The organism is Methylobacterium sp. J-048, from assembly GCF_022829515.1.
Classification (GTDB): domain Bacteria; phylum Pseudomonadota; class Alphaproteobacteria; order Rhizobiales; family Beijerinckiaceae; genus Methylobacterium.
In genome coordinates, this window is sequence record NZ_JAKSYL010000187.1 from 1 (window position 1) to 57409 (window position 57409).

A 57409-nucleotide genomic window follows, 5' to 3' on the forward strand; every position below is an offset into this window, starting at 1 on the left:
CCAGTCGCGACAGCGGCCTGCTCAGATTGGTAGAGATCAAGCATCGCTACCGGTACGGCATGACCGTCGCTTGGGCACGCGCCGATCTGCTTGGGAATATGGACGCGATGTTGGGGAGGAAGCCATGCGCCTGATCAGCCCGTTCATCATCGCGGTGGCATGGTAGCACACGATGCGGGACCGCCGTGCCACCCACGAAATGCACAACGCGCATGAACAACCTGACCACGGCGTGCAGACAGCGGCCCACCGATGCCGCGACCCTCGGCTGGAATCTGTCGGTGGTGCAGAACGAGGCGGGTCCGCCGGCGCACCCACGACAGGGGCAGGGCGAAATACTACGCCACCCGGAGTCTGCGGACGCGGATCGCGGTGGGTCGTGGCCCGATCCCGCGCACGCTCGGAGGCGGGCCGGCGATCCCGCCGATGCCGGTGCTGTGCCGGTAGGTGTCGCCAAGTTGGCGACACCAGCGGATGCAGCCGCAATTCTGCGGTTGCGTCGAACGCAGGCGCCAAGTTGGCGCTCGCGTCGGTTCAAGTCGCAAACTTGGCGACTCGGTCGGCCGAGGGTTCGCCAAGCTGGCGAAGGCTAAGTTGAGCTTAGAGGTACCCGCTCGGTGGGTGACCATCAGGGGGTCGCGAAACGCTACCCCCTTGGCATCCACGCCCGCCCCAACCTTGGTTGAGACGGTTCGGAGCGAGCGTGGACGGCCGGAGACCAAGCCGACCTAGAAGTGAATGCAAAATGCATGCGACTCCTCACGAACGCAGCTCACGCATCCCGTGGGGGCTCACCCCTTCGCGGCACACACCGTGATCGCGGAGGCACCAGCGAAAGGTCGGCCAGCATCGGCGATCGCCTTGGCTGCCGCTTGGCAGGCTTCCTTGGTGTTGAACTCGACGGATCCGACCGACGCGCCCGATCCGGCCAGCATAATGATGAGCACGTAGACCAACGCATCCTCCTCGGTTCGAGGGTGTCTCTTACCCCATCGAACGCCGCTCGCGCATTCCGCGCAGGGGAGGGGAGTCGTTCGCCACAGTTCGCAAGCGTTCGGGCCGTTCCGCGCTACGGATGTGGATGCAAACGTGGGTATAAAACCAACCTATGGAGCTAAATGCATGTCAGAAAACAATAATTTAGACAACATTGGCGGACGCTCCCTCCGCCATCTGACTCGCAAAACCCTCTACTTATCAGCAGGTTGACGGCGTTCATCGCGGCCCTGCGCCTGATGATCCCGACAAGCCGCCCGTACGGGATGCGCGGGCGGCGTTCGATGGCCTCGGCGGCATCCTCGCACCGGGGCGGATGCATTGGTCTACGTGCTCATCATCATGCTGGCCGGATCCGGCTCCGCGATCGGGTCCGTCGAGTTCAACACCAAGGACGCCTGCGAGGCAGCGGCCAAGGCGATCACGCAGGCCGACCGCCCCTATGCCGGAGCCTCCGCGATCACCGTGTGCGTCGCCAAGGGATAGGCGTGCACGGCCTGAGCCGGGGCGTTCGGACGCGCTCCGCCTGCTGTCTGCTTCCGGGCTCGGGCCGGTCGGTCTCCGACTGCCGCGTCGGCAGACCAGACCCGATCGTGTCGAGATGGGCCGGCGGTGCTTTCGAGCACCGGAGGCGTGATCGATCACTTGAAGATCGGCAGATTAATAAATATTCGACACAGACATCGCCGTGACTATTGAACATTTCTCGATCCGGATGCAGCATTCGCATGCGGACAATGATTCGTTCGGGCCGAATGTACCTTCGGAGGGCGCCCTGTCGGCTGCCGACGAACGGGCCGCACACGGGAGGTTCTCATGCAGCGGAAACACGCTCCAGTCGCGTCGATCATCACGCAGGCGCCGGTCCTGCTCTGCGCAACGCTCCTGTGCGCCACGGCCGCGCTGGCCGAGGACATGCCCCGGCAGGGCGAGTTCCGCGTCACCTACACGTCGACCACGCCGGTGGCGCCGAAGCCGGTCATGATCGGCAACAACCGCACGGCCTCGGCGACGATCAACATGATGACCGCCGTCAACGAATCGAACGGCAAGCTCCTGCACAACATGGCCGGGCGCTGCACCTCGGCGCCGACCGTCGACAACGACGCCAAGACCTTCGAGAATCACGGCTATTGCGACTACGTCGATGCCGACGGCGATCACGTCTTCGAGAAGTGGGACTATCCCGTCCAGCCGCTGGCTGCGGCCACCGAGGGGACCGGCGAATGGATCGGCGGCACCGGCAAGTTCGCGGGGCTGACCGGCACCATGAAGATCCGCTCCCGGCGGCTGACCACCCTCACCGAGGGGGCCGTGCAGGTCACCGGCGAGAAGCTCGGCAGCTACAGCTTTCAGAACACCGTCGCGGACGCGAAGTAGGCGGCCAGCGCATCGTCCTGGGCATCGGAATCAGGACGATGCGCTGGCTTTTTGATTTGCATCGTCGTCTTCCGAAAGCCGGAGGCCACCTTTCGGGACGATGCCCTGGCCTCACGCCGCCGCGACCCGCGTCGTGGCGGCCTCCCAGTCGGCGCCCCATTGTTGCACCACGTGGCCCGGGGAGACCTCCCGGTAGAGCCGCTCCGGCGCGACGTAGTCCGGCGCCCGGATCGGACTGCGGATCTCGTCGTCCGGCAGGGCGTGGCGGTCCCGGCGGCGGGCCGGGTCGGGGACCGGGACGGCGGCGAGCAGCTTCTTCGTGTAGGGGTGCTGCGGGTCGCCGAACACGGCCGCCCGCGGGCCGATCTCCACGATCTCGCCGAGATACATCACGGCGACCCGGTGGCTCACCCGCTCGACCACGGCCATGTCGTGGGAGATGAACAGGTAGGCGAGGCCCATCTCGGCCTGCAGGTCGAGCATCAGGTTGACCACCTGCGCCTTCACCGAGACATCGAGCGCCGAGACCGCCTCGTCGGCGACGATCAGGCGGGGGCGCAGCGCCAGCGCCCGGGCGATGCAGATCCGCTGGCGCTGGCCGCCGGAGAATTCGTGCGGGAAGCGCCCGGCAGCCTCGGCCGGCAGGCCGACCCGGGTCAGCAGCGCCTCGGCCCGCTCCCGCGCCTCCCGGCGGTTGGCGAGGCGGTTGATCAGCAGGGGCTCGGCCACCGCGGCACCGACGCTCATCCGCGGATCGAGGCTGGCGAACGGGTCCTGGAAGATCATCTGCATCCGCTGGCGGCGGGTGCGCAGGGCCTTGGCATCGAGGCTCGCGATGTCCTCGCCGTCGAGCAGGACCGAGCCGGAGAGCGGCTCGACCAGGCGCAGGATCGAGCGGCCGGTGGTGGACTTGCCGCAGCCGGATTCGCCGACCAGCGCCAGGGTCTCCCCGGCCGCGAGGCTGAACGAGACCCGCTCCACCGCGTGGACGCGGCCGGTCACCCGCCCGAACAGGCCGGAGCGGATCTCGAACCGGGTGGTCAGGTCGCGGACCTCCAGGACCGGGCGCTCGGCGGCCTTGACGGTGTCGGGGGTCTCGGGCGTCGGCTCGGCGACGCCGGTGGCCCGGTCGATCACGGGAAAGCGCATCGGCCGGGCCCGGCCCGCCATGGCGCCGAGCCGCGGCACGGCGGCGAGCAGCGCCCGGGTGTAGGGATCCTCGGGCGCGGAGAAAATCCGGGCGGTGGGGCCGGCCTCCACGGCGCGGCCGCGATACATCACCACCGTGCGGTCGGCGATCTCGGCGACCACGCCCATGTCGTGGGTGATGAACAGGACCGACATGCCCTCCTCATCCTGGAGGCTCTTGATCAGGTCGAGGATCTGGGCCTGGATGGTCACGTCGAGCGCCGTGGTCGGCTCGTCGGCGATCAGCAGCCTGGGCCGGCAGGCCAGCGCCATGGCGATCATCACCCGCTGGCGCATGCCGCCGGAGAACAGGTGCGGGTATTGATGGATCCGCGACCGGGCGCCCGGGATCCGGACCTTGTCGAGCAGCCGGACCACCTCGGCCTCGGCGGCGGACCGCGACAGGCCCCGGTGCCGGATCAGCGCCTCGGCGATCTGGAAGCCGATGGTCAGGACCGGGTTCAGGGAGGTCATCGGCTCCTGGAAGATCATGGCGATGGAATCGCCCCGGACCCGGCGCATCTCGGCCTCGGAGGCGGTGAGCAATTCCCGGCCTTCGAAGCGCACGCTGCCGCCGATGCGGCTCGCGTCCCGGGCGAGCAGGCGCATGATCGACAGCGCGCTGACGCTCTTGCCGGAGCCGGATTCGCCGACCAGCGCCACGGTCTCCCGGGGGCCGATGTCGAAGGCAACGCCATGCACCACCTCGCGCCATCGCCCGTCCGAGCGGAAGGCGGCGGTGAGGTCGCGCACCGACAGGATCGGGTCCGTCACGGCCTTGGCTCCTGACTCAGCTTGGTTTCATGCGGCTCCGCGCCTCCTGCCCGCCACCTCATCCTGAGGTGCCGAAGCGCAGCGGAGGCCTCGAAGGAGCCCTCCAGGGATCGCGCGGCCGGCTGGAGGGCTCCTTCGAGGCCCGGCGATCTGTGATCGCCGGGCACCTCAGGATGAGGGGGGCGGGTGGAAGATCCCACGGCAGGCTGCCCCACTTCAAAACACCCGGCGCGGGTCGAGGGCGTCGCGCAGGCCGTCGCCGATGAAGTTGATCGACAGGACCGTCAAAAAAATCGCGCCGCCGGGAAACAGCGCCCAGTGCGGGGCGACGTCGAGATGGTCTTTGGCGTCGAACAGCAGCCGGCCCCAGGTCGGGATGTCCGGGGGGAAGCCGAGGCCGAGGAACGAGAGGGTCGATTCCGCGATGATCGCCGCCGAGACCTCGATGGAGGCGGCTACGATCACCGGCCCGAGCGCGTTCGGCAGGATGTGGCGGCGCACGAGGTGCCCGGTGGTGGCCCCCTGCGAGCGGGCCGCCTCGACGAACTCCTTCTCGCGGAGCGTCAGGAACTGCGCCCGCACCAGCCGGGCGACCGGCATCCAGCGCAGGCCCCCGATCACCGCGACGATCATGAGGAAGACGCCGCCCTGGACCCCGAACACGGCCTTCAGGCTGTCGCGGAACAGGTAGATCACCAGCAGCAGCAACGGCAGCTGCGGCAGGGACAGGAACAGGTCGGTCAGCCACATCAGGGCCGGGTCGAGCAGCCGGCGCGACATGCCGGCGAGCGCCCCGACCACGATTCCGATCAGGCTCGCCACCGCCATGGCGGCGAAGCCCACCGCCAGCGAGATCCGGCCGCCATAGATCATCCGGGCGAGGAGGTCCTGGCCGAGATCGTCGGTGCCGAACGGATGCGCCCAGGACGGACCCTGGAGCTGGGCCGAGAAGTCGATGTCGTCGATGGCGAGCGGCCAGACCAGGGCGCCGAACAGCACGCCGCCGACCAGCACCGCCAGCACGGCGACGCTCGCCAGCGCCAGCCGGTGCCGGCGGAACCGCCGCCAGGTCTCCCGCCCGGGCGAGGCCGGAGCGCGGGGAAGGGGGGGCGCCTCAACGGAGGGCGATGCGAGGGTCGAGCCAGCCATAGAGCAGGTCCGCGACGAGGTTGAACAGGACGACGAGGCCGGCGAACACGAAGGTCACGGCCATCACCACCGGGGTGTCGTTGGCCAGCATCGCGTCGATCAGCAGGGAGCCGATGCCGGGGATCCGGAAGATCTGCTCGGTGACGATGGCGCCGCCGAACACCGCCGGGATCTGCAGGGCGACCAGGGTCACCACCGGGATCAGGGCGTTGCGGGCGATGTGCCGGCGGGTCACCGTGCCCTCGGTGAGCCCCTTGGCCCGGGCGGTGGTGACGTAGTCGAGGCGGGCGACGTCCAGCGCCGAGGCGCGCACGTAGCGGGTGTAGGAGGCGGCCTGGAAGAAGCCCAGCACCGCCACCGGCATGATCGCCTGGCGCACGCTCTCCCAGGCCCAGGCCAGGCCGGTGCCGGGGAGGTTCGCCTGGTAGACGAAGGGCAGCCAGCCGAGCTTGATCGAGAACAGCAGGATGAACAGCAGGCCGGTGAAGAAGGTCGGCAGCGAGAAGCCCACGAAGGCCAGGGTGTTGGCGACCTGGTCGGCCAGCGAGTAGGGCCGGCGGGCGGCGTAGAGGCCCACCGGCACGGCCACCAGCAGGGCCAGGATCTGCGAGGAGCCGACCACGAACAGGGTGGTGGGCAGCCGCTGCAGGATCAGCGTGTCGACGTTCACCCGGCTGGCGAACGAAAAACCCCAATCCCCGTGCAGCATGGCCCAGAGCCAGCGCAGGTAGCGGGTGAAGATCGGGTCATCGAGGCCGAACTTCAGCCGCAGGGCGGCACGCACCTCGGGGGGTACGTTGGGGTTGGCGGCGAGCTCGCCGAACGGGTCGCCCGGCGCGAGCGCCAGGACGACGAACAGGATCAGGCTGATCCCGAGCAGGCTCGGGATCGCGATCAAGAGCCTGCGCAGGATGTAGGCGCCCATTGTTGTGCCTCGATTCTTGGCGCGCGGCTCCCGCTCAGGCCTCCCGGCTCCATTCGGGCAGGAACGACAGGTCGTTGTCCCAGCCGCTGCGCGGCGCCACGAGCGTGGCGGACACCCCCGAGACCTCGGCCCGGTGGACCAGCGGCAGGATGTTCTCCGAGACCGCGAGGTCGTTGGCCTTGATCAGCAGGGCGGCGCGCTTGACCGGGTCGAGCTCGGCCTGGGCGGCTTTATAGGCCGCGTCGTAATCCGCATTGCGCCAGCGGGCGATGTTGCGGCCCTGCCACTTGTTCTCCTTGGTGGCGGCCTCCCACGAGACGTACTGGAGCAGCCAGGTCGACGGATCGGCCTGGGTCATGCTGATCGCGTACATCTCCATGTCCGCGTAGAAATGCGGGAACGTGTCCGGGTTGGCGGTGTCGGAGGAGAAGAACACCGAGCCGGTGACCGATTTCAGCTCGATCTCGATGCCGGCCTTGGCCGCCGCCTGCTTGATGATCGCCTGGGTCTTCTGGCGCGGGGCGTTGATCGAGGTCTGGAACAGCAGCTTCAGGCGCTTGCCGTCCTTGGCCCGGATGCCGTCGGAGCCCTTCGCCCAGCCGGCCTCGTCGAGGAGCGCGTTGGCCTTGGCCGGATCGAACGCGTAGCGGGTGGTCTTCGAGACGAAGCGCTCCGGGCCGTTGACCGAATTGGCCGTGGCCCGGCCGGTGCGGCCGTAGATGTAGTCCTGGATCGACTTGCGATCGACCAGCAGGTTCATCGCGTGGCAGACCTTCGGGTCGGAGAAGGCCGGGTGCTTGGTCTTGAGCGAGGACCGCTCGCCATCGACTTCGACGTTCGGGTCGGTGGTGTTGAGCAGCAGGAACTCGAGCTTGCCGCCGTAGACGACGTCGACCCGGCCCTTGCCGCCGGTCTCCAGGCGCTTGAGCACCTCGTCCTCGACAAGCAGGTTCCAGGCGTAGTCGTACTCGCCGGTCTGGAGCACGGCCCGGGCCGCCGAGACCGCGTCGCCGCCGCCCTTCATCTCGACGCTGTCGAAATACGGGCGGTTGGGCAGGTGATAGGTCGGGTTGCGCTCGCCGCGGACGATGTCGCCGGGCCGGAATTCGAGGAACCGGTACGGCCCGGTGCCCACCGGCGCGAGGTTCTGCGGCGCGTCCCGGGACTTGGCGCCGGTATAGGCGGAAAACAGGTGTTTCGGGATCACCATGCCGACGGTGCCCACGAAGGCATCGCTCCAGTACGGCGTCGGCTTGTCGAACAGGATCCGGATGCTGAGGTCGTCGACCTTCTCGACTTTGCAATCCTTGTAGGAGCCGATCGTGACCGCCGCGGTGGCAGGGTCGCGGGCATACTCCCAGGTGAAGACGAGGTCGTCGGCGGTGAGCGGCTTGCCGTCGTGCCACGTCACGCCCGGCTTGATCTTCCAGACCACCGAGCGGCCGTCCGCGGCGAGCCCGCCATTCTCCTTGGACGGGATCTCGGCGGCGAGCACCGGCACGAGGTTGCCGTCCGGGTCCCAGGCGGCGAGCGGCTCGTAGAAGATCCGCGAGGCCTCCTGGTCCTTGGTGCCGATGGCGAAATGCGGGTTGATCAGCGTCGGCGCCTGCCACCAGAGCAGGCGGAGCGCCCCGCCGCCGCCGGCCTTGGCCGGCTTGTAGGCGGCCCGGAGATCGGCGGCCATCGCCACCCCGTTGTCGGCCAGCATCAGCCCGGCCAGGGGCGCGGAGAGGCCGACCGCCAGCATCCGCTGCACGAAGCCGCGTCGCGACAGCTCGCCCGACTTCACCCGCCCGATGAGGCCGCGCAGATCCCGCTCGTCCATGCACCTATCCCTGATTGTCGCCGCCGCCCGCACACCATCCTTCTGGGTGCGGCTTTGGCAAGGCTCTTGGCAAGGCCCTTGGCAAGGCGCGCGCCAGTTACGCTTGGGGCGAAACGTCGGCGCCGGGGCTCGGCAGCCTGGCCCCGGGCCTGCATGACGGTGCCCGATACGGATTCCGGTCGATGACCTTGAACGGCCTTCCCGTCATTGCGAGCGCAGCGAAGCAACCCAGGGCAGCGCGCGATCTTGGACCGTAGCGGATCCCTGGGTCGCTTCGCTGCACTCGCGATGACGGTGGAAGGATCGGCCGAGCGACGAGACCGGGAAACGCCTGACATGCAGGGTGCCGCACCCGCTATGGTTGCGCGACACGCCCAGCGACACGCTCGGAGACGACCCGATGGACAACCGCAACACCGTGTGGCGCCACGTGGACGCGCAGAAGGAGCGGCTGATCGCCCTCTCGGAGCGCGTCTGGGGCATGCCGGAGGTCTGCTACACGGAAACGCGCTCCTGCGCCGAGCACGCGGCGGAGTTGCGCCACCAGGGCTTTCGCGTCACCGAGCCCGTCGCCGGCATCCCCACCGCGGTGATGGGCGAGGCCGGGGAGGGCGGTCCGGTCATCGCCTTCCTGGGCGAGTACGACGCGCTGCCGGGCCTGTCGCAGGAGGCGGGCGTGGCCGAGCACCGGCCCGTGGAACAGGGCGGCCACGGCCATGGCTGCGGCCACAACCTCCTCGGGGCGGCGGCTTTGCTGGCCGCCACCGCCGTGAAGGATTGGCTGGCCGAGACCGGCACCCCGGGCCGCGTGCGCTATTACGGCTGCCCGGCCGAGGAGGGCGGGGCCGCCAAGGCGTTCATGGTCCGGGCGGGCGCCTTCGCGGATGCCGACATCGCGATCTCCTGGCACCCGGGGAGCTTCTGGGAGGTGGCGCCCCCGGTGGCGCTCGCCAACACCCGAGCGGACTTCGTCTTCACGGGCCGGACCGCCCACGCGGCTGCCGCGCCGCATCTCGGCCGCTCGGCGCTCGACGCGGTGGAGCTGATGAGCGTCGGGGTGAACTACATGCGCGAGCACATGCCCTCGGACGCACGGGTGCACTACGCCTATCTCGACGCCGGCGGCATCGCCCCCAACGTCGTCCAGGCGAGCGCCAGGGTGCGCTACTCGATCCGGGCGCGGGACCTGCCGGGCATGCTGGCCCTGGTCGAACGGGTGAAGAAGGTCGCGCAAGGCGCCGCGCTGATGACCGAGACCACCGTCGAGGTGCGGATCGTCAGCGCCGTGTCGAACCTCCTGGGCAACGACCCGCTGGAGCGGGCGCTCCACGGGGTCATGGAGGAGCTCGGGCCCCCACATTTCGACGCGACCGACCGGGCCTTCGCCACTGAGATCCGGTCCACGCTCAGCGACGGCGACATCGATGCCGTGTTCCGCGCCATCGGGCTGCCGCGCACCGAGGCGCCGCTCGCCGACTTTTTGGTGCCGCTCGACGCCCCGCGCAACCCGGCGGTGGGCTCCACCGATGTCGGCGACGTGAGCTGGGTGGTGCCGACCGTGCAGGCCCACGCGCCGACCGTGGCGGTGGGCACGCCGTTCCACACCTGGCAGGTGGTGGCCCAGGGGCGCAGCCCGGCCGCCCACAAGGCGATGGTCCAGGTCGCCAAGGCGATGGCCGCCACCGGCGCCCTGGCGCTCACCGACCCGGCCCTGCGCGCGGCCGCCAAGGCGGACCTCGCCCGCCGGGTCGGCGCCGCCGGCTACGTCTCGCCCCTGCCCCCGGAGGTGGCGCCGCCGCTGCGGATGTCGGTGGGGTAGAGGGCCGGTCGTCGGCCACACGCGCACGTTTCCCTCCCCCTTTGCGGGGGAGGGTGGGCGCCTGCCATGAAGGCGATGCGCCCTCACCGCCCCCGCATACCGGAACCCGCCGCGAGCGGGTATGACTGGATCCGGGCGGCACGCGCCTCGCACGGCATCACCGATGGACGTCACCCCTACCGAAACGACCTGCGTGGCCATCGTCGGCCTGGGCTATGTCGGGCTGCCGCTCGCCCTGGCGTTCGGGCAGGGCCTGCGCACGATCGGCTACGAGCGTGCCCCCGCCAAGGTCGCGGCCTACCGGGACGGAATCGACCCGGCCGGGGAGATCGAGCCGGCTGCGTTCCGCGCCGCAACCCGCCTGGCGATCACCGACGACCCGACGGCCCTGTCGGAGGCCGACGTGATCATCGTCACGGTGCCGACCCCGGTGGACGACGCCCAGAGCCCGGATTTCAGCCTGCTCACCGAGGCCTCGGCGCTGGTCGGGCGGCACATGCGGCACGGGGCGATCGTGGTGTTCGAATCCACGGTCTATCCCGGCGCCACCGAGGAGGTCTGCGTGCCCGTGCTGGAGCGGCATTCCGGCCTGCGCTGGAAGGCGGGTTTTCACGTCGGCTACTCGCCCGAGCGGATCAATCCCGGCGACCGGGAGCACAGCCTCGCCAAGGTCGTGAAGATCGTGGCCGGCGACACCCCGGAGACGCTGGCGCGGCTCACCGCGCTCTACGGGACGATCATCGAGGCCGGAATCCACGCCACCTCGTCGATCCGTGTCGCCGAGGCCGCCAAGGTCATCGAGAACACCCAGCGCGACCTGAACATCGCGCTGATGAACGAGCTGTCGCAGATCTTCGACAAGCTCGACCTCGACACCCAAGAGGTGCTCCGGGCCGCCGGCACCAAGTGGAATTTTCTGCCGTTCCGCCCGGGGCTGGTCGGCGGCCACTGCATCGGGGTCGATCCCTATTACCTGACCCACAAGGCCGCGATGGTCGGCCACCACCCGCAGGTGATCCTGGCCGGGCGGCGGATCAACGACAGCATGGCGGCCCATGTCGCCCGCAAGACCGTCAAGCTGATCGTCCGGCAGGGTGGCAGTGCCGGGGGTGCGAAGGTCATCGTGCTCGGCCTGACCTTCAAGGAGAACTGTTCGGACCTGCGCAATTCCAAGGTCGCCGACCTGGTCCGGGAGCTGGCGGAATTCGGCTGCGCCGTCTCGGTCCACGATCCCCGCGCCCGCAAGGAGGAGGCGAGGGCCGAGTACGGCATCGACCTCGTCGACTGGGCCGACCTGCCCGACGGGGCCGACGCCGTGGTGGTGGCGGTGCCGCACCGGGACTATGCCGAGCGTCCGCCTGCGGAGATCGCCGCCCGGCTCAGGCCCGGGGGCCTGATCGTCGACGTGAAGGCGCTCTACGAGGCGGACGCGTTCCGGGCGCTGGGGCACGCGGTCTGGCGGCTCTGACAATCCCCTTCCGCGCGAACCATGGCCCTGCGATGATGGGGCTCCCGTTGACAGACTCGCTGTGCTCTCACCGTCATTGCGAGCGCAGCGAAGCAACCTAGGGCGGCGCGCGATCCCAGACCGTAGCGTGTCCCTGGGTCGCTTCGCTGCGCTCGCGATGACGGCGCGGGTCGATAGGCCGAGCGCGTTGGCAGGAAACCGTATGGTACGGCGGGAGCGGCGGGCATGCACCAGACCAATGAAAGTCAAGGGACGCCACCCTTGGACGCGCCGGATCCGGATTTCGCCACCTGGCACGCGCGCTATCCCGAGGCGCAAATCCGAAAGATCCTGACCGACACGCGCACGATCGCCCTGGTCGGCGCCTCTGCGAACCCGGCCCGCCCGAGCTGGATCGTGCTGAAATACCTGCTCGACCGGGGCTACGCGGTCACCCCGGTCAATCCGGGCCTCGCCGGGCAGGACCTGCTCGGGCTGCGGGTGGTGGCCACCCTCGCCGAGATCCCGGAGCCGATCGACATGGTCGAGATCTTCCGCAATTCCGCCGCCGCCGGCCCCCTGGTGGACGAGGCGCTCGCCCTCGACCCGCTGCCCAAGGTGATCTGGATGCAGCTCGGCGTGCGCGACGACGCGGCCGCCGCCCGGGCCGAGGCGCGCGGGCTCACGGTGATCATGAACCGCTGCCCGAAGATCGAGTACGGCCGGCTCTCGGGGGAGATCGGCTGGACCGGGGTGAACTCGCGCATCCTGACCGCGCGGAAGCCGGTTCTGGCCGGCCGGGGCGTCCAGCGGCTCACCATCGCCGAGCGGGGCAAGCGCCCGGAATGACCAGCGCGGTATCATGATACCACTAACGCGAAGTCTTTGCACGAAAAGACGTTTTCGGGATTTCGATTTAATCAGTTGACGTACCGGGTGTCCCCGGCTATCCACCGGCCGTCGCCGCCGCGTGTCCCCACGCGGCGGCTCGTTTTTCGGCACCCCGAAGCTTCAGCGCACCGATCCGTCGGTGTCCGGCGCGTCGGAACCCTGGGATTTCACCATGAAGACCACCTCGCTAAAACCCGCCGAGGTCGACAAGAAGTGGATCGTGATCGACGCGGAGGGCCTCGTCGTCGGCCGTCTCGCGTCGATCGTCGCCATGCGCCTGCGCGGCAAGCACAAGGCCGCCTACACGCCCCACGTCGATTGCGGTGATCACGTGATCGTCGTCAACGCGGACAAGGTGAAGTTCACCGGCCGCAAGTACGTGCAGAAGCGTTACTACTACCACACCGGCTATCCGGGCGGCATCAAGGATCGCACGGCCAAGTTCATCCTCGAAGGGCGCTTCCCCGAGCGCGTGGTCGAGAAGGCCGTCGAGCGCATGCTGCCCCGCGGCCCGCTCTTCCGGCAGATCCTCGGCAACCTCCGCGTCTACAAGGGCGCCGAGCACCCGCACGTGGCCCAGCAGCCGCAGGCGCTCGACGTCGGCGCCCTCAACCGCAAGAATGTGAGCGCTTGATCATGGCGACCCTCCAGTCCCTCGCCGACCTCAACCAGGCGAATACCGGCGCCGTCGATCCCGCCAACGAGGCTCCGATCCACGTCCAGAAGCTGGACGCGCAGGGCCGGGCCTACGCCACCGGCAAGCGCAAGGACGCGGTCGCTCGCGTCTGGATCAAGCCGGGCACCGGCGCGGTCACGATCAACAAGCGTCCGGTCGAGGTCTACTTCGCCCGTCCGGTGCTGCGCATGATCCTGCGTCAGCCGCTGGAGATCGCCAACCGCGTCGACCAGTACGACATCAACGTCACGGTCGCCGGCGGCGGTCTCTCGGGTCAGGCCGGCGCCGTGCGCCACGGCCTCTCGAAGGCGCTGACCTATTACGAGCCGGAGCTGCGCGCGCCGCTGAAGCGCGAAGGCTTCCTCACCCGCGACGCCCGCGTGGTCGAGCGCAAGAAGTACGGCCGCAAGAAGGCCCGCCGCAGCTTCCAGTTCTCGAAGCGCTAAGCCGCGGTTTCATCGACAGTTTGGGGGAGGGCGGTTCCTGCGGGAGCCGCCCTTTTTCGTGTTCGGGCCGGTCTGCGCCGGGGTTGACGGCGGCACCCGAGCGCGGCCGTTCACGGGCTGCGAAGCGCGCGGGCGAATCGCGCGCGGCTCGCGGCATCCGGAAGACGGGACCGACACGATGGCCGACCTCAAGCGACGTGACCTCCTCGCAGCCGGGGCCGGCGGGGCGGCCCTGCTCGCCCTGGCGGGACCGGCCCCGGCAGGGGCCGCCCCGGGTGGCGTCGTCCGGGTGAAGGGTCTCGCGATCGGCGAGGGCCGGCCCAAGATCATCGTCTCGCTCGCCGGCAAGACGCCGGAGGCCGTGCTGGAGCAGGCCCGTGCGCTCGCGGGGCGGCCCGAAATCGACATCGTCGAGCTGCGGGTCGATCACCTCGCCGAGGCCCTCGACCCCGCCGCCTCGGCCGCCCTGGTGGCGCCGGTCGCGGCTTCCATCGGCGGCAAGCCGCTGCTCGCGACCTTCCGGACGAAACGCGAGGGCGGCGAGACCGCGATCGAGGCGCCCCGCTATGCGGCTATCTACCAGGCCCTGCTCGACACCAAGGCCGTGGACCTGATCGACATCGAATTCGCCCTGCTGGAGGCGCCCGCGGTCGCCGCCGTTCAAAGGCGCGCGCAGGGTGCGGGCGTGGCGGTCCTGCTCTCGCACCACGATTTCGCCGGCACGCCGCCGACCGAGAGCCTGCTGGCCCTCCTCGAAGAGCAGGCCGCCCGGGGCGCCGACATCTGCAAGCTCGCCGTGATGCCCAAGGATGCGGGCGACGTGATCCGGCTGCTCGATGCGACCCGGCAGATGCGGTCCCGCCACCCCGACCAGCTGCTCCTGACCATGGCGATGGGCGGGCTCGGCGCGGTGACGCGGGTCTCCGGCGCGGTGTTCGGCTCGGCAGCGACCTTCGGCAAGGTCGGGGCGGCCTCAGCTCCAGGCCAGATGGACGTGGCAGATCTGCGATCCGTCATCGACGCGCTCGGCCGCGCCCTGGAGCCTTGATACGGATGAACAGACGTAGCTTCCTCGCCACCGGGATCGGCCTCGGTCTCGGCCTTGCGGTCGGTCGAGCCTCGGCGGCGCCCCTGCTGCCCGGCCCCAGCTTCATCAACACCGTGCTGCTCGGCGGCTCGCCGGAGCAGAAGCTCCGCGCCGCCCGGGCCGCCGGCTTCGCCCAGGTCGAGCTCTGGACCACCGACGTGGCCCGCGCCGAAGGTGGAGCGGCGGGCGTGCGCGCCCTCGTCAACGAGATCGGCCTTGGCTTCACCGACTATCAGGTACTGCTCGATTTCGACGGGGCGCCGGGCGACAAGCGCGCCGCCAAGCGGGCCGAGGCCCTGACCATGCTCGACACCGCGGCGGCGGCGGGCGCCTCCACGCTGCTCGCCCCCGCTTCCACCGACCCCGATTGCGATCCGGCCCGCATCACCGAGGATCTGGTCTGGCTGGTGGACGAGGCGCGCCGCCGCAGCCTGCGGATCGCCTACGAGGGCCTGGCCTGGAGCACGCTCAATCCGTCGCTGGCCGGCGCCTGGGCGACGATCCGCAACCTCGATCCGCGCCATGCCGGGATCGTGGTCGACAGCTACCACCTGTTCGTCCGCGGCGAGACGCCGACGATCCTCGGCGACATTCCGCCCGAGCGGATCTTCCTCGTCCAGTTCTCCGATATCCCCGGCCCGGTGCAGCCGTCGGATTACCGGGAGGTGGCCCGGCACGCGCGCCTGCTCCCGGGCGACGGGCGCCTGCCGCTTGCGAGCCTCGTCGGAAAGCTCAGCGCGATCGGTTACCGCGGGCCGGTCGGGCTGGAGGTGTTCAACGATCGGCTCAAGGCTGAGTCGCCCGAGGGTGTCGCGAAGCAGGCTTACGGGGCGCTGCAGAAGCTGCTGTCCGAGGGCGCTCTGTAGGGTTTTTCGCGATTTGTTGAACGGAGCCTACCGCGGACGTTCGTGCGAGCGCGGCGGAGCAAGCCCGGGATCCGCCGCATTCGCGGAGCGCGCGCCGCCGAAGTGGACACCGGTTCGGCGCAAGCGAGCGCACCAATCAAAAACCGGGAGTCGTTTCGCATCGTTGCGACACGGTACACGACACTGCCTTGGAGCAGCGGTCGGCCGAGCGGACACAACCGTCGGTCCGATCCTGATCGGCGCTCCTCCAACCCCCCCTCATCCCGAGGTGTGAGCGAAGCGAGCCTCGAAGGAGCCCTCCGGCAAGCCACGCGATCCCTGGAGGGCTCCTTCGAGGGCGCCGCTGCGCGTCGCCACCTCAGGATGAGGGGGTTGGGTTGGACGAGCGCCGATAAAGCCGAAGGCTGCCCCTGTCGTGTACCGTGGCGTCGCGATGACGGTCCGCCCAGCCGCTCATCCAAAGAGTCTGGACGGGTGACTGTATGCACCGCGCACCACGCCACCCGATTACTGACCTAAGTAAAATATACCAGCCAAACGATTGCGCACAAGGGAACATCCGGTTTCGTGACCTGTTACCCGCCGCCGATCCAGTCCGGATCGCATCGGGCGAGGCAGCTGAACCACCGTGACCGCGGGCGTCGACAGACACGAGCTGAGGCAGATCATCGCCGGCCTGACCGAGGGCGTGATCCTGGTCGAGCCGGACCAGACGATCACCTGGGCCAACGACGCGGCGCTCGCCATGCACGGCGCCGGCAGCCTGCAGGAGCTCGGCGAGACCGTCGACGCCTACCGGGACCGGTTCTCCGTCCGCTACCGCAACAACCGGCCGCCCGAGCATTACCCGATCGAGCGGGTGGTGCGCGGCGAGACGTTCCACGACGTCATCGTCGAGGTGGTGCGGTCCGACCAGCCGGACGTCGCCTTCGTGCATTCCCTGCGCAGCCTGGTCGCCACCGACCGGGCCGGGCAGCCGAGCTGCCTCGCGCTGATCCTCCAGAACGTCACGCCGCAATTCGAGGCCGAGGAGCGGTTCGAGAAGACCTTCAACGCCAACCCGGCGCCGGCCGTGATCACCCGCCTGTCCGACCTGCGCCACGTCAAGGTCAATGCCGGCTTCCTGGAGATGACCGGCCACACCCGTGACCAGGTGATCGGGCGCAGCGTCTACGAGGTCGACGTGCTGGCCGACGCCAAGCAGCGCGACCTGGCGGTGACGCGGCTCAATGCCGGCGCGACCATTCCCCAGATGGAGGCCCGGCTGCAGCTCCCGGATGGCGGCACCCGCTTCGTCATCGTGGCCGGCCAGCCGATCGAGATGGGCGAGGAGCCGTGCATGCTCTTCACCTTCGCGGATCTGGAGCTGCGCAAGAAGGCCGAGACCTCGCTCCGCCAGAGCGAGGCGCGCTTCGCCACGGCGTTCCGGATGACGCCGGTGCCGACGCTGCTCGCCCGAGCCGACGGCTTCGCCGTCACCGCGATCAACGAGGCTTTCCCGCGGATCTTCGGCTACGGCCAGGACAAGACTATCGGCCGCTCCGCCGAGGAGATGGGCCTGTGGGTCTCGGATTCCGCCCGGGCGAAGTTCGAGGCCTCGGTCCGGCGCACCGGCTACGTGCTCGGCCTGGAGACGTGCATGCGGCACGAGGACGGGACCGAGATCGACTGCTTGGTCTCGGCCGAGCGGGTGGTGATCGGCGACGACGATTACATCCTGGCGGTGCTCCAGGACATCACCGAGCGCAAACGCTCCGAGCGCGAATTGTTCACTGCGATCGAGACCGTGATGGCCGACACCTCGTGGTTCAGCCGCGGCCTGATCGAGAAGCTCGCCGGCCTGCGCCATCCCGGCCGCGACAGCGCCGACGAGGGCGTCCAGAGCCTCACGGTCCGGGAGCGCCAGATCCTCGGGCTGGTCTGCGCCGGCCTGTCGGACGAGGCCATCGCCAAGCGGCTGAACCTGTCGCGCAACACCGTGCGCAATCACGCCGCCTCGCTCTATCGCAAGCTCGGCGTCCACAAACGCACCGAGGTGATCGTCTGGGGCCGGGACAATGGCTTCACCACGCGGGAAGCCAGTCCATGAGCTGAACGATACCGGTATGAATTAACTATTGATCCGAGAAAATCTGACCCCACCTGCGGTATCGTTCGAGATCAACCCGCGAGAAGCCCGAATTTCGAAATCGAGACCGTCATGCGGGCAACCCCCGGTCCAGTCTCGGGTTCACGCATCAGAGCTCATGGCCCGGCGACGCGGCATCGCCGCGACGAGCCCGGCCCAGCGCGCTTCGCAGAAGTCCGACGCGAGACCCCGGATGCCGCGCCACGCGCAGTCCAGGTCGAGCGGCGCACACCCACCACCCCAAACTGCAACACCCGAACAGGAGAAACACTATGGTTGATACCGATCGCGTGACGGGAGCCGCCAAGGAATTCGTCGGCAAGGCCCAGGGCGCCGTGGGCGACCTCACCGGCTCGAAGGGCGACTCCGTCGAGGGGCGCTTCCGCGAGGCGCAGGGCTCGGCCGAGAACCTCTACGGCCAGGCCAAGGACACGGCCCGCAATGTCGCCGACGAGGCCGGCCGCTACGCCGAGGACGCCTACGAGAACGCCGGCGACTACGCCCGCCGGGGCTCCCGCGCCGTGGCCCAGCAGGTCGAGGAGAGCCCGCTCGTCGCGCTGCTGATCGCCGGCGCCGTCGGCTACGGCCTCGCTCTGCTCATGCACGCCCGCCGCTGAGCGCGGCCACCCTTTTCGATACGACGACCAGGAGTACACAGTGACCGCATCCCCCAGCCTCTCGACCGCGCCGCTCGCCCATACGAGCGACGCGCGCACCGTCCTTCTCCACCAGGTTTCGTGGGGCGCGATCTTCGCGGGTGCCACCACGGCGCTGGTCGCCCAGGTCATCCTCAACATGCTCGGCGTCGGCATCGGCCTATCCAGCGTCGGCATGAACGCCGCCGACAACCCGGCCGCCTCGACCCTGTCGATGAGCGCCGGCATCTGGTTCGTGGCCTCGGGCATCGTCGCCTCGCTGATCGGCGGATTCCTGGCCGGGCGGCTCTCGGGCAAGCCGGTGGGCGGCGCGGCCGGCCTGCACGGGCTGGTGTCCTGGTCGGTGACCACCCTGGTCGTCCTCTACCTGCTGACCTCGGCGGTGGGCGGGATCGTCGGCGGCGCCTTCAATGGCGTAGCGACCACGCTGGGCGGCGCCGGCAACCTCGTCGGCGGCACCGTGCAGACCGCGGCGCAGGCTGCGGCGCCCTCGCTGTCGAAGATCACGAACCCGCTCGACGGGATCGAGAGCACCGTGCGCCAGCAGGCGTCCGGCCAGGATCCGCAGGCGGCGCGTGATGCGGCCGTGGCGGCGGTGCGAGCTGTCCTGACCGGTGATCCGGCCCAGAAGCAGCAGGCCGAGACCCGGGCTGCGGACGCTCTGGCCAAGGTGCAGGGCATCCCGGCCGACCAGGCCAAGCAGCAGATCCAGGACTACGAGAAGCAGTACGACCAGGCGGTCGCCACCGCCAAGCAGAAGGCCGAGGCTGCCGCCGTCGCCACCAAGTCGGCGGCCACGCAGGGCGCCTTCTACGCCGCCCTCGCGCTGATCCTCGGCGCGCTGGCCGCCTTCCTGGGCGGTCGCCTCGGTGCCCCGAAGGCCGAGACCCTGGTCGAGTCCTACGGCGCCCGCCGCGCCTGAGACCCGCGGTCCCCGCGCGCCTTGCGCGGGGATCGATCGACCCGGGACGGGACACCCCGATCCGGGTCGCCGACGCGCTCGCTTCCCCCGTCGCCCCCACGGAGAACTCCGATGATCCGCAAGCTCCTCACCATCTTCGTTCTGCCGAAGCTGATCGCCTATGTCGGCCGCCGCTTCGCCGGCCGGTCCGCGGCCCCGTCGCGTCGCCCGCGCTGACACCCTTCGCGAGCCCCGGGATCCGCCGGCCGAGGCTCGCGAGCGAGACGCTTTCGGCGGACACTTGAGAGGACACGCCAGGAGGACACGCCATGAGCAAGGGTTACCCCTCGATGACCGCGCTGCTGGGCCTGCTGGCCCTCGCCGGCTACCAGAACCGCGACAAGCTCGCCGAGCTGCTGAAGGGCCACGATCACGGGACCAGCCCGTCGCCCGTCCCATCCGTGCCGAACCCCGCCTCCGCGAGCGGCACCGACCCGGTCTCCCGCCTCGGCGGATTGCTGGGCGGCACCGGGGCGGCCGGGGTCGGCGGCCTGATCGCCAGCGGCCTCAGCGAACTGGTCGACCATTTCACCAAGGGCGGGCACGGCGAGACCGCGACCTCCTGGATCAATCACGGCACCAACCGCGACATCCCCGAGGCCGACCTCGAGCGCGCCATCGGCCCTGAGACCCTCGACCACCTGACGCAGCAGACCGGGCTCAGCCGGGCGGCCCTGCTGGCGCGCCTGTCCCGCGAGCTGCCCTCGGCGATCGACCGCTACTCGCCGGACGGCCGCCTGCCGACCTGACGGCGTTGACAGGGGCGTCCGCAGGCTCCACCTCCGAGGCGTAACGGCCGGGCGTGATTCTGGCCTGCGAGACGGATCATGGCGAGCGAAGCAGCGACGCGGCCCATCGTGTTCATCGACGGCGAGGCCGGCACCACCGGCCTCGGCATCCGCGAGCGCCTGGAGCGCGACGGCCGCGTGACCCTGCGCAGCATCGCGCCCGAGCACCGGAAGGATCCGGAGGCGAAGCGCGCCCTGCTGGCCGAGGTCGATCTCGCGGTCCTGTGCCTGCCGGACGACGCCGCGAAGGAGACGGTGGCGCTCGCCGACAGCCTGCCCGCGGGCGGCCCGCGCATCCTCGACGCCAGCACCGCCCACCGGGTCGCCCCCGGCTGGACCTACGGCTTCCCGGAGATGACCCGGGAGCAGGGCGCCGCCGTGGCCCGCGCCCGGCGGGTGGCCAATCCCGGCTGCTACCCGACCGGCGGCATCGCGCTGCTGCGCCCCCTGGTCGAGGCCGGCCTGATCCCGGCGGATTTCCCGATCAGCGTCAACGCGGTCAGCGGCTATAGCGGCGGCGGCAAGGGCATGATCGAGGAGTACGAGCGGGGCGGCGCGGCGCCGTTCCTGCTCTACGGCCTCGGCTTCGCCCACAAGCACGTGCCGGAACTTCAACTTTATAGCGGGCTCACCCGGCGGCCGATCTTCGTGCCGTCGGTGGGCAATTTCCGCCAGGGCATGCTGGTGAGCGTGCCGCTCCACCTCGACGCGCTGCCGGGCAAGCCCGCGGCCGGCGACCTGGAGGCGGCCCTGCGGGATTGGTACGCCGGCCAACCCCTGGTCCAGTTGACGACCGGCGCCGAGACCGGCGCCCACCGCGAAAAGATCACGCCCGAGGATCTCAACGACACCGACCGGCTGGAGCTGCGGGTGTTCGGCTCGTCCGAGCACGGGCAGGCGGTGCTGGTGGCGCGCCTCGACAATCTCGGCAAGGGCGCTTCCGGGGCGGCGGTGCAGAATCTCGGGCTGATGCTTGGGCTCGACGCCTGATTTTTTGCCGCCTCCGGGAATACCCGGGGCGGCCCGACGGTTCTCATTCCGGGGCGTGGAGCTGCGGGGTGAGCGGCCGATGGCGGCGCGAGACATCGATCCGGGGAGCGGCGGCGCATGACGACGCTCGCCCGTGCGCGCTTCAGCCAATTGGTCCTGCCCCGCCTCGATGAGGGCTACCGGCTCGCGCACTGGCTCACCGGCAACGCCACCGACGCCGAGGACGTGATGCAGGAGGCCTGCCTGCGCGCCTACCGGGCGATCGAGACCTTCGCGGAGGGCAATGCGCGGGCGTGGTTCCTGACCATCGTCCGCAACACCGGCTATTCGTGGCTGCAGCGGCACCGGCCCCGGGCGGTGATCTTCGCCGAGGACCTCGCCCCGGCGGCTCGGTCAGCCCTTGATGCCGGGAGCATGCTCGCCGAGGCGCCGGAGACCCCCGAGGCCGCCCTCATCGCCAGCGACGAGGCCGGGCGGCTCGCCGGGGCGATCGACGCGCTGCCGGTCCCGTTCCGGGAGGCGCTGGTCCTGCGGGAATATCACGGCCTCGGCTACCGGGAGATCGCCGAGGTGACGGGCGTGCCGATCGGGACCGTGATGTCGCGTCTGGCGCGGGCGCGCCAGCACCTGCTCGAACGGCTCGCGAAGGACGGGCGATGACCGGCGACGACGAAACCCTCCTGTTGCTCAGCGCCTACGCCGACGGCGAGCTGTCGCCCGGCGAGGTGCTGGCCATGGAGCGCCGCCTCGCGGCCGAGCCGGACCTGCGCGCGCTGGCCGAGCGCCTCCGCGGCCTCTCGGGTGCCGTGCGGACCACGCTGGCGGAGGTGCCGGTCCCCGGGACCCTGCGCGGGCGGATCGTCCAGCAGGTCGGGTTCGCCGATCCGGAGCCCCGCCGCTCCTGGTTCAGGTCCTGGCCGGCGCTCGCCGCGACGCTGGTGGCGGGCCTCGCCGTCGGCGCGTCGATCGGGGGCGGCCTCGTCCCGCTCGGGACCGCCGAAGCGCCCGCCCCGGCGGCCGAGGCCGTGCTCGCCGGCCATCTGCGGGGTCTCGCCGCGCCGCAGCCCTTCGATATCGCCTCCGCGGACGGGCACGTGGTCAAGCCGTGGTTCAACGGGCGCACGACCATCGCACCCGACGCCCCCGATCTGGCCGATCGGGGCTACCCCCTGATCGGCGGCCGGGTCGACATCGTCGACGGCAAGCCGGTGCCGAGCCTGGTCTACCGCCACGACCGGCACGTGATCAGCGTCACGGTGGTCCCGGCGACCGACGGCGCGCCGGCCGGCGAGGAGCGCCGGGATGGGACGTTCATCGAGCGCTGGGAAGCCGGCGATCTCACCTACTGGGCGGTGTCGGACCTCAATGCCCGGGACCTGCGCGGCTTCGTCGAGCTGTACCGCACCCGGACCGCCCGGCCGCGCTGACGAAATTGGCCCGGCCCGGGAATAAAGGCGCGGGGACTCGGGTTCTTCATCCCGTCATCGGCAACGATCCGACGAGGGACGCGCGTGATTGCCATCTCCGACCGAGACACACGCCCGGCCCGCGGGTTCGGCGCCCCGCGACCCGCCCCCGACCCGGTCCCGGTGGAGGATGCGCTTCACTGGCTGATCGAGCATTTCGAGCAGGCGGTGGCGATCACCGACCGCTCCGGTCGCCCACACTTCCTGAACCGCGCCGCCCACGCCCTGATCCGCCGGGGCCTGCTGCGCCTCCAGAACGGATGCCTGTGCAGCGGTACGCCCGAGCACGGCGCCGCGATCGGCCGGGTCATCGCCCGCTGCGCGGTCGGCACCGGCTGCTCCCTCCGCCTCGCGGGCGAGACCGGCACGCTCCTGATCGCCGCCTGCGCGATCCCCGGGAACGCCGTGCTCCTGCGCGTCATCGACCCCGCCTCCGCCCCGCTGCCGGACCCGGGCGTGCTGCAGGCGCAGTTCGGCTTCACCCCCGCCGAGGCGGCGCTCGCCACCGACATCATGGCCGGGAACGATCTCGCGGCGAGTGCGGCCCGGCGCCGGGTCACCCTGCACACGGCCCGCGCGCATCTGCGCCGCCTGTTCGAGAAGACCGGCACACGCCGGCAGGCCGAGCTGATGCGCCTGCTGCTGCTGTGCCCGCTTCCCATTCCGGCAATCGCCCGCGCCTGTGCAGGGCCGGTCGAATTTAGACTCCACCCTTGCTCAAATGAGTGATGCGGCGGACTTGAAATAAAACGACGCTCTTTCTCACCGAGACGCGACATAAAATGCGTATTCGATCAGGAGGAGAGCGGGCGATGATCTTGGAAATCCTGAAATCCATCCAGATCCGGCGTGCGGCGGCGCGCAATTACCGGGTTCTCTCTGCGCTCGACGACGATGTGCTCGGCGATGTCGGCCTGGATCGACGCACCCTGCGGGCCTTCTGCGACAACGGCTGCAGCCACCATGCCGGCATCGGGAGCAAGCCCGGCACGGGGCTGCCGGTCCTGATGCCCGGGAGCCTCACGCCCGCCCTGCGCTGAGGGCTCGGCCGACCCGCGGTCGCTTGCCCATGGCGGTCCTGTCCGTTTAGTGGCGGGGATGATCGCCACCGGCAGGCCGGACCGGCTCCGGGACCCAGAGGTCTTCCGGCGGTCGGGAGGATCCAAGGGCGATGCGCGCTGCGGCACTCGGCGGGACGGACGACCTAATCGACCTTGCGGCGGGCCAGCCTTGGCACCGCCTGGATGCCGAGGCGCGGCGCCCGGACTCCAGCGGGACCGTCCGGCTGCAGGTCGATCTCGGCCTGCGCTTCCCGATCCACGCCGTCGCGCGCGTTGGCGAAGTCCCCGGCGTTGCCGTCTCGGATGACGGGCAGGTCTGGTCGGAGCCCGAAGGGGAGGGCGTCTGGGCCCGCCATGTCCGCGTGACCGTGCGTCGTCCGATCGGGCGCGACGCCCCGGCCGTTCAGGTCTGGTGCACGCGGTCTTCGTTCGACCTGATCACCCTGCGGCACGTCCTGGGTGCGTCCTTCGACATGGCCGGCGAGCGGCCGGAATCGACACCCTACATCACCTACAGCCTCGTCAGCGCCGAGCGGCCGCGATCGCACGCGCTGGCCGGGCTCGCGCTCTACGAAGGCGGCGCCTTCGGCAATTGCCTGATCCAGTGCCTGCTGATCATCGGCATCGCCCGCAACCTCAACCTCAAGACGATCAAGCTCCCCGCCGCCGACCGCAGCGAGGTGATCGCGCTGTCCGAGCCCGTGACGCTCGGCGGCATCACCTTCATCCCGGGATCCGCGCCGCTGCCGCCGGACGGATCCTACCTATCGGGGATGTATTTCGACCTCGGGATCCAGCGGCTCGCCGGCGTGCTCGGCCCCAAGGAGACCCGGGAGATCGTGCGGGCCACGATCCGGCCGCTGTTCAACCGGTTGCCGGCGCGCATCCCCGAGAAGCCCGACGACGAGCTCCTGATCCATATCCGCTCGGGGGACATCTTCGGCACCTGGGTCGCGCCGCAATATCCGCAGCCGCCGCTCGCCTTCTACCGGATGGTCATCGACCGGCTGCTGGCGGAGGGCCGGATCGCGTCGATCAAGCTGGTGTTCGAGAACCGGCTCAACCCGGTGATCCCGGCGCTGGAGGCCTGGATCGCGGCGCGCGGCGTGCCGTTCTCCACCCAGAGCGGCGCGCTGACGGACGACGTCGCGGCGCTGATGAACGGGCGCTACCTCGTGTTCGGGCTCGGCACCTTCGGGCCGGGGGTCTGCCAACTCTCGGACCACGTCGAGCAGGTGTTCTACTTCGCCTCCGGCTGGCCGCAGCACTTCAAGGGCATCCCGACCATCGGCACGGTGGTCGAGGTGCTGGACGTGGCCGGCGGCTACACCAAGGTCGGCGAGTGGGACAACTCGCCCGAGCGCCGCGCGCTGATGCTCGACTACCCGATCGAGAACCTCGCCTTCGACGACGCCTGACCCTGCCGCCCTTGCCGAAGGCGGGAAACTCGGTGACAAGCGCCCGAGAAACCTTGAGTCGGTCCTGCACGCCGAAAAGAATCCTGGATTCAAAAGGTCCGTGACCTTTTGCGGGTCCGGGGCGGAGCCCTGGTGTCGGGCTTCGCCCGATGCTCGTGGGCCAAGTCCGAAAGATCTTGCCCCGAACCCCGCCAAAGGGCTGAGCCCTCTGGAATCCCGGTCTTGCCGATGCGCCGATCGACGGCTGGGTCAGCCGCCCGGGAGGATCGATTTGGTCAGCGCTGTCCAGCCCTCAGAGGCCCTGCGGGTCAACGCCTTCCCGATGCACCGGGCCGAGATCCTGATGCAGCAGCGGCGCCGCCTGCGCCCGCGCCGCAAGACCCTGGTCAGCTTCGCGGCGAAGTACCACTACGTCGAGAGCCAGCGCCGCTTGGTCGCCGCGGCCGCCGCCACCGGCGATTTCGACACGATCGAGAGCTGGTCGCCCGACCGTCTGCGCGGGACCCCGTTCTACGCGGCGCACAGGCAGATCCTCGACCGGTCGCGCGGCGCCGGGAACTGGGCGTGGAAGCCCTACATCATCGCCGAGGCGCTGGCGCAGAGCCGCGACGGCGACTTCATCGTGTTCACCGATACCGGCATGCAGGCGATCGACGCGGATCCCCTGCCGCCGGTCACGCCGCTCCTGACCTGGCTCAACGGATCCGGGCGCCGGGTCGCGGTCGGCGTGCTGCACGGGAAGCCCCAGCGGGTCTGGACCAAACGCGACTGCTTCGTGCTCATGGACTGCGACACCGAGCGCTACTGGAACGCCGACCAGATCCAGGCGACCTGGATCGCCTTCATGGTCAGCTCCGAGACCCGCCGCCTGGTCGCCGAATGGCTGCGCTATGCCGGCGACGAACGGGTCGTCACCGACATCCCCAACCAGATGGGCCTGCCGGATTTCGACGGCTTCATCGACCACCGCTTCGACCAGAGCATCCTGTCGAACCTGATCTACAAGCTCGACCTGGAGATCCCGCCCCTGCGGGAGGCCTCGAAGAAGATCAAGACGCTGATCGGCGAACTGGAGATGGACACGCTGGTCTCGGCGCGGCCGTCCGAGAACCTCGCGCTCAGCAAGACCTGGCGCGCCAGCTCCGCCTCGCCCTGGTCCGGGACGAGCGGCGTCTACGGCGAGCGGACCACCGGCGACCCGTCGTTCTTCTTCCACACGGCGCTCGAGCCGAATCCCTGGTTCGTGCTCGATCTCGGCGCGGTCGAGCGGGTCTCGGAGATCCGCATCTACAACCGCTGGGGGCAGCCCAGCGAGCGCGCCCAGATGATGCGGGTCTGGCTCGGCGAGACCGAAGCCGAGTATCGCCTCGTGTTCGACGCGGTGGATGCCGACTGGCATCCCGGCATCCCGCTGCATCTCCGCTTCGACAATGCCCGGTTCCGCTACCTGAAGGTCGATCTCGACGAGGAGCAGGTCCTGCACCTCGACGGGATCGAGATTTTCGCGGCCGGCTGAGACCACACCACAAACGATGACGACACCCATGACGAGGGCGACCGCATGAGCGCGCCGGCCGGCGACAGGCCGCTCTTCCCGTTCGGGCCGATCCTGTTCTTCGGCGACTCGGTGACCGCGTCCTGGACGGCGCAGATGCCAGAGGCCTTCTCCGGGCCGCAGACCGTCGCGCGCGGGATCCCCGGGCAGGCGACCCGGGACATGGCCCGCCGCCTGCGCTCCGAGATCGCGCTCTACGGGGCCAGGGGCCTCCACCTGATCTGCGGCCGCGACGACATCCTGGGCGGCAACCCGGGCGTCTCGCTGGACGGCATCGTAGCCGACATCCGGGCGATGCTCGCCGACACGCGCGATCTCTACGTACGCAGCTGGGTCGGCTCGATCCCGCCGGTCGACCCGGCCTCACCGGCCGTTGCCGGGCGGCCCCTGGACCTGATCGCGCAGGTGAATGCGTGGCTGCGCGACCACGTCCACGAATACGGCGCCGGCTTCATCGACCACGACCCCGTCCTGGCGACCGCGGCGGGCGGGCTCAAGCCCGAATTCAGCGACGACGGCGTGAGCCTCAACGCCGCCGGCAACGCCGCGCTCCAGGCCGCGATGCTGGCGGCGCTCACCGCCCCGGGCGTCGATCAGATCTGGCCGCCACCGGAGAGCGAGGACGCGGCGCGGCGGCGCAAGTTCCTGCACCATTTCGGCTACCTCGACTCGAACACCCGCCACCCGAGCCCCTACATCCAGTTCGCCGGCAAGCCGGGGGCGAGCCATTACGGCGTCCCGTTCGATGCCCACGGCTTCCTCAACGCCACCGCGATCACGGAGCACAAGCCCCCCGGCGAGACCCGGATTTTTGTCGTTGGCGACTCGACCACCATCGATGGCGGCACGCTGGCCAACACCCTGCCCGGGCGTCTCGAACGGCTACTACGGGCGCAGGGTCGCACGCGCGCAAAAGTCTACAATTTCGGCGTGATGTCGAGCTGCCTCACGCAGATGACCCACCTGATCTGGTCGAGGCTCGTGGGCTACCAGCCCGACGCGATCGTGGTGATGAGCGGCAGCACCGACCTGTTCCAGCCCTGGACCTACGATCCGCGGCCCGGCTACCCGTACAACGCCTTCATCACCGAACGGCTCTACGACCACTTCTTCGACACGCACGATCCCCGGGCGCGGGAGGACGGGTTGTCCTACGACGCGCTGGTCACCCTGATCTACGAAGAGCTGAAGCGGCTGCGCGCGGAGGCGGGCTGGCAGACACCCGGCTGGGAGGACGCGATCGTCCACCACTACCGGCTCGCGGCGCACCGCCTCACCAAGCTGTCCCACGACCACGCCGTGCCGATCGTGAGCGTCCTGCAGCCGACCGTGCTGCGCAAGCGCCGCCTCACGGAGGTGGAGCGGAGCGTCGCCTCGGGGGCGTTCCTGGCCTATCTCGACCGCCAGTACGGCAAGCTGGAGGCGTTCACCGCCGAGCTCGTGGCGCGGCGGCCCTACCGCAGCACCTTCACGGCCCTCGACCTCAGCGGCCTGTTTCGCGATCGGGAGGAGGGGACCTTCTACGACATCGTCCATTACGACGATCCGGCGCGTGAGATCGTCGCCGCGCGACTGGCCGCCGAGGTGGCGAAGGTGCTCGACCGGCCCCGCACGCCGTTCGCGCGGGTGCGGCGCTGGCTCGGCGGGGGACGGTAGCCCGCCGTCTTACCCCTGTCGGTCAGCTCGCTTCACGCGATGGGTAAAAATGACCGACAGCCACGGCACGACCTCGTGCTCGACCTCGATCGAGAGCAACACTTCGAGGTGGAGCGCGTAGGGGAGGGTGAGGCGGAAGCCGCAGCGGGCCTCCTCCATGGTGGTCGGCATGTCGCCCAGCACCGCCGCGATCACGTCGGGCCGGTGGACGTCCACGGGTATCCGCTGAACCTCGCCGTCGACCTCGGCGACGAGCGTCGCCTTGGCCCGGCTCGCCGAGACCACCCAGCCGGAGAGCAGCACCTGCCCGTCCTGGATCTCGGCCCAGACCCGGTCCTGCGGCGTTTCGAGGTTCGCCCGGGCGAAGGAATCCGGCAATTCGCCGTCGAGCTCGGCGATGGTGCAGCCGACCTCGTATTTCTCGAAGCCGCGCCCCTCCCCGAAGATTTTTGCGAACTGCTTCTGGTACTCGGCGATCCGGGCGTTCCTGATGTCCTCGGGCAGGCCCGACCACTGGCCCTTCTCTTGGACCGTGTAGACCGACAGCAACTCGCGCAGGAACGCAATGCGGCCCTTGTCGGCGACGTAGAGGTTCATCAGCCAGTCGGCCGCCGCCGCGTTCTCGTAATACGCCTCGGGCACCCGGCGCAGGGCCTCGGCGCGGTAGACGCAGCAGGAGAAGTTGGCGGTGAGCGGCGCGTTGGCCAGCACCGGGAAGCTGATCGTGCCGGTGGGATAGCGGCCCTGCTCGTCGTGCGGCACAAAGGAGCCAGTCGCCGGGTAGTGCAGCAGGACCCAGTTGAAGCACATGTCGAGGGCGCGGTCGTTGCGCAGCATCCGAAGCTGCATCGCGATCTTGCGGTCGGACAGCCAGTAATCGTCGGCCTCGCAGAAGGCGATGTAGCGCCCGGTGCAGGCGCCGAGGCAATCCTGCATGTTGCGCAGCATGCCGAGGTTTTTCGCCCGGGGCCGCACGGTGATCCGCTCCGGATCGCGCGCCCGGTAGGATTCGACGATCTCGGGCGTCCCGTCGGTCGAGCAATCGTCCCCGATCACCACCTGCAGCTTGAACAGGCCGCGCTGGGCCAGCACCCCGTCGAGGCAGCGGCGGATATAGCCGGCATGGTTGTAGGCGGTGACGATGACGCTGACCGTCAGTTGCTCTTCGAGCCAGACGCGCAGGGCTGCCGGCTCGCCGGAGAGGTCGTCGGGCGCGTCGAGGCCCATGTCGCGCAGGGCCGCCCGGGCGATGTCGGGATTGGCGTCGATCAGGGCACCGAGGCTCGGGACGTCCTCCTCGTCGAGATAGGCCTCGGCCAAGCGCCGGAAGATCGCCTTCTGCGAGGCCTCGTAGCCGGCGGCGTAGCGCCCGCCGAAATGGCCGCGGAGCGTCCGGAAGAACGCGATCTCGGAATTTCCGAGCTTCTTGTGCCGGGCGAGCTCGGTGGCGTAGGTCGCCCACATCCCAGCCGCGTGCTTGCGGTAGACCGCCATGACCTGGGGCAGGAAGCCGATGCGGCCGACCTCGGCATGCATCAGGTGGACGTACCAATCCCCCGGGGCGATGCCCTCGTCGAGCCGGAAGGGCTCTTCGCCGTGGTAGCGCCAGCGATAGAGCACGCTGTTGGTCTGGACGAAGTTGTGCGCGACGAGGTCGGACAGAGACGGCTGCGGGCTCGAATGCTTCGGATAGATCTCTTCGACCCCCGGCATGTCCTCGTAGAGGACGCGCACCGGGTGGAAGCACAGGGTGAATTCCGGATTCGCCCGCAGGAATTCGACCTGGCGCTGGAGCTTGCTCGAATCCGTCCAGTAATCGTCGCCCTCGCAGATCGCGACGTACTCGCCGCGGGCGCGAGCCGTGAGGTCGGCGAAGTTCTTGTTCGGCCCGAGATTCTCTGATCGCAGCACCGCCACGAGGTTGGGATGGCGCGCGGCGTAGTCCGCGATGATCTCGGCGGTGCCGTCGCTCGACCGGTCGTCGCCGACCAAAAGCTCGAACGGGAAATCCGTGACCTGCCCGAGGATGCTGTCGAGGGTCTGCCGGATGAACCGGGCCTGGTTGTAGGTGATGCACAGGACCGACACGACCGGCCGGTTCCATTCCGGCGCAGGCTCGGCCTCGGCGCGGGCGCGGATCCAGGCCGCGAACGGGTTGACGAAGCTGCCGTCGAAGCTCTCGTCCGGCTCGGCGGTGAAGTCCGCCCGCGGCTGCCGCCCGAGCCGGGCGCCGTACTTCACGTAGTGTTCGAGCGGCGACAGGTCGGTCAGGCCGACATCGGGATAGCGCGTCGCGTACCAGATGTGGTCGAACCGGCCGCTGCGATAGATCGTCGAGAAATCGTCCTGCCACGGCTCCAGGGCGGGCGTCGCCGTGCTCGCACCCGGCGCGGCGTCTCCTGCACCGTCCTGCATCGATCCCATTCCTCGAACGCTGGGCACCGCTGCCTTCGACCGGCCCCTAGAGGGTGCCGGGAAGGCGTCCTTCCTCGGAGCCGTGGTTGTAATAGTGCCGCGTCGGGTCGGCGCCGGCATTCGCGACGTCGTCGTTGCACGCGAGATAGAAATTTCGGTCGAACAGCCCGGAGGTCTCGAGCCAGTCGAGCAGGGTCTGCTCGGGGACGACCGGCGCCCGCTCGGGGCTCGCTGCGGCGGCCTCCCGGTAGAGATGCACGAACTTGGCGATCCGGGCGGCGACCTCCTTGGCGGGGGGCCGGCGCACCGAGGAGGCGACGACGCTCGATTGCTCGCCGGGCCGCCGGCGCTGCAGATCGGCCTCCGCCAGACGCACCAGCCGGGCCAGCTCGCCCTGCGCGTCCTTGAGCCTCGCCTGCGTCTCGGCGAGCTCGGCCCGCAGCGCGTCCACGTCCTCGCTCAAGGTCGGCTCCGTCTCAGTCTCGACGTCCTGCGATCCGGGCGCGGGATCATGCGGCGGGATCGATCGGGTCCGGGCACGATCGTCCCTGCGCCGCGTGTGAGGCGGGGTGATACGATCGGCTCCGGGACCGGTCAACCTTGGCCGGTCCGGCCTATCCGGCGGGTTCGCTCGCGTCGGGACGCCATCGTCTCGAAGCGGCGCCAGCCTAGCCATTCGCATGCGGCGACGACTCCGCGAGCAGCCCTTGCGCGACGTGGCTGCCCGTGGCCTGGGGCGGCTCTGCCTACCCCGCCACCGCCTGCGACCCGACCGAGCCCTCCACCAGCGGGCCGGGGATCGCGGCCTCGGCATCGACCATCAGGCGCGCTTCGTGACGGCGCATGAACATCCACAGGGCCACGGCGCCCAACAGCACGAAGGCCAGGAGCGCGAGGCCCACCGGGCCCATGACGTTCTCGATCGAGCGTCCGCAGAGATACGCGCCGAAGCCCATGATCGAGGCCCAAGCGACGCCGCCGACGGCGTTGAAAAACATGAAGCGGCGCGCATCGAGCTTGTTCACGCCCGCTAGGACCGCCGCGTAAGCGCGCAGCATCGCGGTGAAGCGGCCGAAGAACACGATCTTCCCGCCGTGCCGGCGGAACAGGTACTGGCCGAGCTTGAGCCGGCCGTGATCGAGGCCGATCAGGTGCCCCTTGCGCAGCAGCAGGGGCAGGCCCCAGCGCCGTCCGACCCAGTAGCCGGCATTGTCGCCGAGGATCGCGGCGGTCGCGGCGATCGCCACCACGAGGGCGATGCTCAGGCTGCCGGTGCTGCCGGCATAGGCCGCCGAGGTCAGCAGGACCGTCTCGCCCGGGAGCGGCAGGCCGGCGCTCTCCAGCGTGATGATGATGAAGATGGCGATGTAGCCGTAGTTGGCGATCAGGTCGGCAATCGGCAGATCGTGCAGGAAGGACATGCGGTCTCCTCGCGGATCGGAGGGCTGCCCAGTCGGCGAGAAACATGGCCGCTCCGGGGCGAAGCCCGAAATATCGGGCCGGACGACGATCGGCTGTGCCGCCGAGCACGACGGCTCCCGGGCTACGCCAGCCTCAGCGGGCCGGGTTCGGAAGTTCGCCGTCCCCGCGCGTCTCCGCCAGATGGGCTCGCATCCAGTCGATCGTGCCGATGAGCCCGTCACGCAGGGCGACCTGGGGCCGCCAGCCGAGTTCGGACCGAATCAGCGTGGTGTCGAGCACGTTGGCCGGCACGTCGGCGGCGCGGCTCGGCTTGTACAGGCAGGGCAGGCGCTCGCGCCCGAAGGCCCGCTCCAGCTCGGCGATGATCTGGTTGACGCTCAGGCCCGTGCCGCTGCCGACATTCATCACCATGTGGGGGCCGTCATAGCCGACAGCGGCCAGGAAGGCGTCGCTGACGTCGTCGATGTGCAGAAAGTCGCGCACGACCTCGCCGGTGCCCCAGACCTCCAGCGGCAGATCCGCGAGCACGCGGTGGATGGTGCTGCCGATCAGGCCCTGGTGCCTGTTGCCGAGCTGGAACCGGCCATACGGGTTGGCGATCCGCAGGATCTGGTAATCGATCCCGTGGAGATGCCGGTACAGGTGGAGGGACTTCTCGATCATCAGCTTGCTGATGCCGTAGGCCGAGATAGGATCGGTGGGCGCCGCTTCCGGGATCGGGGTGGCGCGCGGGATCCCGTAGATCGCCCCCCCGGAGGACGCGAACACGACCTTCCTGATCCGGGCCGAGCGGCAGATCTCGAGGAGGTGCAGGGTCGCGATCGGCGCGGCGGCGAGCTCTGCGGACGGGTCCCGGTTCGAGCTCTCGGGGATCGATCCGGCGATGAGGTGGAAGACGAAATCCTGACGCTCGACCGCGTTGGCGATGCCGAGCCGATCGGCGAACTGGCCGGTCACCCGGGCGACGCGTCGGTCGAGGACCTCGGCTTGCGGGTGACTGCGGCTGAAGCAGGTGACCTCGGCGCCGGCCTGAGCGAGGCGGTTGCACAGGTTCAGGCCCAGGAAACCGGCACCGCCCAGCACAAGGCAGCGGGCCCCCGCGAGCGTCGAAGCCGATGGGCCGGCTCCGGCCGCCGGATCGACCGGCGGCCCGTGACGTCCTCGGCCGCCGCTCATGGCCTGAGTTCGGCGCCCGGATGCGCCGGAGCCGGGACTGCCGGCGCGTCGGACCGGGCCGGGTCCGGGTCTCGCACTTCGATCAAGCGCTCGACCAGGGCGAGGGCGGACTGCTGCAGCATGCGCCGTGTCGGCTCCAGCGGCGCCTTCCCGTAGGCCCGGGTCGCCGCGTAAGCAGCTGCATAGGCCGCATCCCAGCCGGCGGCGAAGATCGGCGGCCCGGCCTCGTCCAAGGCGTCCCGGACGGTGATCCAGGCGGCCTGCTGGGTGGCATCCCAGGCGGCGGCCCGAACCGCGGAGCCGGTCTGCCGCAGGGTGAGGTTGGCGACCGCCGCCCGCTTGCGGGCGCGCTTCAAGTGATCGCAGAGGGAGGCGAGATCGGCGACGTCCGTGAGTTCGGCCCGGTCGGCGAGTTCGTCCGCCTCGACGTTCAGCTTGGCCAGCCGGAACCACGCCGGCACGTGGCTGCGCACGAGCCAATCGGCGACCATCGCGATACGCCGGCGCTCCAAGGCCTCCGAACCGTTCGTTCCGACGAGCCGCGGGACGAGCGGGAGGATCAGGCCGTCGCGCTCGGCCTGCGGCAGGCCATCGCTCCAGGTCCGGATGAAGGCGGCGATGCTCGGCGAGGCGCAGGCGGGCTGATCGGAATGGAGTTCGCTGGCAAGGTCCGCCACTGCCTCCAGGGCGCACATCGCTCCGTCACGCCCCTCCTGCGTGCCGGCCGCCAAGGTCGGGATTCGCGCTTGCCCGTCGCCACCGATCTCGGGACTCCCCAACTCATCCATGCAAAGGCGTTCCACTTCCTGCGCCTGCGGCGGATCCGGCCTGGAGGCTTCGGGCCGGGGCCTCTCATTCCAAGGTCCACCGTGCCGCGACCCCGGAACCGCGACTGACCACTCCCAGGCGGGGACTTACCAGCTCTGCGGCACGGCGCTAAGGGTGATCTCCGATCATGCCGCACGATGAGCTGCTTCCCTCCGGCCGCCGTCTAAGGCTCGCAGCGCACGTCGGCGCACGGAGTTTGTGGGTCGAGCACACGGGCATGTCAGACTTCCTGAATGTGATCAAAGATCTCCGCGGCGGTCACCCCCAACTATTCGCGAATCTCGCCGCAAGCGTGGCCGATCCGGACGCGGCGGGAAGCAATCCTGGCACGATGGTCCGTCATCTCGATGCCTTGGCGTTCCGGTTGGACGGTAGCGGCGAGATTGGCTTGGCAGCACAAGCCTACGAGATGGCCGCCGCCCTGGCCGGCCCCGACAGCAGCCGCTGGACCCTGTCGGCCGCCGAGGCTCGGCTGCGCGACTTCTGCATGCAGGGACGCTTCGCAGAGGCCGGCCCGGTCATTGCGCGGTTGCGGGCGGCGGACGCGAACCGACTGAGGCCCAAGATCACGGACGCTCTCGTCGATAGGGGTTGGTTGCTCGAGTTGCGCGGTGAGGCCGAGGCCAGCGTCCAATGCTACAGGCTCGCCCTGGAGCTCAACGGCCACGAACCCGGCCTCATCTCGCGAGACGGGGATCCGCTGCCGAAGAAGATCAAGAATCTGAGACGGCTTCAGCTCGACATGCTGATCGAGGCCTGCGCGTTCGACGACGCCGTCGCCCTGCACGAGACGACCCGCCAGCTGATCGGCGCAGGGCCCTTGGCGTGCTATGACATAGTCGGCATTGGTGCTTTAGCAGGCCAGCTCGGTGTGCGTTACACGGAGATGCGGCCGCCGCGCCCGATCCAAGAGCCACAGTTGAAATTCACTGAACCGCCACCGCCTCTGACTTCAGAGGCCGGGGACCTGGAGGCGCCGAGCCAGTATCTCGCGCTCATCGACAACTGCCACGCCTTCCCGCGCAGCAACCTCGTGTTGAAGGACGCGCACCTGATCTACGACCTCGCGGCTCATCCCCGTCGCGGCGACGTTCTGCTTCAGGATGGGGTCAACCCGGACCAGATCGTGATGGCGGCTTTTGGGACAAAACAGGCCCTTGTCGAGGTTCCGGAGGACAGCCTAACCATCGAGGCCGGGCTCTCGATGTTCGGCCTGCAAAGCCGCAACTACGGCCACTGGTTCTGCGAATTTGTCCCGCGCATGCTGGCCTACAACGACCCGCGCTGCCCGGACGGCATCCCGCTCTGCATCGACGACCATATGCCGCCCACGCATGAGGAGGTCGTCAGCCTCATAGACACGCGCGATCGCTCAATCATCAAGCTACCTCCCCGGCCGGTGGCGTTCGGCTTGCTCGGCCTCGCGCCAGTGCCAGCCTTCTTCCCGTTCGAGATGAAGCCTGGCCGGCGCGTTTACGACACGATCTGGCCGGCGGATATCCTGGTGGACCTGCGCACACGCATCCTCGACAGCGCTCGCGAACGCGGTGCACTGAGTGGACGCGCCGGCCGTCGGCTGTTCATTTCGAGAAAAGCGTTCGCGCAACGCCAACTCATCAACGAAGTCGAGATCGCTGAGGCCCTTCGCCCGCACGGCTTCGAGGTCATTACCCCGGAAACAATGACATTCCTCGAACAGGTCGACGCCTTCCACTCCGCCGACCTCATCGTGGGCTCGTCGAGTTCGGCACTAACGAACGGCCTATTTTGCCGCCCGGAGTGCCGCATCCTTGGCCTCATTCACGCCAATTTGGGGTTCAATTTTCGGGGCTACACCAGCTTCATCGAGGCAGGCGGTGCGCAGATCACGTTCGTCCGGGGTCAGACGGTCAACGAGGAGGGACACGCCTTTCACGCAAGCTACAGCATTGCCCCAAACGAGATCATCGCGGCCTTGGACCGGCTGCGGCAGCCGACATCTGCGGCAATGCCCTCGCCCTCGAAGACGGAAGCCCCACGGACGATCTTCGGGCGTATGATCGGGGCTCTGCCGTTCGTGCCCCGCAATGGCCCCGGATAAACTTGTGGTAGCATTTTCGTCGCGTTACCCGCCCTGATACCAGCTATTCATTGCGGATCAGCTCAGTTCCGCTTACGAGGCTTGGCGACATCGGATCACCCATCGATCCGCACTCAGCCCTTAAGCGGGGCCAGGATTTCTGTCTGTCCATGCAACTGTCCGGCGATCAAGAGCCGGTACTTGAAAGCCGGGGTTTCGGCATGGAAAAAATGACTCAGCCGTACCTGATCGAGTTCCGCGACATTCTCGATCATAGGGGGGCGCTAACTCCGATCGAGGCTGAGAAGGATGTGCCTTTTGCCATCCGCCGCATCTATTACATCTATGACGTATCGCACGGCGCCGTTCGGGCGGGCCACAGTCACAAAGAGTTGCAACAGGTTCTCATAGCACTTTCTGGCAGCTTCAACGTCCATCTGGACGACGGCTATGCGCGCCAGACCTTCATGCTCAACCGTCCCAACATAGGCCTCTACGTTCCGCAGATGACGTGGCGCGACATCGATAACTTTTCGGGAGGCGCAGTGTGCCTTTCGCTTGCCTCGCAGCATTACGAGGAAAGCGACTATTATAGGGATTACGAGTCGTTCATCCGTGCCGTTGGACGTCGGTAAGAGAAAGTTGAGATGCAGATTCCGTTTCTTGATCTCAGCCGCACTCACGACGCCATCCGAGCAGAACTCGACGCCACATGGCACCGGGTCCTGAACCGGTCGCGCTACATCTTGGGCGAGGAGGTAGAAGCCTTCGAGTCGGAGTTCTCCGCGTATTGCGAGGCCGAGCACGCCGTCGGAGTCGCAAACGGCCTCGACGCGCTGATCCTCATCCTGCGCGCCTACGGCATCGGCCCCGGAGACGAGGTCCTCGTACCGTCGAACACGTTCATTGCGACATGGCTAGCGGTCAGCCAAGTGGGTGCGAAGCCGGTCTCCGTCGATCCGGACCCCTCGACATACAACATGGACCCAGCTGGAGCAGCCAAGGCGGTCAGCAGCCGGACAAAGGCCATCATGCCGGTCCACCTCTACGGCCAGCCGGCCAACATGGAGGCGTTCCGCGCCCTGGCGCACCGACACAGTCTCGTCTGCATTGAGGATGCCGCGCAGGCTCATGGCGCGAGCTTCGCCGGGCGGCGGACTGGCAGTCTTGGCGACGCTGCCGCGTTCAGCTTCTATCCGGGCAAGAACCTGGGTGCCCTGGGGGATGGCGGGGCCGTGACCACGTCCGACCCGGCGGTCGCACGCCGGATTCGCGAGATCGCCAATTACGGCTCGCGCGAGAAATATGTACATCGGCAGCAGGGGGTGAATTCACGGCTTGACGAGTTGCAAGCCGCGCTCCTTCGCATCAAGCTGCGCCATCTCGACGACTGGAACAATCGCCGCCGCTCCGTCGCGGCCGCATATCAGGCCGGCCTCGCCCAGACGGGCCTTACCCTACCGCAAGTCGACCCGCGCACAGACCCCGTCTGGCACCTGTTCGTCGTCCGGTCCGGGCAGCGGGATGCGCTGGCGGCGCGCCTCGACCAAGCGGGCGTCGGCACCCAGATCCATTACCCGATCGCACCGGCAGACGCCGAAGCCTATGCGGGCGACCCAATCGCCGGGGAAAGCCATTTGGGCCGCACGCTCGGTCGAGAGATCCTGAGCTTACCTATCGGGCCCCATCTCCAGGACGAGGAAATACGGCACGTCATACGAGCTTGCCAGGAGGCCGTGACCCCGGACCATCGCACCGGCGCAGCGTGAGGTTTGCCGAGTCGGACCGCCGGTCACGACTCTGTCAACGGCCCTGAAGTCCGTGGCCGGGCCGAAGCGGCCCTCGCATGGGGCGCCCGAAGCGCGGCGAGCCTGGGATTTCCCGGGCTCCGTACGCCAATCGCAAACGGAAAAGGAGGCCACCTGTGTCATCGTCTTCTCTGAACGCTGCCGACGGGGGGCATTCCAAGGACGGATCGAGTTCCCTAGAGTACCTCCAGACCGGCCGTGACGTCGATCTCGCCAATGTCGATCTCACGTTCGAAGGATTTCGCGCCCTCGCACGGAACCCACACCTCACCGCCAATGAGCGGATCGGCTTTCCGGAGACGTACCGTAACGGCTTCGAAGAGGCGATCCTCCGCGACATCTCCGCTAAGCTCCCAGCCCTTCTCGGAACCGGCGCCACGATCGTGGATATCGGTCCCGGATGCGCCGGCCTGCCGCATCGCCTGATCGACCTGTGTCGCGAGAGGAACCATCGCTTGGTCCTTGTCGACAGCGCGGAGATGCTCGAGCAGCTTCCCGACGTCGCCGACGTGACCGTGAAGATCGCCGGTTCGTTCCCGGCGATCCGGGATTCCATCCGGGATCAGGTAGGCCAAGCCGACGTCATCCTCTGCTACAGCGTCTTCCACTACGTGTTCGTGGAGGGTAATCCCTTCACCTTCATCGACAGCATCGTTGAGCTTCTCGCTGATGGCGGCCGTGCCCTGATCGGTGACATCCCGAACATCTCAAAGCGACGCCGTTTTTTCGCGAGCGAAACTGGCAGGCGCTTTCACAAGGACTTCACCCGAACCGACACCGAGCCCGACGTCCGATACAACGAGCCGAATCCTGGCAAGATCGACGACGCCGTGCTCACGGGGCTCATCCAGCGGGCACAGGCCGCAGGCGCGGACGCCTACCTCATGCCTCAGGCGCCAGATCTCCCTATGGCCAACCGGCGCGAAGATCTCCTCATCATAAAGGCTTGATCGATGAAACGGCTGATCATCTTTGGAAATGGCGAGATCGCCAGCATGGCCTACGAGTATTTCACCCATGACAGCGACTACGATGTGTCGGCTTTTTCGATTGGAGAGGAATACATCACGCAGCCGCACTACCACGATCTACCGGTGATCCCACTTACTCAGGTCCAGCAGGCCTTCCCGCCGGACGAGTACGACGCCTTCGTCGCCATCGGCGACTCGAAACTGAATCGGGTCCGAACAGATCTCTGCGCACAGGTCAAATCCATGGGCTATAAGCTGACATCGTACGTCAGCACCAAAGCCTTCGTCTGGCACAATGTCACGATCGGCGAGAACTGCTTTATTCTGGAGCACAACGTCATCCAACCCTTCGTTGAAATTGGGAACAACGTCACGCTTTGGAGCGGCAATCACATTGGCCATCGCACAGTCATCGAAGACCATGTCTTCGTGAGCTCGCATGTCGTGATTTCCGGATTCTGCAGAATTGGAACCTACAGTTTCCTCGGTGTCAACGCTGCCATAGGGCATGGCGTAACGATTGCGCCTGACAACTTCATCAGCATGGCCTCAAGCCTCGCGCAATCGACGGAACCGGACAAGATCTACCAGGGCAATCCGGCGGAGCCACGCAAGATCTCGGCCACGCGCTTCTGCCGAGCGCGCTAGCGATGACCCTGTCGATCCGGCGGTTCACCCAGGATCAAGCCTCGGCCTGGAACGCACACAATCGAACGGCGGCAAACGGACATTTCTTGTTCGATCGCAGCTTCATGGATTACCACGCCGACCGCTTTACGGACGCCTCGCTGCTCATCACCCGGGAAGACACGATGCTGGCGGCGCTTCCCGCCAATATCGACGGCGATACGATCTATTCCCATCAGGGGCTGACATTCGGCGGCCTCCTGACCGCCCGCCTGTCGACCGACGCGACGCTAGCGCTGTTCGAGGATTGCCTCAATCATTACAGACAGACCGGCGCCAGAAAGCTGATCTACAAGCCGCCGCCGTCGATCTATCATCGCCGGCCCGCGGAGGCCGATCTCTACTGCCTGTTCCGCGTCGGCGCCCAACTGGTGCGAAGGGATGTAACCACGACAATTGACTATCGACTGCCCGGCGAACTCTCGTCGCGCCGCCGTCGGGGAGTCGGTAAGGCGCAGAAGGCCGGTCTTACCATCCGCACCGACAGCCGCTGGCCCGCTTTCTGGGACATCCTCGCGCAGACGCTCCAAGAGCGCCACGGAGTTACGCCGGTTCACACCCTGCCGGAGATCGAGATGCTGGCTTCACGCTTTCCAGAAAACATCAAGCTCTTCACGGCCGAGCAAGAGGGAGCGACGGTGGCCGGCGTCGTGATCTTCGAGACCCAGGACGTCGCGCATGCCCAGTATATCGCATCCAACAGACAGGGGCGCGACGTCGGTGCCTTGGATCTCCTCTTCAGCACCCTCATCAAGACCTACCAACCGGTGAAGCGCTACTTCGACTTCGGCATCTCGACTGAGGAAGGCGGTCGCGTCCTGAACCAGGGCCTTCTGACCCAGAAGGAGGAATTCGGCGGAAGTGCCGTGATGCACGACACCTACGCAGTCGCGCTGTAGCGACACAGCCCGGCCAGTCTGAAACCTGGCCGGGGCCTTGTCCCATCTTGCGACCGGCCACCCCGTGGGCCGGAGGAAATTATCGCCCCTCCGACGCATTCGCGGGCTGACCGTGTGAATCGAAGCCCGCGCTCGGCGCTGGGGCTTGGGGCTACTGTCGATCGGGTTGCGACAGCTTCTGTGGTGCCGAATGGATCGACCAACGGGGGATGGATCTTCCAATGCGCGACGTCCGAAGTCCGCATAGGAGACGAGCGCATCATCTGAATTGAAAACGCTTGACTCAACGGGCCGAAGGTATCTCCAAGATCGGGAGCCACTCTAGTTGGATGCCAGATCCCGGTAGGCCAGACCAAAGCCGGTCCGTCCAAAGCCGTTACCGTTGTAGAAGAGCAGCGTTCGATCTTCGACCTGACACGTCGCGCCGAAGCAAGTCATCTCGGACGCCCATGCATGCCCCGCAGCATCGACGACCTCAACGAAGCGGGACCGATCGACCGGGCCTTCGTCCCACGGGCACATCATCAGCGTGTAAGCTCGTTCGGTTCGCACCGAGACCATCAGGGCTGGCGCCTGTCCGGGGAGAGTTTCGATACGCGGACGGCCAAAGCCGATCTCGCCATGCGCCTCATCCGGCAGCAGCACATCCTCAGTCGGGTCCGGCCAGTGAATCCCATCTGCGGACCATGACCGGCGGATGGCGTATCTCGGAAGCAGCTTCCCTGATGGGCTAGGGACAAAACGGTTCCCACCAATATAGAGCATCTGGAAGCCGTTATCCACTCGCTGAACGAATGGGGCAGTCCGAAAGTACCGCTCGTCGGGTGTCGCCGGCAGGACGGGTTCCGTCTTCCAGCGCACAAAGGTCTTGCCGAAATCTTTGCTTAATGCAAGGCCAGCCAAGAGCGTGTAGGGAACGTCCTGAGACAGTCTTTGCCAGCCGACATAATACAGTCGCCACACGGCATCGAAAATTTCAAGATGACAGGGATTGACCCCATCAGCGTCGAAACACCCCATGGTTCCGAGGTCTAAAACGGGAGCGGGATCGAAATGGATCACCGCATGGGGATGGTCCAAGCTCAAATCGACGGCAAAAATCCGTCCTCGCAGGTCGGCATCGCAGGACGAGAAATAGACCCTGATGCGATCTGCCAGCACGATCGGCGTGGGCAGCATGGCGTGTGTCTGGAGAAGCCCCGAACCTGGCGCCTCGAATCGCAGGCCAAGATCGGTCCATTGCTTCTTCATGCCGTCATTCCTGTCGACCAAACCGCGACGACGTGCGTCGGAATGGCAAAACCTCAGATATAGGTTCGCAACACAGTGTCCAAGTAATCGAGGTCGATGCGATAATTGCCATGCGTCAACTCCAGCGAGCGGCGCCTCTTCTCAGCGCCGGGACGAAAGGCATCGTGCTCACCAGGGACGGCTAGGTAACGACACTCGGCAAACGTCGCAAGGCTGGCGAACGTCGAGAACTGCACGGCGAACGGCGACACGAGTCCCAGGACGAGCGTGTCGGGAGACGCAAAAACCAAGTTGGCGAAGGCGGCGCCGATCGGCCCGGCGATGCAACCCGCGGATCTGAAAGCTTCGACCTGCTGCGCAAAGCTGAGCTGTCCTGGATTGACGATCTCGAAGCCATGCCGGTGAAAAACCGCCTCCACCTCCGCGGCATTCGTGATGTTACGGCCCGCGGATCGGCCGAGATAGAGCTTCCGGGCGGGTAAAGCGCGAGGCGCCGGCGCGGTGTCGAGCACCCGCGCCCGCAGCCAGGACAGACTCGCGTGATTGACGGCGGCGACCGTCCAAAACTCGACGTCGGGCGTATCCGGGATGAAGGTCATCAAGGACGGAACATAAAGAGTCTTCACGTCCAGCCGCTTGCCGTGTTCCCGGATCGTGAACGGACGTCCCGGGAAGAGCAGCTTCAGCGCCTCCATTTCCTGCGGAAACAGATCGTCGCTCAGAATGAGCGGCACATCCGCCGGAATGGACGCCTTGTCGATGATGTAGCCCTTCGTGGCGTACTCGATCAGGAAATGGAAATAATTCGCCCCGCATCGCCCGATGAGTAGGATACCTGCATCAATCGCTTGATCGACGTCCTGCGGGACCCGAGCCAGGACCCGGTCGCCCTTCGACCCAAAACAGTTGATGACGAACTCGCATTGACGGCTCGTGTAGCGGAACACCGGATCCGCCTCCGGCTCGTAGACCACGAAAGCGGCATGGGAGACGATCTGGGCGAAGCCGAAGATCGACGCATCTTGAATCTTGGCACACCAGAGTTCCGGACATTGCAGTCGGCGCGCGGTCGAAGGCTGCGCACGAAGGGCGACCTCGGGGTCCGCAAAGCTGAACACGCCGGCTTCCGCGATGCTGCGGCAGTCGATCCAGGGTACCGCGTCGTGCCCGATCCGCACCACAGGATAGATCGAGCCGAGCCCGGCGGCGGCGGCCCCGCTCGGGCCCGTGGACAATGCGGACCGCACAGCAAGGAAGCGCGCGAGCACGAGGACGAGCCGAAGCTGCAGCGTGAAACCGCGCCGAGTCGCGAGCTGGTTGATGCGATAGCGGAAGCAGTCTGTGATGTCTTGACGGCTCCGTCCGAGCAACGCCAGAACGGCGAGTAGCACGGGCGACCACGCGAAGATCCGCCCCTCTAGGCGCTCGTTGGGCGCGCGCAGCGGGGAGGCGTGCCAGTACCGCGCGAAATGGGCGACGGGATCGACGCCCGCTGCCGCCACATCGGCGTTTCGCGCCAGATAGAAGGCCGGATCCACGATGCGCTGCGCGATGCGCAACGTCACACGTTCAAGAATGGACGCCATGCTCACGGATTACGCGATCCGAGGGCCGGTCTGCACAGAGCGAGTTGCCCAAACCACGGCCGAACATCGGCGCGCATCCATTCACGAGGCGCGCTGCTGTGCGCAATGCCGCTCGATTGTCTGCCGTTGGGCGACCTTGAAAGCATCGTAGGCCGAACGTGAGAAATGAAAGAAATAGTCTTGCTCATTTTCGTCGATGATCTCGGCGCCAGATCTGAGATGGAAAGCCACGACGTTCTCATTCTCCCGCCGGACATCGAAGTGAGCATGTTCGAAACCGAGATGCCCAAAGCCCAGTTCGCACACCGCAAGCGCTGAATAGCTCGCAAGGCCGATCACCGGCGGCGGCTCGATGATCCAGCTTCCCCAACAAAAAGACCTCAAGCCGTTGATGGTGCGGAAATCGTACATCCGAACCGTTCCGCGGTCCTGTTCCGCCGATACGATGATGAAATAATACTGCTTCCCGGCTGCTTCGTCGTCCTTGTACCGGGTCAACCACGAGATCTGCTCCGGGACGCTGGTCGGCGGGGCATTTAGAAAGCGGCTGAGCCGCGGGTCAGACCGCAACCGGTAGATCAACGGCCCGTCGGACGGTTCGGCCAAGCGCAGGTAGGAGCGTCGTGTAGGGTCGAGTTGAACTGTTCCGCGGAGCTTGTTGACTGACATGACCTGTCCGTGACTGGATACTTTACGCTGCCCGAAGTGCGTTGGCCTTGCAATTCCGCGGTCCGCAGACTTGTATCGTCGACTGTCTCACGTCCGGTCTTGAGCGCCAAGCCCGAGCTATTGGCACACTGCAGTCTCGCTTGGTATCGCCAACAGAACCCCGTACTCGAGCGGTGCGGCCGGAGATCCGACACCCGTGCCGAACGGCCCATTCGTGCGTCGTAGGATCGCGCCCCCCGGAGCTGGATCATCCGATCACCTCCTCCAGAGCTCGGTCGAGGTCGACCTTCGCGATCGAGAAATCGAACCGTGACCAGATCCAATATCGATCGGCACGCGCCAGCGATGCGCCTGCGCAGAGAACGTAGGATTGGCCGATCGCGCTGGCGAGACTCGTGAAGGTCTCGCTTAGGATCGCGTCGGCGGAGAAGGCGAGCACCTTCGTGGCAGGCGGTGCGAAGACGAGGTTCGACAGGGCCGCGCCGCCGGGTGCCGCAATGATCTCTACGTCGGAAAAAAGCTCGATCTGATCGTCGATCGTCATGCCTCCCGGATCGACGATCGCGAAGCCAGCCTCCTTCAAGCGATCGATGACCTCTGGCTCGTTCAAGAATCCGCGCTTCACGGCTGCGCTCCCGCGCGTGAGGTAAAGCCGCTTGCCGGGCCTGACCGCTGCGGCCGAAGCTCCGGGGACGAGTCTCTCGCGGAGGAAGCGGACAGCTTCCGGGTGGACGACGAGGTTCTTGGACAAGCGGGGCGGCAAGACCAGATGCGGCACGCTGACCGGACGGGAAAAATCGACGAGGCACAGCCGCGATCGCACGACTCCGACGCGCGACAGAAGATCCAACTGCCAGGACGCGGCATTCCTATCCACCAGAATCGGCACATCGTCGTATTCCGACCCCCCAGTCACAGCTTCAGTATTTGGAATATCTTCCAACAACCAATGGAAATAGTTGCTATTATTTCCGATGAAGCAAGCTCTCTCAACGGGTGCGGCTATCGGTATTGCACGCGTGTAGATGGCTCGCTTTTCGGCGATCGTCACGATCGCGGAACAGAAGGTCTGATCGTGGCAACGCCGCATATGCGACTGGCTAGCCAGAAGAGCCGTCCCGTCCACTAGCACGGTACCATATTCCGGCAGCAACTGCGCCGCGCGCATCTCGCTGAGGGACGCCACCGGGAAAGGCAGAAGCGTCCGCACCCGCGATGCCCGGCCTCCGTAGATCAGAACGTAGTCCACAACCAGAGACTGCGCATCCGCGACCGGCAGCGATGCGACTTGATACGACTCAACAAAATCCTCACCGTCTTCCACGATGGCCGCGACCCCATGGATGCTCTGCTCCCCCACCTCACGGGCGGTGTCCTTGAAGAGATCGAAGCCCGCCTGCGGATCCGTTCCGAACAAGGCAAAAGCCTGCGCGAAACGTGCGACATCCTCCGTCTGGTCAAGCGCCGCCAGACGCGCGGCCGCATCGCGAGCCGAGGACCATTGCCCTGCCGAAAGTCGTGCGAAGGTGAGCATGAGCCAGATATCGGCACCGTCGGGCTCGAGAGCGGCGGCTGTCTCCAGCAGGGCAATCGAGTCCTCGAAGGTCCGATCATGCCACGTCCGTCCGAAACCAAGATCGAGGATCCGGCCCGGATTGATGGCGGCTTGGTGCGACGCGTATTCGTTGAACTCGGACGCCCAGATCGCCTGAACCAGATAGATGTCGCCGAGGGTCAGCAAGGCGAAGTCGCGAAGCGAGTCGGACTGATCGAGATCCCGACAGAGCGCTTCGGCATCCGAGAACAACCCAATCGTCTTGAAACTGTTAGCGAGATAAAGCTTGAGGCTGGCTCGCGGTGCCGTAAGCGCGCGCGACAAATGGCTGGCCGATTGCGAGCGGGCGAACGGTCGCGCGAGGAAGGTGACGGCGCCCAGCGGGACGTCCTCGAAACCCTCCGCCCGGAACCGCCGGACCGCGGTCAAGAAGAAGCGCACTTGACTGATCGCCTGAGATCCCGCGGCAAGCGGCAGGCGAGGCCGCGAGATGGCGTAAGCCAAGCACCCAAGGACGAACACGCACAGTCGGACGGAGCGGCCCACGCGCGCGTCACGCGGGGTCAGCGCCCACGCCGGGTCCATCCAGCGCACGAGACGGGCCCGCTGCGTCTCGTCCACTGCGAGCGGCTGCCGACCGGCGCGGAAGACAAACCGCTTGCGACCCCGCATGCGTCCGACATGCAGGAAGTGCGCGACCGGACCGAAATCGCTGGACGCCACATCCGGATAGACGGCGACATACCGTTCCGACCAGAAATTTGGTCCGGTCTCCCTGCCCTCGCGCTCACCCCAATGCATATAATGATGGAGTGCGGTCGTCTTGTTCGCCAAAATATCGAGGTGCTTTCCGATGTCCGGATAAGCGTCGAAATAGAACTTTGTTGAAAAATATGGATTTGGATCGCGCATAAACGTATTACTATTGACAATATAATCGTAAAGCGGGTTTCTCAGCATGGAGAAACCCAACTTGTATGTCTGTAAATACCACTTGGAATCAAATAAACTATTTGGGAAATAACCCTTCCGGGCCCCCACGCGCACGTAATGGTCGATGGGATCCTCATCGGAGCGTAAATGGAACCCGTATGTTTTGAGGTACCATATGCGGTCGAACAGACCGCTTTCCTCGATCACGGTCCTCATGCGGACGCTTGAACCGGTGCCTCGCTTCGCATCAGGCGCCGTCCCGTGCGCGGCCCAACGTCGGGGGCTTAACCTTCGGAGGAACCGTTCTGGCAAATCCGCGACCCAGGCCCACGTGCTCAGAGACAGAAAGTCCAGCGCTTGAGACTCTTGAAAAGTCACATCTGCACTCTTCTGTGATTAACAACTATGCACGAAGCAGAGGTGTCGTGGGATCGTCCGGGTCGACACCGCTGCCGCAAGAAAGCCTTCTCACGACCGTCGTCTTCGATCAACGCCGGGGCGCCCAGGCATCGAGCAAGGATCGCAGAGATTTTTGGTTGATCTCGTAACTACCCTGTCGCAGAGATTGAACATTACTGTTCATCCGGGCCATATCGCCAATCGTTCTGTCACTCATCAGGCGAATACACGGACATTCTGCGAACGCGGCCAGATTCTGAAAAAGAGTTGAGGTCCTCGCATGCCGGGAGCCGAGATGAATAATCGCTGTTCCGGGCTTGCAGAAAACGGTGTTGGCAAATGCGGCCCCCACCGGGCCCGCGACATGTGTTGCATTGGCGAACAGCCGAACTTGTTGTGCGAAGGTCAGGCCGCTGGGATCGATGCTCTTGAAGCCATGATCAATAAAATCAGCCTCGACTTCTGCGGCGTTCACAATGTTCCGGCCGCGCCGCCGCGACAGGTAGAGGCGCGGGATCGGATCGACATGCTCCGGCTCGGGCGGCAGCGCCGCGAGGGTCCGATCGCGCAGCCACTGCAGGCTCGCGTGCCGCAAACCCTCTTTTTCGCAGTCGGCGATTTCCATCGCGTCGGGGAAGTACGTCATCAGGGACGGGATGTGGAGGCATTCGACGTCCAGCCGCTGCGCAGCCGAAATGGCAATTAGATCTCGCTCGGGAAACAGTAGCCGAATCGCTTCCAGCTGCGCCGGAAAGAGGTCGTCCGGAACGATCATCGGTAGGCCCTCATAGAGGCCGGCCCGTTCGATGACGTACCCTTTCGTCAGGTACTCGATCAAGAAATGGAAATGGTTGTTGCCGCATCGACCGCCGAGGAGGATTGCCGCATCGACGTGGGCCGCCGCCTGATCGGGCACGCGCGCGAGCACCTTGTCGTGCCGCGGCGAGAAGCACGTGATGACGTGGCGATACTGGCCCGCTGAGTAGGACAGGTTCGGGTCAGCGGCCGGCTCGTATCTCAAAAAATGGCCATGGGCAGCGATTTGCATGCTGCCGAACACACTGGCTTGGCGGATTGTGGCACACCAGAGCGCGGGAAGCATGACCGAATGCACTGATGGCGGCTTGGAATCGCCCCAGAGCCTGGGGCCGTCGAAGCAGTAGCGCGTAGGAGGATCGATCTCGCTCACCGTCAGCCAGGGAAAAGCGGACGCTTCGAGGCGGACGACCGATAGCACCTTGCCGAGGATCCGGTCGCGATCGGATGGGTCCAAGGTGACGCGCGCCGGGTTCACGGTCGCAAGCAGCCGGGCGACCCAACGGGCGAATCGATATTCGACGCCGAGATTGCCGCAGGCGAGGTATTGGTAACGCTCGACGAAGCACTGCACCCAATCCGTGCGCCGCGTGCCGAGCAGGAGGGCGGCGAGGCCGAGCAACGGCGCGCCTCGGATAATGGCGCGCTCCATGACGGCGTTGGCCGCCCTGATCGGCACCGCGAGCCCATGCTCGGCAAAATGCCGGACCGGATCGATGCCCGCGGCACGGATGTCGGGATAGCGATCAAGATAGAAGTCGGTATCGACAAGCCAGCGCGCTGCCAACAGACGCAAGCGCGCGCGCCAGTCTGTTCTGAGAGCCGTGAGCATGCCGATCCTCAGGTGTCGTGCGGTCGATGAATAACCTAGCCCATGTGCCCAGTTGCATGACCGACAGCGGGAGCACAGCTAGGCCGCATGGACATGCGCTTCGGCGCGTCCGGTCAGGATGTGCCGAATGATTGCGCAGATCTGCTGGGCGTTCGCCGTACCGAGATGCCCGTAGAACGGCAGGCAGAGAACTTGGTCGCCGGCGCGATTAGCAACCGGAAGGTTGTCGCTCCTGCTGTCCGCATACTCGCGGTAGGGTTCGTACTGGCTGCAAAGCGGGTAGAAATATCGACGCGCGAAGACATTAAATTTTTTTAATTCGTTATAGACATGATCGCGACTGAATCCGGTAAGATTGCGATCGATGCGGAGGCAATAATATTGAAGACTGTCGGTCTCAAGATCCAGCCTACGTGAGGTGGTGATCCCGGGGATCCCGCTCAGGTCGTGTCGGTATGTTTCCGCGAGCGCGAAGCGCTTCGCTTTCTCGGCGGCAATTTCGTCGACGAGGCACAGGCCCAGAGCGGCCTGGATCTCGTTCATCTTGCTGTTGATGCCGACGGCCTTGACGGTCACCTCGTCGGCGATACCGAAATTTTTGAGCAGTTCCATGCGCCGTTTCAGCGCTTCGTCGTTCGTGACGACCGCTCCGCCCTCAGCGGTGTGGAAGAGCTTGGTGGCGTGGAAACTGAACATGGTTGCGTCGCCGTAGCTGGCGATGGCCCGGCCGTTGACTTTAGTCCCGAAGGCATGCGCGCCGTCGTACAGCACTTTGAGGTGGTGCTTGCGAGCGATCCGCTCGATCTCTTCGACGTCGCAGGGATTTCCATAGACGTGAACCGCGAGGATGCCCGTGGTGCGCTCGGTGATCGCGGCCTCGATCCGGGCCGGATCAAGGGTCATCGAGCGTTCCTCGATATCGACAAAGACCGGCCGGATTCCGTGCCACGCAAGCACGTGAGGGGTCGCTGCGAAGGTGAAGGGCGTTGTGATGACCTCTCCGGAGAGGTCGAGGGCCCTGACTGCCGTCATCAAAGCGTTGGTGCCGTTGTTGAACAGGGCGATATGGCCTTCGCCGAGGTGGGCATGCAGACGCTTCTCCAGCTCGACGTGCTGCGGGCCGCCATTCGAGAGGACGGCACTTTCCCAGATGGCCTCAAGGTGCTTCGTGAAGACCGCGAGTTCGGGTAGCATCGGACGGGTGACGTAGATCGGCTGTTCGAACGATCGCGGCTCAGCGTTCATGAAACCTCCTCGCGATGTTCGGACGAGGGACCGACCATCTGGACAACTCGAATTTAGAGGGAGCGAATTTGCGCAGCAATCGGGCGGAGCTGAGGCCGATCAGGCCGATTTTGGCGCAGGTGCAACAATATCTGGCCGGGGCCATACGGTCGCTTGATCGGGAAGGGCGCGCAGAACGTTGCAGCCCATTCCGATCGTAACACCTTGGCCGAGGGCAAGACCCTGAAGAATTTTGGCGAGGGGGCCAATGAGACTGTCAGCGCCGATGGTGCAGCGGCCCCCGATGAAGGCGCCGGGCGAGACCGTCGTGTTGTGCCCGATCACCGTGTCATGGCCGATGATTGCGGCTGAGTTCAGCACGCTGAACCGGCCGAGTCGGGCAGCGGCATTGACGATCACCCCGTGCGCCACGAATGCGCCGGCACCGACCTCGACATCCGAGCTCACGATCGCATGCGGCGAGATAAGGGCAGGGCAGGGGAAGCCGTGCCGGTCGAGCCACGCGATGAGTTCAGCCCGCGCCCGGATCGCGCGCCTGCTGACACCGCCGATCGCGAGGACGACACCATCGTATTCTTCACGGTCGGTGATCAGCGCGTCGAGATAGCCCCGGTAGCGACCGACCTGAACTTCGGGATGACTGGAATACGTCGCTTCGACCGTGTGGCCATGGGCACGCGCGACCTCGGCGATCTCCTTGGAGAAGCCGCCGCCGCCGATCAGCGCCAGGCGCTTGGTCTCGCCCGTCACCGGCATCTACCCTTCATAGCGTCGCCCCGCCGTCGACCCGCAGGATCTCGCCGGTCACGTGCCGTGCCTGCGGCGACATCAGGAACGCGATGGCGTCGACCACCGACGCGACCGTGGCGACGCCCGCCGGGCTGCGCTTCTCCAGCGCCTCCCGGAAGCCCTCGCCGTAGAGCCGCGCATGCGCCCGGGTCATCTCGGTGTCGAGCCAGCCCGGGGCGACGCCGACCGCGCGGCGCGGCGCGAGTTCCCGGGCGAGACCGCGGATCAGCGCGTCGAGCCCCGCCTTCGAGGCCGCGTAGGGGACGATCGCCGGCTCCGGCCGCTGGGCGGACACCGAGGAGACGGCGCAGAACACCGCGTCGCGGGTCGAGATCCGGGCATTGCCGAAGGCCGCTGCGAACACGGTCGGCGCCACGAGGTTCGTGGTGTAGAGGCGCTGGACCTCCTCCACGCCCAGGCTGCGCATCGGCTTGATGACCTGGACGCCGGCGCAATAGACCAGACCGGTCAGCAGCCCGCGGTCGGCGACCGCGGCCTGCAGGGTCCCGGCGATGGCGGCGAGGTCGGTGACGTCCGCGGCGATGGTGGCGATCCCGGCCTCCGCCAGTTCGGCCAGGCGGTCCGCCCGGCGGGCGAGGGCGGTCACGGCCCTGTGCGCGGCGAAGCGCTCGGCGACGGCCCGGCCGATGCCGCTGCTGGCGCCGACGACGAGGATGTGTCCCGCGGGTTCCGCCATGGCCCGGCCTCAGGCCTGCAGCTTCGCGCCGGCGATGCCGAGGAGGTCGTCGGTGGTCGCGGCCTCCGCGATCCGGGACGGCTCCACCTCGAGACCCAGGGTGTCGAACAGGGCCATGATGTTGAGGATGCCGAGGGAGTCGAAGGTCTCGATCTCACCGAGCTTCTGGCCGCGCGCGAGCGGCCCCGGCTGATCCAGGATCGCGCCGAGCTCGTCCAGGAACCCAGCCTCGGTCATCACGCGATCTCCTCGAACTTCAAAACCGACGGGGCGTAGATCCGGTCGGTGCTGAGCGCGCATGCGCCCCAGCTCAGACCGACGCCGAACCCGGCCAGCACCGCGCGCAGGGGCCGGTGCGCGAACGCGTCCGCCAGGAAGCCCGAGATCGTCCCGGGGATCGAGGCGGAGTTCTGGTTCCCGTAGACGGATTGCGTGCCCGAGGGAAGCTTGCCGTCGTCGAGCCCCAGGCGCCGCTGCAGGTTCTTGAGAATGTACTTGTTCGGCTGGTGCAGGACGTAGAAGTCCGGCTCCTCCGGCCCCATTCCGGCGGCCGCGAGGATGTCGGTGATCAGCGACGGCACGCGCTTCAGGGAGAAATTGAACACCTGCGCGCCGTCCATGTGCATGGAGGCGGGCTTGTCCGCATCCTCGGGATCCGCGCGCAGGCCGCTATGCGGGATGAACAGCGCCTTCTCGCCGGAGCCGTCGCTGTGCAGCTGGAAGACGCTCTCGGTCTCACGCCGCTCGATCAGGACGGCGGCGCCGGCATCGCCCATGATCGGGGTGATGGAGCGGTCGTTCGTGGCGACCATGCGGCTCGCGACGTCGCCGACGCAGAGGAGCACGCGGCTCAGCCCGGATTCGACGAGGCTGTAGGCGACCGAGAGCCCGTACACGAAGCCGCTGCAGCCGAGCCGCATGTCGAAGCAGAGCGTGTCGGTGCGCATGCCGAGCCGGTGCTGCAGGCCGATCGCCGTCGAGGGCGAGCTGTAATCGGGGGTCTGGGTGACCAGGATCAGCCCGTCGAGATCCGCCGGCTGCAGGTCGAGGCCGCGCAGGAGGTCCCGGGCCGAGTTGAGGCACAGGTCGGCGGTGGTGGTGTCGTCGCGCACGACCACGTGGCGGGTGGTGAAGCCCATCGCGCGCTTCAGGCGCTCGGCCTCCTCGGGGGACATCCCGAGATCCGCCGCCTCGGCGTCGAAGGCGAGCGCCCGGCCGCCGACCGTGGTGACGAGGCCGGCGATGCCCGCATGCCGGAAGCGCAGCTCAGCCACGGGCCACGGCCTGTTCGACGTAGTCGAACCAGCCCTGGAGCCGGCGCAGGGGGGAGCGGGTGCTGTCGAGGATGCTCTCGTCGGCCAGCGGGACGTAGCGCCCGACCGCCTTCTCGACCTCGGATTCGGTCTCCAGCAGCAGCTCGACCACCGCGAAGGAATCGATCCGCTCGTAGAGGTCGTCCTCCGGGCCGAGGCCGCTCAGCTCCGGCCGGCCCCAGGTCTCGACCAGACGGTCCAGGGTGGTGCGGGCGGCCGTCGCGGCGGCGTGCTCACTCGGCGACGATGTGGACGTAGGCAGTGTCATCCGGTCCTCGGGTCAGTCGATAGTCCTTGCCCTCGGGGCCAGAGCCGATGAGCGCGAACCCGTTCTCGTCCAGGAAGGTCTCGACCATCCGGTTCTTGGCGCTGGGGCGATAGTGGGCCCGCAGCGCCGGGTCGGCCTCTTCCTGGCAGACGTAGCGCAGGACTTGGCTCTCAATGCGGCGCCCGAGCGCCCGGCAGCTCATCAGGAAGGTCTCGAGTTCGCCGCCCCGGACAATGGCGACGCCGACGATGCCCATGTCGCCGAAGCGGTCGACCACCCGGGCCGCGTAGACGCTGCCCTCGCGCATCGCGGTGGCGACCTCGTCCTCGGTGTAGCGCCGCGTGGTGAGGTTGAACTGGTTGGTCTTGTTGATGAGCTGCGCCACGCGCCGGAGCGCACCGGCATTGTTGCGGGTGATGTGCAGGCGGATGTCCAGGGAGGCGAGGTACTCGTCCATGGAGGCAGCCGAGCGCTGCAATTCCTGCCGCTGCGCCTCGCCGCGATAGTGCTCGGTCTTCGACAGGTCTTCCGCGGTGACGTTGCGGGCCCGAAGCGACGCGATCCCGTCGAGCAGGGTCAGGGCCTGCTCGGGGCGGGTGCGGTCGAACAGGTGGCACTCGACGCCGGGCAGCCGGGCGCGGACCTCCTCGATCTCGAACGGGTTGTCGTCGAGGAAGACGAAGCTATCGAGGCCGAGATTGAGTGTCTCGGCGAGCTCACGGATGTTGTCGCTCTTCTCGGACCAGTTGCTGCGATAGGCCACGAAGTCGTCGAGGCGCAGGGGCATCGCGCGCTGCTCGAACACCGAGCGGAAATCCGCATCGTTGTTCTTCGTCACCGCGCAGAGCAGGATGCCGAGGCTTTTGAGGCGCAGCAGCTGCCGCTGGAGCTGGGTGTGGACGATCCCGGGATAGTCGCTGTCGACCTCGAGGTTCTCGACGCCGTCCTCGCCCACGACGCCGCCCCAGAGGGTGTTGTCGGCATCGACGACCACGACCTTGCGGCGGGCCCGCAGCCGGGCCGCGATGGCGTCGGCGTAACGCTCGGCCAGCGCGTCCACGGCGGCCGGGGCATAGGGCATCTGGTAGAGGTAGCGGTTGCGCTCGCGCAGCGCGTTGGCGAAGCCCAGATTCGCCAGGGCTCCCGCCGCATCGATGACGCTGACCCGCTCGTTGGCGCGCGCGAGATCGAACAGCACCGCGTTGATGCGGGCCAAGGCCTCCAGCTGCCCGTGGAGGTCGCTCTCGACCGAGGAGACCGGCACGAACGGCACGGTGTTGAGGATGATCGTCCCGGGAGCGCGCGCAAGGCGGGCCGAGACCAGCTCGGCCAGCGCCCGGGCGCGCCCGACCGCCGCCTCGTCCGGGGCGACATCGAAGAACCAGCGATGATCGAGATGGACGATGAGGGTGTCGACGGAGGCCGGCCCCGCCAGGACCTGCTCGATCTGCCCGATCGGGAAATGCTTGCACGCGACCGCGGCGAGATCCGCGAGGCGGCCCGTCACCTTCCCGAACGGGTTGGTGACGACGTTTCCGACGAAGCCGAGCGAGAGAGCGCGAGCCGTGGTCATCCCCGATACCGGTCCTTGCGACATCCCGACGGATGCCTGCCCTCCGGCGATCGACCGGCCCCATCCTGACTATGCGAGCGCCGCCCTCTTGCGAGATCCGATATCATAAAGCAAGGGGGCCGGCCGTTCCGGGCGCCGGCCCCTGCCTCGCCCGGGGGCGGACTCGAGAGCGTCAGTCGAAGAGGAACGTCGCGATGGACGGAGCCGGCTCAAGCAACGCTCCCCTGGCATCCCGGGTCTGGTCGCAGGAGCACCAGGCCGCGTTCGCCCAGGCCACCGGCGACGTCAATCCGATGCACATGGATGCCGAGGTGGCGCGGCGGACGCTCGCCGGGGGGCAGGCGGTCCACGGAGTTCACGCGGCATTGTGGGCGCTCGATGCCTGCGCCGACGCCTATCCGCTCGCGCGGCTGAGCGCGTTGCAGATGCGATTCGAGCGCTTCGTGCTGGTCGGGGACCGCAGCACGCTTGTGGTCGATGGGGCGGATGCGGGACAGATGCGTCTCTCCCTGTCGGTGGACGGCGTCCGCGTGGCGACGATCCAGGCGGTCTTCGGCGGGGAGCGGCAGCGCGCCCAACCCATGGAAGCCGAAGCCGTGGCGATCCCAGCCGAGCCGGTCACCATGGAGCCCGGAACGATCGCCGGGGCGGCGGGGGCGTTTCGGCTTCCCGAGCCGGAGGCCATCGCCGCGCTGGTGCCGCGGCTCGCGCACGCCATCGGTGCCCCCCGGGTGGCGGCCCTCGGCGGCCTCTCCACTTTGGTCGGCATGTTCGTGCCCGGCCTGCACTCGATCCTGTCGAAGATCGACGTAACGCTCACCGACGCGGCCGAAGGATCGAGCCTTGCCTATGCGGTGAAGCGGTTCCAGCCGATGCTCCAGTCGGTGACGACTCAAGCGACAGGGCCGGGCCTCGACGCCCGGGTCGAGAGCTTCGTGCGCCCGCGCCCGGTGGAGCAGGAGAGCTGGGCCGAGCTCGCGGGGCTGGTCCGGCCGGGTGAATTCTCCGATGTATCCGCCCTCATCGTCGGCGGATCCCGCGGCCTGGGCGCGGCGACGGCTAAGCTGCTGGCGGCCGGCGGCGGCGCTGTCTGCATCACCTACGCGTCCGGCGCCTCCGAGGCGGACGCGGTGGCCCGCGAGATCCGGGACGGCGGCGGGCGCTGCCAGGTCCTGCGCTACGACGCCGCCCAGCCGGTCGGGCCGCAACTCGAATCCCTCGCGATGCAACCGTCCCAGCTCTACCACTTCGCGACGCCGCGCATCTTCCGCCAGAAGCGCGCGCCGTTCGAGCCGGCCTGCTTCGAGGAGATGATGCGGGTCTACAATTACGCGTTCTACGATCTGAGCCTGTTCTGCCTCGAACGGCACGACCGGCTGGCGGCCTTCTATCCGTCCACCACCGCCATCGACGAGGCGCCGCGCGACACCCTGGAATACGTGATGGCGAAGACGGCCGGCGAGACCCTCGCGACGACCCTGGCCCGGACGATCCCGAACCTGCGGATTGTGATCGAGCGGCTGCCCCGGGTGAAGACCGATCAGACCGCCACGATCTTCCCCGTACCGGCGGCACCGCCCGGCGCGCTGATGCTGCCGATCATCCGGCGCCTGTCGTCGGAAGCCTGAGAGAAGCCGGCCGCAGAGCAGCGGTTTCCAAGCCTGGCGTTCAGCGCGAAGCCGCCCCTCCGGCGGCCGAGCTTGAGAACGCATCGCTGCCGCCCTGGACGCCGGCGGTGCCCAGCGGGTTGCCGCGCGTATCGGCGCTCAAATTGAGATCCCTCTGGATCAGTCCGGGAGGAGCCGGATCGAAGGGCTCGACCGGCGTGACAACCGTCTGGCCGCCTGCCAGAGGCTTGACGACGGTCTCGGGGCGGATGCCGTCCGTACACAACCCCGTACAGATCGGCTCGACCAGATCGGTCTGCTGGCAGATCGGCCGCATCACCCCCCTGACGCAGGCGCACCGGCAGGCCGCCCAAGCCTGTGAAGGCAGGAGCAGCAGGGAGCAGAGCAAGAGGATCGACCGCATGGCGCGCTGCCCTTGGTGACGCCGCCCCGATGGAGGAGGCGGGATGATGGTAGCAGGCCGACGCCACGGTCGCGAGCCGCGGCGGCGATCCTGTGATGAAGCCGAAGGGGCGATGCGCCTTCGAGCCTCGGACGAGATCGTGTCCGAGGCGGAGCACTGAGACCGCGATACGCTCAAAACATGGCCGGGCGGCAGACCGGCTCAGTGTGCCGGCGCGGTTTCGTGATCCGTCTCCTCGTCCTCGGGCGCCTCGTCGTCCTGATCGGCCTCGTCCTGGGCGTCGTCGGCCTCGTCCTGTGACCCTTCGGCGGCGGTGAAGAAATCGCCCTTCCGGAGCGCCTCGCCGCCCGTCACCATCATGCTGAGATAGGTGTTGAGGGTGTTCGGAGCGACATCGGGCAGCCGGTCGGCGATCTCGGCATGCGACAGCCCCTGCGGTCCCGCGCTCGCGAGCAGGGCCTTCAGCCGCCCCTTGGCCGAGTTCGCCCGCGGACCCCGGGCCCCGCGTCGTCCGACCCGGGCCGAGGAGGCGCGATCCTCGCCGGACGCCCCCGATGCGTCGGACGCGTGAAGGAGTGACGAATCCTTCAAGGGCACGCCTTCCACGATCGCCGTCAACGCAGCCTCGGCCGCGCGCAGCTTGGTCAGTTCCGCCGCGATCCGATCGTAGTCGCTCTGGAGCGCGGCCTTCCGCGCCCGCACGTCGACCAGGGCCTTCGTCAGGGTATTGTCTTCAGCCATCGGCTGGCCTCACCGCATACACGCGTCCGGGAGCGGCCATAGGTCATAGGACCCTCCGAGCGTCAACACTGGACGGCAGTCCGCTCGGATTCCTCCGATGACGGTTCAGACTGAGGCCGAGTTGTGAGAGGCAGGGCGTCTGGCCTAGAGACATTGGAAACGTTTCCGCTGGACCGAGCCGGCCTTCGCGGAGGCGCCGAATATCAATGATTCTCACCGTCGTCCGGCAGATCCCCTCCGCCCCAAGCAGCCTTCTCGCCCGCGGTGCGGCAACGCATCCAGCGGATCGCGCTAGCAG

53 protein-coding genes (1 of these 53 cut by a window edge) are annotated in these 57409 nt (G+C 67.5%); 29 read left to right on the top strand and 24 right to left on the bottom strand.

Annotated features, from left to right (window positions below):
* Window positions 1–791: 791 nt before the first annotated feature.
* Window positions 792–956, bottom strand: a complete 165-nt coding sequence (locus MKL09_RS19035) for a hypothetical protein (RefSeq protein ID WP_244022791.1) — start codon at window positions 954–956, stop codon at window positions 792–794.
* Window positions 957–1326: 370 nt separating this feature from the next.
* On the opposite strand from MKL09_RS19035, the gene MKL09_RS19040 reads away from it, so the two are divergent.
* Complete coding sequence (locus MKL09_RS19040) at window positions 1327–1482, top strand: hypothetical protein (protein WP_244022694.1); 156 nt, start codon at window positions 1327–1329, stop codon at window positions 1480–1482.
* A 330-nt stretch (window positions 1483–1812) separates the two neighbouring features.
* A complete protein-coding gene (locus tag MKL09_RS19045; RefSeq protein ID WP_244022696.1) occupies window positions 1813–2376 on the top strand; it encodes a hypothetical protein in 564 nt (187 codons plus the stop codon).
* Between the two features lie 111 nt (window positions 2377–2487).
* Here the strand turns inward: MKL09_RS19045 and MKL09_RS19050 are convergent, their stop codons facing one another.
* The 4 genes from MKL09_RS19050 to MKL09_RS19065 all read right to left on the bottom strand — a co-directional run bounded on the left by MKL09_RS19050 (window position 2488) and on the right by MKL09_RS19065 (window position 8237).
* Window positions 2488–4338, bottom strand: a complete 1851-nt coding sequence (locus MKL09_RS19050) for an ABC transporter ATP-binding protein (protein ID WP_244022697.1) — start codon at window positions 4336–4338, stop codon at window positions 2488–2490.
* 216 nt (window positions 4339–4554) lie between these two features.
* Window positions 4555–5487: an ABC transporter permease gene (locus MKL09_RS19055; RefSeq protein WP_244022699.1), complete on the bottom strand. Its 933-nt coding sequence runs from the start codon at window positions 5485–5487 to the stop codon at window positions 4555–4557.
* Window positions 5453–6412, bottom strand: coding sequence for an ABC transporter permease (locus MKL09_RS19060; RefSeq protein ID WP_244022701.1), 960 nt, complete (start codon window positions 6410–6412; stop codon window positions 5453–5455). Before MKL09_RS19060 ends, MKL09_RS19055 begins: the two co-directional genes overlap by 35 nt.
* 34 nt (window positions 6413–6446) lie before the next feature.
* Window positions 6447–8237: a peptide ABC transporter substrate-binding protein gene (locus MKL09_RS19065; RefSeq protein WP_244022703.1), complete on the bottom strand. Its 1791-nt coding sequence runs from the start codon at window positions 8235–8237 to the stop codon at window positions 6447–6449.
* A gap of 400 nt (window positions 8238–8637) precedes the next feature.
* Between MKL09_RS19065 and MKL09_RS19070 the strand changes: the two genes are divergently transcribed.
* The 19 genes from MKL09_RS19070 to MKL09_RS19160 all read left to right on the top strand — a co-directional run bounded on the left by MKL09_RS19070 (window position 8638) and on the right by MKL09_RS19160 (window position 28148).
* Complete coding sequence (locus tag MKL09_RS19070; protein ID WP_244022705.1) at window positions 8638–10056, top strand: M20 family metallopeptidase; 1419 nt, start codon at window positions 8638–8640, stop codon at window positions 10054–10056.
* 163 nt (window positions 10057–10219) lie between these two features.
* Entirely contained in the window at window positions 10220–11524 is a 1305-nt protein-coding gene (locus MKL09_RS19075; RefSeq protein ID WP_244022708.1) for a nucleotide sugar dehydrogenase, read from the top strand.
* A 225-nt stretch (window positions 11525–11749) separates the two neighbouring features.
* Entirely contained in the window at window positions 11750–12352 is a 603-nt protein-coding gene (locus MKL09_RS19080; RefSeq protein ID WP_244022710.1) for a CoA-binding protein, read from the top strand.
* A gap of 214 nt (window positions 12353–12566) precedes the next feature.
* A complete protein-coding gene (rplM, locus tag MKL09_RS19085) occupies window positions 12567–13028 on the top strand; it encodes a 50S ribosomal protein L13 (protein ID WP_147855873.1) in 462 nt (153 codons plus the stop codon).
* 2 nt (window positions 13029–13030) lie between these two features.
* Window positions 13031–13516: a 30S ribosomal protein S9 gene (gene rpsI / locus MKL09_RS19090; protein WP_244022712.1), complete on the top strand. Its 486-nt coding sequence runs from the start codon at window positions 13031–13033 to the stop codon at window positions 13514–13516.
* 178 nt (window positions 13517–13694) lie between these two features.
* Window positions 13695–14564 carry a type I 3-dehydroquinate dehydratase gene (gene aroD / locus MKL09_RS19095; protein ID WP_244022714.1) on the top strand — a complete coding sequence of 290 codons (870 nt, stop codon included), beginning with the start codon at window positions 13695–13697 and terminating at the stop codon, window positions 14562–14564.
* A gap of 5 nt (window positions 14565–14569) precedes the next feature.
* Window positions 14570–15469 (top strand): sugar phosphate isomerase/epimerase family protein, encoded by a 900-nt coding sequence (locus tag MKL09_RS19100; RefSeq protein ID WP_244022716.1) that lies wholly within the window; start codon window positions 14570–14572, stop codon window positions 15467–15469.
* Between the two features lie 628 nt (window positions 15470–16097).
* Window positions 16098–17558, top strand: coding sequence for a helix-turn-helix transcriptional regulator (locus tag MKL09_RS19105; RefSeq protein WP_244022718.1), 1461 nt, complete (start codon window positions 16098–16100; stop codon window positions 17556–17558).
* Between the two features lie 311 nt (window positions 17559–17869).
* Window positions 17870–18214, top strand: coding sequence for a CsbD family protein (locus MKL09_RS19110; protein ID WP_244022720.1), 345 nt, complete (start codon window positions 17870–17872; stop codon window positions 18212–18214).
* Between the two features lie 40 nt (window positions 18215–18254).
* Window positions 18255–19175, top strand: coding sequence for a PhnA-like protein (locus MKL09_RS19115; protein ID WP_244022722.1), 921 nt, complete (start codon window positions 18255–18257; stop codon window positions 19173–19175).
* A gap of 308 nt (window positions 19176–19483) precedes the next feature.
* Window positions 19484–19963: a YidB family protein gene (locus MKL09_RS19120; protein WP_244022724.1), complete on the top strand. Its 480-nt coding sequence runs from the start codon at window positions 19484–19486 to the stop codon at window positions 19961–19963.
* 78 nt (window positions 19964–20041) lie between these two features.
* On the top strand, window positions 20042–20992 hold the full coding sequence (argC, locus tag MKL09_RS19125; protein ID WP_244022726.1) for an N-acetyl-gamma-glutamyl-phosphate reductase: 951 nt from the start codon (window positions 20042–20044) through the stop codon (window positions 20990–20992).
* A 117-nt stretch (window positions 20993–21109) separates the two neighbouring features.
* On the top strand, window positions 21110–21652 hold the full coding sequence (locus MKL09_RS19130; protein ID WP_244022728.1) for a sigma-70 family RNA polymerase sigma factor: 543 nt from the start codon (window positions 21110–21112) through the stop codon (window positions 21650–21652).
* Window positions 21649–22419, top strand: coding sequence for an anti-sigma factor family protein (locus tag MKL09_RS19135; protein WP_244022729.1), 771 nt, complete (start codon window positions 21649–21651; stop codon window positions 22417–22419). The genes MKL09_RS19130 and MKL09_RS19135 overlap by 4 nt, the downstream gene beginning before the upstream one ends.
* Window positions 22420–22503: 84 nt before the next feature.
* On the top strand, window positions 22504–23187 hold the full coding sequence (locus tag MKL09_RS19140; RefSeq protein ID WP_244022731.1) for a helix-turn-helix transcriptional regulator: 684 nt from the start codon (window positions 22504–22506) through the stop codon (window positions 23185–23187).
* 83 nt (window positions 23188–23270) lie between these two features.
* Window positions 23271–23498, top strand: a complete 228-nt coding sequence (locus MKL09_RS19145; protein WP_244022733.1) for a DUF1127 domain-containing protein — start codon at window positions 23271–23273, stop codon at window positions 23496–23498.
* Window positions 23499–23629: 131 nt separating this feature from the next.
* On the top strand, window positions 23630–24937 hold the full coding sequence (locus MKL09_RS19150) for a coagulation factor 5 8 type domain-containing protein (RefSeq protein ID WP_244022735.1): 1308 nt from the start codon (window positions 23630–23632) through the stop codon (window positions 24935–24937).
* A gap of 271 nt (window positions 24938–25208) precedes the next feature.
* Window positions 25209–26453 (top strand): hypothetical protein, encoded by a 1245-nt coding sequence (locus MKL09_RS19155; protein ID WP_244022737.1) that lies wholly within the window; start codon window positions 25209–25211, stop codon window positions 26451–26453.
* 45 nt (window positions 26454–26498) lie between these two features.
* Window positions 26499–28148 (top strand): SGNH/GDSL hydrolase family protein, encoded by a 1650-nt coding sequence (locus MKL09_RS19160; protein WP_244022739.1) that lies wholly within the window; start codon window positions 26499–26501, stop codon window positions 28146–28148.
* Between the two features lie 9 nt (window positions 28149–28157).
* Here the strand turns inward: MKL09_RS19160 and MKL09_RS19165 are convergent, their stop codons facing one another.
* The 5 genes from MKL09_RS19165 to MKL09_RS19185 form a co-directional block, all read right to left on the bottom strand.
* Window positions 28158–30563 carry a glycosyltransferase family 2 protein gene (locus tag MKL09_RS19165; RefSeq protein WP_244022741.1) on the bottom strand — a complete coding sequence of 802 codons (2406 nt, stop codon included), beginning with the start codon at window positions 30561–30563 and terminating at the stop codon, window positions 28158–28160.
* A gap of 46 nt (window positions 30564–30609) precedes the next feature.
* Window positions 30610–31026 (bottom strand): hypothetical protein, encoded by a 417-nt coding sequence (locus MKL09_RS19170; protein ID WP_058191954.1) that lies wholly within the window; start codon window positions 31024–31026, stop codon window positions 30610–30612.
* 283 nt (window positions 31027–31309) lie between these two features.
* On the bottom strand, window positions 31310–31984 hold the full coding sequence (locus MKL09_RS19175; RefSeq protein ID WP_244022743.1) for a DedA family protein: 675 nt from the start codon (window positions 31982–31984) through the stop codon (window positions 31310–31312).
* Window positions 31985–32117: 133 nt separating this feature from the next.
* A complete protein-coding gene (locus MKL09_RS19180; protein ID WP_244022745.1) occupies window positions 32118–33161 on the bottom strand; it encodes an NAD-dependent epimerase/dehydratase family protein in 1044 nt (347 codons plus the stop codon).
* Entirely contained in the window at window positions 33158–33949 is a 792-nt protein-coding gene (locus MKL09_RS19185) for a hypothetical protein (RefSeq protein ID WP_244022747.1), read from the bottom strand. Before MKL09_RS19185 ends, MKL09_RS19180 begins: the two co-directional genes overlap by 4 nt.
* Window positions 33950–34206: 257 nt before the next feature.
* On the opposite strand from MKL09_RS19185, the gene MKL09_RS19190 reads away from it, so the two are divergent.
* The 6 genes from MKL09_RS19190 to MKL09_RS19215 all read left to right on the top strand — a co-directional run bounded on the left by MKL09_RS19190 (window position 34207) and on the right by MKL09_RS19215 (window position 40413).
* Window positions 34207–36069 (top strand): glycosyltransferase family 61 protein, encoded by a 1863-nt coding sequence (locus tag MKL09_RS19190; RefSeq protein ID WP_244022749.1) that lies wholly within the window; start codon window positions 34207–34209, stop codon window positions 36067–36069.
* Window positions 36070–36218: 149 nt separating this feature from the next.
* Complete coding sequence (locus tag MKL09_RS19195; RefSeq protein ID WP_244022750.1) at window positions 36219–36683, top strand: sugar 3,4-ketoisomerase; 465 nt, start codon at window positions 36219–36221, stop codon at window positions 36681–36683.
* A gap of 12 nt (window positions 36684–36695) precedes the next feature.
* The gene (locus MKL09_RS19200; RefSeq protein WP_244022752.1) at window positions 36696–37817 is read left to right on the top strand and encodes a DegT/DnrJ/EryC1/StrS family aminotransferase; all 1122 of its coding nucleotides are present in this window, start codon (window positions 36696–36698) and stop codon (window positions 37815–37817) included.
* A gap of 155 nt (window positions 37818–37972) precedes the next feature.
* Window positions 37973–38806, top strand: coding sequence for a class I SAM-dependent methyltransferase (locus MKL09_RS19205; protein WP_244022753.1), 834 nt, complete (start codon window positions 37973–37975; stop codon window positions 38804–38806).
* A 3-nt stretch (window positions 38807–38809) separates the two neighbouring features.
* Window positions 38810–39475: an acetyltransferase gene (locus MKL09_RS19210; RefSeq protein ID WP_244022755.1), complete on the top strand. Its 666-nt coding sequence runs from the start codon at window positions 38810–38812 to the stop codon at window positions 39473–39475.
* A gap of 2 nt (window positions 39476–39477) precedes the next feature.
* Window positions 39478–40413, top strand: a complete 936-nt coding sequence (locus MKL09_RS19215) for a GNAT family N-acetyltransferase (protein ID WP_244022757.1) — start codon at window positions 39478–39480, stop codon at window positions 40411–40413.
* Between the two features lie 321 nt (window positions 40414–40734).
* Here the strand turns inward: MKL09_RS19215 and MKL09_RS19220 are convergent, their stop codons facing one another.
* The 12 genes from MKL09_RS19220 to MKL09_RS19275 form a co-directional block, all read right to left on the bottom strand.
* Window positions 40735–41664: a hypothetical protein gene (locus tag MKL09_RS19220; protein ID WP_244022759.1), complete on the bottom strand. Its 930-nt coding sequence runs from the start codon at window positions 41662–41664 to the stop codon at window positions 40735–40737.
* A 53-nt stretch (window positions 41665–41717) separates the two neighbouring features.
* Window positions 41718–43250 (bottom strand): glycosyltransferase family 61 protein, encoded by a 1533-nt coding sequence (locus tag MKL09_RS19225; protein WP_244022789.1) that lies wholly within the window; start codon window positions 43248–43250, stop codon window positions 41718–41720.
* Between the two features lie 81 nt (window positions 43251–43331).
* On the bottom strand, window positions 43332–43919 hold the full coding sequence (locus tag MKL09_RS19230) for a GNAT family N-acetyltransferase (protein WP_244022762.1): 588 nt from the start codon (window positions 43917–43919) through the stop codon (window positions 43332–43334).
* A 247-nt stretch (window positions 43920–44166) separates the two neighbouring features.
* Entirely contained in the window at window positions 44167–46623 is a 2457-nt protein-coding gene (locus MKL09_RS19235) for a glycosyltransferase family 61 protein (RefSeq protein WP_244022764.1), read from the bottom strand.
* A gap of 271 nt (window positions 46624–46894) precedes the next feature.
* On the bottom strand, window positions 46895–48454 hold the full coding sequence (locus MKL09_RS19240) for a glycosyltransferase family 61 protein (protein WP_244022766.1): 1560 nt from the start codon (window positions 48452–48454) through the stop codon (window positions 46895–46897).
* Between the two features lie 78 nt (window positions 48455–48532).
* Window positions 48533–49699, bottom strand: a complete 1167-nt coding sequence (locus MKL09_RS19245) for a DegT/DnrJ/EryC1/StrS family aminotransferase (protein ID WP_244022768.1) — start codon at window positions 49697–49699, stop codon at window positions 48533–48535.
* Between the two features lie 99 nt (window positions 49700–49798).
* Window positions 49799–50455 carry an acetyltransferase gene (locus MKL09_RS19250; protein ID WP_244022770.1) on the bottom strand — a complete coding sequence of 219 codons (657 nt, stop codon included), beginning with the start codon at window positions 50453–50455 and terminating at the stop codon, window positions 49799–49801.
* A gap of 7 nt (window positions 50456–50462) precedes the next feature.
* The gene (locus MKL09_RS19255; RefSeq protein ID WP_244022772.1) at window positions 50463–51185 is read right to left on the bottom strand and encodes an SDR family NAD(P)-dependent oxidoreductase; all 723 of its coding nucleotides are present in this window, start codon (window positions 51183–51185) and stop codon (window positions 50463–50465) included.
* Between the two features lie 9 nt (window positions 51186–51194).
* Window positions 51195–51422 (bottom strand): hypothetical protein, encoded by a 228-nt coding sequence (locus tag MKL09_RS19260; RefSeq protein ID WP_092045067.1) that lies wholly within the window; start codon window positions 51420–51422, stop codon window positions 51195–51197.
* A complete protein-coding gene (locus tag MKL09_RS19265) occupies window positions 51422–52459 on the bottom strand; it encodes a 3-oxoacyl-ACP synthase III family protein (RefSeq protein ID WP_244022774.1) in 1038 nt (345 codons plus the stop codon). Before MKL09_RS19265 ends, MKL09_RS19260 begins: the two co-directional genes overlap by 1 nt.
* Window positions 52452–52766: a hypothetical protein gene (locus MKL09_RS19270; protein WP_244022775.1), complete on the bottom strand. Its 315-nt coding sequence runs from the start codon at window positions 52764–52766 to the stop codon at window positions 52452–52454. Before MKL09_RS19270 ends, MKL09_RS19265 begins: the two co-directional genes overlap by 8 nt.
* Window positions 52732–54339, bottom strand: coding sequence for an HAD-IIIC family phosphatase (locus MKL09_RS19275; RefSeq protein ID WP_244022777.1), 1608 nt, complete (start codon window positions 54337–54339; stop codon window positions 52732–52734). Before MKL09_RS19275 ends, MKL09_RS19270 begins: the two co-directional genes overlap by 35 nt.
* Before the next feature lie 194 nt (window positions 54340–54533).
* Between MKL09_RS19275 and MKL09_RS19280 the strand changes: the two genes are divergently transcribed.
* On the top strand, window positions 54534–55967 hold the full coding sequence (locus tag MKL09_RS19280; RefSeq protein WP_244022779.1) for an SDR family NAD(P)-dependent oxidoreductase: 1434 nt from the start codon (window positions 54534–54536) through the stop codon (window positions 55965–55967).
* Window positions 55968–56007: 40 nt separating this feature from the next.
* On the opposite strand, the gene MKL09_RS19285 is transcribed toward MKL09_RS19280, so the two are convergent.
* Both MKL09_RS19285 and MKL09_RS19290 read right to left on the bottom strand, forming a co-directional pair.
* On the bottom strand, window positions 56008–56283 hold the full coding sequence (locus MKL09_RS19285; protein WP_244022781.1) for a hypothetical protein: 276 nt from the start codon (window positions 56281–56283) through the stop codon (window positions 56008–56010).
* Between the two features lie 288 nt (window positions 56284–56571).
* Complete coding sequence (locus tag MKL09_RS19290) at window positions 56572–57111, bottom strand: hypothetical protein (RefSeq protein ID WP_244022782.1); 540 nt, start codon at window positions 57109–57111, stop codon at window positions 56572–56574.
* A 264-nt stretch (window positions 57112–57375) separates the two neighbouring features.
* Here MKL09_RS19290 and MKL09_RS19295 point away from each other — a divergent pair, with 264 nt between their 5' ends.
* Window positions 57376–57409 carry the 5' portion of an acyltransferase gene (locus MKL09_RS19295; RefSeq protein WP_244022784.1) on the top strand. The gene runs 650 nt beyond the window's last position, so 34 of the gene's 684 nt are visible here — the first part of the coding sequence; its start codon is at window positions 57376–57378; its stop codon lies beyond the right edge, outside the window.

What these genes read in the sequence shown, in the direction of transcription:
- MKL09_RS19045 (WP_244022696.1), top strand. Translation starts at nt 1,813, where the DNA reads ATGCAGCGGAAACACGCTCCAGTCGCGTCGATCATCACGCAGGCGCCG.
- MKL09_RS19055 (WP_244022699.1), bottom strand. Translation starts at nt 5,487, where the DNA reads ATGGCTGGCTCGACCCTCGCATCGCCCTCCGTTGAGGCGCCCCCCCTT.
- MKL09_RS19060 (WP_244022701.1), bottom strand. Translation starts at nt 6,412, where the DNA reads ATGGGCGCCTACATCCTGCGCAGGCTCTTGATCGCGATCCCGAGCCTG.
- MKL09_RS19065 (WP_244022703.1), bottom strand. Translation starts at nt 8,237, where the DNA reads ATGGACGAGCGGGATCTGCGCGGCCTCATCGGGCGGGTGAAGTCGGGC.
- MKL09_RS19070 (WP_244022705.1), top strand. Translation starts at nt 8,638, where the DNA reads ATGGACAACCGCAACACCGTGTGGCGCCACGTGGACGCGCAGAAGGAG.
- MKL09_RS19075 (WP_244022708.1), top strand. Translation starts at nt 10,220, where the DNA reads ATGGACGTCACCCCTACCGAAACGACCTGCGTGGCCATCGTCGGCCTG.
- MKL09_RS19080 (WP_244022710.1), top strand. Translation starts at nt 11,750, where the DNA reads ATGCACCAGACCAATGAAAGTCAAGGGACGCCACCCTTGGACGCGCCG.
- rplM (WP_147855873.1), top strand. Translation starts at nt 12,567, where the DNA reads ATGAAGACCACCTCGCTAAAACCCGCCGAGGTCGACAAGAAGTGGATC.
- rpsI (WP_244022712.1), top strand. Translation starts at nt 13,031, where the DNA reads ATGGCGACCCTCCAGTCCCTCGCCGACCTCAACCAGGCGAATACCGGC.
- aroD (WP_244022714.1), top strand. Translation starts at nt 13,695, where the DNA reads ATGGCCGACCTCAAGCGACGTGACCTCCTCGCAGCCGGGGCCGGCGGG.
- MKL09_RS19100 (WP_244022716.1), top strand. Translation starts at nt 14,570, where the DNA reads ATGAACAGACGTAGCTTCCTCGCCACCGGGATCGGCCTCGGTCTCGGC.
- MKL09_RS19110 (WP_244022720.1), top strand. Translation starts at nt 17,870, where the DNA reads ATGGTTGATACCGATCGCGTGACGGGAGCCGCCAAGGAATTCGTCGGC.
- MKL09_RS19120 (WP_244022724.1), top strand. Translation starts at nt 19,484, where the DNA reads ATGAGCAAGGGTTACCCCTCGATGACCGCGCTGCTGGGCCTGCTGGCC.
- argC (WP_244022726.1), top strand. Translation starts at nt 20,042, where the DNA reads ATGGCGAGCGAAGCAGCGACGCGGCCCATCGTGTTCATCGACGGCGAG.
- MKL09_RS19130 (WP_244022728.1), top strand. Translation starts at nt 21,110, where the DNA reads ATGACGACGCTCGCCCGTGCGCGCTTCAGCCAATTGGTCCTGCCCCGC.
- MKL09_RS19135 (WP_244022729.1), top strand. Translation starts at nt 21,649, where the DNA reads ATGACCGGCGACGACGAAACCCTCCTGTTGCTCAGCGCCTACGCCGAC.
- MKL09_RS19145 (WP_244022733.1), top strand. Translation starts at nt 23,271, where the DNA reads ATGATCTTGGAAATCCTGAAATCCATCCAGATCCGGCGTGCGGCGGCG.
- MKL09_RS19150 (WP_244022735.1), top strand. Translation starts at nt 23,630, where the DNA reads ATGCGCGCTGCGGCACTCGGCGGGACGGACGACCTAATCGACCTTGCG.
- MKL09_RS19160 (WP_244022739.1), top strand. Translation starts at nt 26,499, where the DNA reads ATGAGCGCGCCGGCCGGCGACAGGCCGCTCTTCCCGTTCGGGCCGATC.
- MKL09_RS19165 (WP_244022741.1), bottom strand. Translation starts at nt 30,563, where the DNA reads ATGCAGGACGGTGCAGGAGACGCCGCGCCGGGTGCGAGCACGGCGACG.
- MKL09_RS19175 (WP_244022743.1), bottom strand. Translation starts at nt 31,984, where the DNA reads ATGTCCTTCCTGCACGATCTGCCGATTGCCGACCTGATCGCCAACTAC.
- MKL09_RS19180 (WP_244022745.1), bottom strand. Translation starts at nt 33,161, where the DNA reads ATGAGCGGCGGCCGAGGACGTCACGGGCCGCCGGTCGATCCGGCGGCC.
- MKL09_RS19185 (WP_244022747.1), bottom strand. Translation starts at nt 33,949, where the DNA reads ATGGATGAGTTGGGGAGTCCCGAGATCGGTGGCGACGGGCAAGCGCGA.
- MKL09_RS19190 (WP_244022749.1), top strand. Translation starts at nt 34,207, where the DNA reads ATGTCAGACTTCCTGAATGTGATCAAAGATCTCCGCGGCGGTCACCCC.
- MKL09_RS19195 (WP_244022750.1), top strand. Translation starts at nt 36,219, where the DNA reads ATGCAACTGTCCGGCGATCAAGAGCCGGTACTTGAAAGCCGGGGTTTC.
- MKL09_RS19200 (WP_244022752.1), top strand. Translation starts at nt 36,696, where the DNA reads ATGCAGATTCCGTTTCTTGATCTCAGCCGCACTCACGACGCCATCCGA.
- MKL09_RS19210 (WP_244022755.1), top strand. Translation starts at nt 38,810, where the DNA reads ATGAAACGGCTGATCATCTTTGGAAATGGCGAGATCGCCAGCATGGCC.
- MKL09_RS19215 (WP_244022757.1), top strand. Translation starts at nt 39,478, where the DNA reads ATGACCCTGTCGATCCGGCGGTTCACCCAGGATCAAGCCTCGGCCTGG.
- MKL09_RS19220 (WP_244022759.1), bottom strand. Translation starts at nt 41,664, where the DNA reads ATGAAGAAGCAATGGACCGATCTTGGCCTGCGATTCGAGGCGCCAGGT.
- MKL09_RS19225 (WP_244022789.1), bottom strand. Translation starts at nt 43,250, where the DNA reads ATGGCGTCCATTCTTGAACGTGTGACGTTGCGCATCGCGCAGCGCATC.
- MKL09_RS19230 (WP_244022762.1), bottom strand. Translation starts at nt 43,919, where the DNA reads ATGTCAGTCAACAAGCTCCGCGGAACAGTTCAACTCGACCCTACACGA.
- MKL09_RS19235 (WP_244022764.1), bottom strand. Translation starts at nt 46,623, where the DNA reads ATGAGGACCGTGATCGAGGAAAGCGGTCTGTTCGACCGCATATGGTAC.
- MKL09_RS19240 (WP_244022766.1), bottom strand. Translation starts at nt 48,454, where the DNA reads ATGCTCACGGCTCTCAGAACAGACTGGCGCGCGCGCTTGCGTCTGTTG.
- MKL09_RS19245 (WP_244022768.1), bottom strand. Translation starts at nt 49,699, where the DNA reads ATGAACGCTGAGCCGCGATCGTTCGAACAGCCGATCTACGTCACCCGT.
- MKL09_RS19250 (WP_244022770.1), bottom strand. Translation starts at nt 50,455, where the DNA reads ATGCCGGTGACGGGCGAGACCAAGCGCCTGGCGCTGATCGGCGGCGGC.
- MKL09_RS19255 (WP_244022772.1), bottom strand. Translation starts at nt 51,185, where the DNA reads ATGGCGGAACCCGCGGGACACATCCTCGTCGTCGGCGCCAGCAGCGGC.
- MKL09_RS19260 (WP_092045067.1), bottom strand. Translation starts at nt 51,422, where the DNA reads ATGACCGAGGCTGGGTTCCTGGACGAGCTCGGCGCGATCCTGGATCAG.
- MKL09_RS19270 (WP_244022775.1), bottom strand. Translation starts at nt 52,766, where the DNA reads ATGACACTGCCTACGTCCACATCGTCGCCGAGTGAGCACGCCGCCGCG.
- MKL09_RS19275 (WP_244022777.1), bottom strand. Translation starts at nt 54,339, where the DNA reads ATGACCACGGCTCGCGCTCTCTCGCTCGGCTTCGTCGGAAACGTCGTC.
- MKL09_RS19280 (WP_244022779.1), top strand. Translation starts at nt 54,534, where the DNA reads ATGGACGGAGCCGGCTCAAGCAACGCTCCCCTGGCATCCCGGGTCTGG.
- MKL09_RS19285 (WP_244022781.1), bottom strand. Translation starts at nt 56,283, where the DNA reads ATGCGGCCGATCTGCCAGCAGACCGATCTGGTCGAGCCGATCTGTACG.
- MKL09_RS19290 (WP_244022782.1), bottom strand. Translation starts at nt 57,111, where the DNA reads ATGGCTGAAGACAATACCCTGACGAAGGCCCTGGTCGACGTGCGGGCG.